Source organism: Stenotrophomonas sp. STEN018 (genome assembly GCF_056760235.1).
In genome coordinates, this window is sequence record NZ_JBRREK010000012.1 from 1 (window position 1) to 57,671 (window position 57,671).

49 protein-coding genes and 1 pseudogene (1 of these 50 running past the window's edge) are annotated in these 57,671 nt (G+C 63.5%); 34 read left to right on the plus strand and 16 right to left on the minus strand.

Annotated elements, in window-relative coordinates:
* Nucleotides 1-315: 315 nt before the first annotated feature.
* Nucleotides 316-456, minus strand: coding sequence for a hypothetical protein (locus ACVOMB_RS06595; RefSeq protein ID WP_481530531.1), 141 nt, complete (start codon nt 454-456; stop codon nt 316-318).
* Between ACVOMB_RS06595 and ACVOMB_RS06600 the strand changes: the two are divergent.
* From ACVOMB_RS06600 to ACVOMB_RS06620, 5 genes and pseudogenes are all read left to right on the plus strand, one after another.
* Nucleotides 391-1,346: pseudogene (locus ACVOMB_RS06600) on the plus strand (methionine ABC transporter ATP-binding protein). The gene ACVOMB_RS06595 and the pseudogene ACVOMB_RS06600 overlap by 66 nt on opposite strands.
* Nucleotides 1,343-2,035, plus strand: a complete 693-nt coding sequence (locus tag ACVOMB_RS06605) for a methionine ABC transporter permease (protein ID WP_346500398.1) — start codon at nt 1,343-1,345, stop codon at nt 2,033-2,035. Before ACVOMB_RS06600 ends, ACVOMB_RS06605 begins: the two are co-directional and overlap by 4 nt.
* Nucleotides 2,036-2,117: 82 nt before the next feature.
* Nucleotides 2,118-2,912: a MetQ/NlpA family ABC transporter substrate-binding protein gene (locus tag ACVOMB_RS06610; protein ID WP_481530456.1), complete on the plus strand. Its 795-nt coding sequence runs from the start codon at nt 2,118-2,120 to the stop codon at nt 2,910-2,912.
* Nucleotides 2,913-3,263: 351 nt separating this feature from the next.
* Nucleotides 3,264-3,827, plus strand: coding sequence for a CcdC protein domain-containing protein (locus ACVOMB_RS06615; RefSeq protein WP_481530457.1), 564 nt, complete (start codon nt 3,264-3,266; stop codon nt 3,825-3,827).
* A 64-nt stretch (nt 3,828-3,891) separates the two neighbouring features.
* Nucleotides 3,892-4,656: a YiiX/YebB-like N1pC/P60 family cysteine hydrolase gene (locus ACVOMB_RS06620; protein ID WP_481530458.1), complete on the plus strand. Its 765-nt coding sequence runs from the start codon at nt 3,892-3,894 to the stop codon at nt 4,654-4,656.
* A 161-nt stretch (nt 4,657-4,817) separates the two neighbouring features.
* Here the strand turns inward: ACVOMB_RS06620 and ACVOMB_RS06625 are convergent, their stop codons facing one another.
* Nucleotides 4,818-5,456 carry an OmpW/AlkL family protein gene (locus ACVOMB_RS06625; protein ID WP_481530459.1) on the minus strand — a complete coding sequence of 213 codons (639 nt, stop codon included), beginning with the start codon at nt 5,454-5,456 and terminating at the stop codon, nt 4,818-4,820.
* A gap of 215 nt (nt 5,457-5,671) precedes the next feature.
* On the opposite strand from ACVOMB_RS06625, the gene ACVOMB_RS06630 reads away from it, so the two are divergent.
* The 5 genes from ACVOMB_RS06630 (at nt 5,672) to ACVOMB_RS06650 (ending at nt 11,386) form a co-directional block, all read left to right on the plus strand.
* Nucleotides 5,672-6,235 carry a DNA-deoxyinosine glycosylase gene (locus tag ACVOMB_RS06630; protein WP_481530460.1) on the plus strand — a complete coding sequence of 188 codons (564 nt, stop codon included), beginning with the start codon at nt 5,672-5,674 and terminating at the stop codon, nt 6,233-6,235.
* A 180-nt stretch (nt 6,236-6,415) separates the two neighbouring features.
* Nucleotides 6,416-7,792, plus strand: coding sequence for a dihydrolipoyllysine-residue acetyltransferase (locus tag ACVOMB_RS06635; protein ID WP_481530461.1), 1,377 nt, complete (start codon nt 6,416-6,418; stop codon nt 7,790-7,792).
* Nucleotides 7,793-7,797: 5 nt separating this feature from the next.
* On the plus strand, nt 7,798-8,445 hold the full coding sequence (locus tag ACVOMB_RS06640; RefSeq protein WP_481530462.1) for a hypothetical protein: 648 nt from the start codon (nt 7,798-7,800) through the stop codon (nt 8,443-8,445).
* Nucleotides 8,446-8,462: 17 nt separating this feature from the next.
* A complete protein-coding gene (gene lpdA, locus ACVOMB_RS06645; RefSeq protein WP_481530463.1) occupies nt 8,463-10,613 on the plus strand; it encodes a dihydrolipoyl dehydrogenase in 2,151 nt (716 codons plus the stop codon).
* A 59-nt stretch (nt 10,614-10,672) separates the two neighbouring features.
* Complete coding sequence (locus ACVOMB_RS06650; protein ID WP_481530464.1) at nt 10,673-11,386, plus strand: DUF6624 domain-containing protein; 714 nt, start codon at nt 10,673-10,675, stop codon at nt 11,384-11,386.
* A 101-nt stretch (nt 11,387-11,487) separates the two neighbouring features.
* On the opposite strand, the gene ACVOMB_RS06655 is transcribed toward ACVOMB_RS06650, so the two are convergent.
* Nucleotides 11,488-12,312, minus strand: a complete 825-nt coding sequence (locus ACVOMB_RS06655; RefSeq protein ID WP_481530465.1) for a hypothetical protein — start codon at nt 12,310-12,312, stop codon at nt 11,488-11,490.
* Between the two features lie 429 nt (nt 12,313-12,741).
* On the opposite strand from ACVOMB_RS06655, the gene ACVOMB_RS06660 reads away from it, so the two are divergent.
* From ACVOMB_RS06660 to ACVOMB_RS06705, 10 genes are all read left to right on the plus strand, one after another.
* Nucleotides 12,742-13,107: a hypothetical protein gene (locus tag ACVOMB_RS06660; RefSeq protein ID WP_481517430.1), complete on the plus strand. Its 366-nt coding sequence runs from the start codon at nt 12,742-12,744 to the stop codon at nt 13,105-13,107.
* Between the two features lie 24 nt (nt 13,108-13,131).
* Entirely contained in the window at nt 13,132-13,932 is an 801-nt protein-coding gene (atpB, locus tag ACVOMB_RS06665) for a F0F1 ATP synthase subunit A (protein ID WP_481530466.1), read from the plus strand.
* A gap of 75 nt (nt 13,933-14,007) precedes the next feature.
* Nucleotides 14,008-14,310, plus strand: coding sequence for a F0F1 ATP synthase subunit C (atpE, locus tag ACVOMB_RS06670; RefSeq protein WP_054661978.1), 303 nt, complete (start codon nt 14,008-14,010; stop codon nt 14,308-14,310).
* Nucleotides 14,311-14,421: 111 nt separating this feature from the next.
* Nucleotides 14,422-14,892: a F0F1 ATP synthase subunit B gene (locus ACVOMB_RS06675; protein ID WP_296251133.1), complete on the plus strand. Its 471-nt coding sequence runs from the start codon at nt 14,422-14,424 to the stop codon at nt 14,890-14,892.
* Between the two features lie 3 nt (nt 14,893-14,895).
* Complete coding sequence (locus ACVOMB_RS06680) at nt 14,896-15,423, plus strand: F0F1 ATP synthase subunit delta (RefSeq protein WP_481530467.1); 528 nt, start codon at nt 14,896-14,898, stop codon at nt 15,421-15,423.
* Between the two features lie 44 nt (nt 15,424-15,467).
* Nucleotides 15,468-17,015 (plus strand): F0F1 ATP synthase subunit alpha, encoded by a 1,548-nt coding sequence (gene atpA / locus ACVOMB_RS06685; protein WP_481530468.1) that lies wholly within the window; start codon nt 15,468-15,470, stop codon nt 17,013-17,015.
* Between the two features lie 107 nt (nt 17,016-17,122).
* Entirely contained in the window at nt 17,123-17,986 is an 864-nt protein-coding gene (gene atpG, locus ACVOMB_RS06690; protein ID WP_481530469.1) for a F0F1 ATP synthase subunit gamma, read from the plus strand.
* A 38-nt stretch (nt 17,987-18,024) separates the two neighbouring features.
* A complete protein-coding gene (gene atpD, locus ACVOMB_RS06695; protein ID WP_481530470.1) occupies nt 18,025-19,431 on the plus strand; it encodes a F0F1 ATP synthase subunit beta in 1,407 nt (468 codons plus the stop codon).
* A gap of 83 nt (nt 19,432-19,514) precedes the next feature.
* A complete protein-coding gene (locus tag ACVOMB_RS06700; RefSeq protein ID WP_481508170.1) occupies nt 19,515-19,937 on the plus strand; it encodes a F0F1 ATP synthase subunit epsilon in 423 nt (140 codons plus the stop codon).
* Between the two features lie 79 nt (nt 19,938-20,016).
* On the plus strand, nt 20,017-22,263 hold the full coding sequence (locus tag ACVOMB_RS06705) for a hypothetical protein (protein WP_481530471.1): 2,247 nt from the start codon (nt 20,017-20,019) through the stop codon (nt 22,261-22,263).
* On the opposite strand, the gene ACVOMB_RS06710 is transcribed toward ACVOMB_RS06705, so the two are convergent.
* Nucleotides 22,226-22,609: a GtrA family protein gene (locus ACVOMB_RS06710; protein ID WP_481530472.1), complete on the minus strand. Its 384-nt coding sequence runs from the start codon at nt 22,607-22,609 to the stop codon at nt 22,226-22,228. The two genes, ACVOMB_RS06705 and ACVOMB_RS06710, sit on opposite strands and share 38 nt — an antisense overlap.
* Nucleotides 22,610-22,690: 81 nt before the next feature.
* Between ACVOMB_RS06710 and glmU the strand changes: the two genes are divergently transcribed.
* Both glmU and ACVOMB_RS06720 read left to right on the plus strand, forming a co-directional pair.
* Complete coding sequence (gene glmU, locus ACVOMB_RS06715; protein ID WP_481530473.1) at nt 22,691-24,058, plus strand: bifunctional UDP-N-acetylglucosamine diphosphorylase/glucosamine-1-phosphate N-acetyltransferase GlmU; 1,368 nt, start codon at nt 22,691-22,693, stop codon at nt 24,056-24,058.
* 7 nt (nt 24,059-24,065) lie between these two features.
* Entirely contained in the window at nt 24,066-24,560 is a 495-nt protein-coding gene (locus ACVOMB_RS06720) for a GNAT family N-acetyltransferase (protein WP_481530474.1), read from the plus strand.
* A 131-nt stretch (nt 24,561-24,691) separates the two neighbouring features.
* Here ACVOMB_RS06720 and ACVOMB_RS06725 read toward each other — a convergent pair whose 3' ends face one another.
* The 11 genes from ACVOMB_RS06725 to ACVOMB_RS06775 form a co-directional block, all read right to left on the minus strand.
* Nucleotides 24,692-26,044 carry a sensor histidine kinase gene (locus ACVOMB_RS06725; protein ID WP_481530475.1) on the minus strand — a complete coding sequence of 451 codons (1,353 nt, stop codon included), beginning with the start codon at nt 26,042-26,044 and terminating at the stop codon, nt 24,692-24,694.
* 10 nt (nt 26,045-26,054) lie between these two features.
* Nucleotides 26,055-27,392, minus strand: coding sequence for a sigma-54-dependent transcriptional regulator (locus ACVOMB_RS06730; protein ID WP_481517981.1), 1,338 nt, complete (start codon nt 27,390-27,392; stop codon nt 26,055-26,057).
* Between the two features lie 170 nt (nt 27,393-27,562).
* Nucleotides 27,563-28,063, minus strand: coding sequence for a nuclear transport factor 2 family protein (locus tag ACVOMB_RS06735; RefSeq protein ID WP_481530476.1), 501 nt, complete (start codon nt 28,061-28,063; stop codon nt 27,563-27,565).
* 31 nt (nt 28,064-28,094) lie between these two features.
* Nucleotides 28,095-29,312, minus strand: coding sequence for an ABC transporter permease (locus tag ACVOMB_RS06740; RefSeq protein WP_481530477.1), 1,218 nt, complete (start codon nt 29,310-29,312; stop codon nt 28,095-28,097).
* A 61-nt stretch (nt 29,313-29,373) separates the two neighbouring features.
* Complete coding sequence (locus ACVOMB_RS06745; RefSeq protein WP_481530478.1) at nt 29,374-30,684, minus strand: ABC transporter permease; 1,311 nt, start codon at nt 30,682-30,684, stop codon at nt 29,374-29,376.
* Between the two features lie 22 nt (nt 30,685-30,706).
* Complete coding sequence (locus ACVOMB_RS06750; protein ID WP_481530479.1) at nt 30,707-31,930, minus strand: ABC transporter permease; 1,224 nt, start codon at nt 31,928-31,930, stop codon at nt 30,707-30,709.
* Nucleotides 31,931-32,045: 115 nt separating this feature from the next.
* Entirely contained in the window at nt 32,046-33,350 is a 1,305-nt protein-coding gene (locus tag ACVOMB_RS06755) for an ABC transporter permease (protein WP_481530480.1), read from the minus strand.
* A gap of 17 nt (nt 33,351-33,367) precedes the next feature.
* Nucleotides 33,368-34,591, minus strand: a complete 1,224-nt coding sequence (locus tag ACVOMB_RS06760; RefSeq protein ID WP_481530481.1) for an ABC transporter permease — start codon at nt 34,589-34,591, stop codon at nt 33,368-33,370.
* Nucleotides 34,592-34,594: 3 nt separating this feature from the next.
* Nucleotides 34,595-35,920, minus strand: a complete 1,326-nt coding sequence (locus ACVOMB_RS06765; RefSeq protein WP_481530529.1) for an ABC transporter permease — start codon at nt 35,918-35,920, stop codon at nt 34,595-34,597.
* A gap of 16 nt (nt 35,921-35,936) precedes the next feature.
* Nucleotides 35,937-36,662 carry an ABC transporter ATP-binding protein gene (locus ACVOMB_RS06770; RefSeq protein WP_346496959.1) on the minus strand — a complete coding sequence of 242 codons (726 nt, stop codon included), beginning with the start codon at nt 36,660-36,662 and terminating at the stop codon, nt 35,937-35,939.
* Nucleotides 36,663-36,836: 174 nt separating this feature from the next.
* A complete protein-coding gene (locus tag ACVOMB_RS06775; protein WP_481530482.1) occupies nt 36,837-38,105 on the minus strand; it encodes an efflux RND transporter periplasmic adaptor subunit in 1,269 nt (422 codons plus the stop codon).
* A gap of 215 nt (nt 38,106-38,320) precedes the next feature.
* Between ACVOMB_RS06775 and glmS the strand changes: the two genes are divergently transcribed.
* The 8 genes from glmS to ACVOMB_RS06815 all read left to right on the plus strand — a co-directional run bounded on the left by glmS (nt 38,321) and on the right by ACVOMB_RS06815 (nt 51,746).
* Nucleotides 38,321-40,153 (plus strand): glutamine--fructose-6-phosphate transaminase (isomerizing), encoded by a 1,833-nt coding sequence (gene glmS, locus ACVOMB_RS06780; RefSeq protein WP_481530483.1) that lies wholly within the window; start codon nt 38,321-38,323, stop codon nt 40,151-40,153.
* A gap of 381 nt (nt 40,154-40,534) precedes the next feature.
* Nucleotides 40,535-41,053, plus strand: a complete 519-nt coding sequence (locus ACVOMB_RS06785; protein ID WP_481508188.1) for an RNA polymerase sigma factor — start codon at nt 40,535-40,537, stop codon at nt 41,051-41,053.
* Between the two features lie 40 nt (nt 41,054-41,093).
* The gene (locus tag ACVOMB_RS06790) at nt 41,094-42,236 is read left to right on the plus strand and encodes a FecR family protein (protein ID WP_481530484.1); all 1,143 of its coding nucleotides are present in this window, start codon (nt 41,094-41,096) and stop codon (nt 42,234-42,236) included.
* A 149-nt stretch (nt 42,237-42,385) separates the two neighbouring features.
* Entirely contained in the window at nt 42,386-45,550 is a 3,165-nt protein-coding gene (locus ACVOMB_RS06795; protein WP_481530485.1) for a TonB-dependent receptor, read from the plus strand.
* Between the two features lie 78 nt (nt 45,551-45,628).
* On the plus strand, nt 45,629-46,888 hold the full coding sequence (locus tag ACVOMB_RS06800; RefSeq protein ID WP_481530486.1) for a redoxin domain-containing protein: 1,260 nt from the start codon (nt 45,629-45,631) through the stop codon (nt 46,886-46,888).
* Entirely contained in the window at nt 46,872-48,992 is a 2,121-nt protein-coding gene (locus ACVOMB_RS06805; RefSeq protein WP_481530487.1) for a protein-disulfide reductase DsbD family protein, read from the plus strand. Before ACVOMB_RS06800 ends, ACVOMB_RS06805 begins: the two co-directional genes overlap by 17 nt.
* A gap of 55 nt (nt 48,993-49,047) precedes the next feature.
* Nucleotides 49,048-50,406 (plus strand): M16 family metallopeptidase, encoded by a 1,359-nt coding sequence (locus tag ACVOMB_RS06810; RefSeq protein WP_481530488.1) that lies wholly within the window; start codon nt 49,048-49,050, stop codon nt 50,404-50,406.
* On the plus strand, nt 50,403-51,746 hold the full coding sequence (locus ACVOMB_RS06815) for a M16 family metallopeptidase (RefSeq protein ID WP_481530489.1): 1,344 nt from the start codon (nt 50,403-50,405) through the stop codon (nt 51,744-51,746). The genes ACVOMB_RS06810 and ACVOMB_RS06815 overlap by 4 nt, the downstream gene beginning before the upstream one ends.
* Nucleotides 51,747-51,826: 80 nt before the next feature.
* Here ACVOMB_RS06815 and gloA read toward each other — a convergent pair whose 3' ends face one another.
* A complete protein-coding gene (gloA, locus tag ACVOMB_RS06820) occupies nt 51,827-52,354 on the minus strand; it encodes a lactoylglutathione lyase (protein WP_481530490.1) in 528 nt (175 codons plus the stop codon).
* A 393-nt stretch (nt 52,355-52,747) separates the two neighbouring features.
* On the opposite strand from gloA, the gene ACVOMB_RS06825 reads away from it, so the two are divergent.
* The 4 genes from ACVOMB_RS06825 to ACVOMB_RS06840 all read left to right on the plus strand — a co-directional run.
* Complete coding sequence (locus ACVOMB_RS06825) at nt 52,748-53,200, plus strand: CopL family metal-binding regulatory protein (protein ID WP_481530491.1); 453 nt, start codon at nt 52,748-52,750, stop codon at nt 53,198-53,200.
* 96 nt (nt 53,201-53,296) lie between these two features.
* Entirely contained in the window at nt 53,297-56,011 is a 2,715-nt protein-coding gene (locus ACVOMB_RS06830; RefSeq protein ID WP_481530492.1) for a TonB-dependent receptor, read from the plus strand.
* 57 nt (nt 56,012-56,068) lie between these two features.
* Nucleotides 56,069-56,761, plus strand: a complete 693-nt coding sequence (locus tag ACVOMB_RS06835; protein WP_481530493.1) for a PepSY domain-containing protein — start codon at nt 56,069-56,071, stop codon at nt 56,759-56,761.
* A protein-coding gene (locus tag ACVOMB_RS06840; protein WP_481530494.1) for a 2Fe-2S iron-sulfur cluster-binding protein crosses the window boundary here: on the plus strand, nt 56,758-57,671 show its 5' portion. Its footprint extends 901 nt past the window's final position; 914 of the gene's 1,815 nt are visible here — the first part of the coding sequence; it begins with the start codon at nt 56,758-56,760; its stop codon lies off the right edge, out of view. The genes ACVOMB_RS06835 and ACVOMB_RS06840 overlap by 4 nt, the downstream gene beginning before the upstream one ends.

Here is a 57,671-nt window from a genome sequence, read left to right on the forward strand (position 1 = left end):
CCCCCGCCCCCTGCGGCCGTACCCGGCCCCCCGGCGTCGCGGGCACGGGGCCGAGGGGGCGTTACAAAATCTATAACCCCTTACGGGCGGGGGGGCTGGGTGTTTGGGGGGCGCGGCGAACCCCCCGAAGCTGGTGATGCCAGATGAACAGGTGTTGGCGCGATCTGGTGGTCTATCTGTTTCGCGGCTTACGCCGCTCCCACAAACAGCACTGCTACAACCCCGACTGGTTTCACTTAGAACCAAAAGGAATAAGATTCCCGTTTGCGGCACGCGCGCCGGCGGCCCGGCGCTGCTAGGCTGCACGCCCCCTTCTTATGCCCTCCGGTTGCCCTGGCAGTGATCGAGTTCCAGAACCTGCAGAAAGCTTATGCCGTCGACGGCCGCGCGATCACCGCGCTGCATCCGCTCGACCTGAAGATCCAGGCCGGCGAAGTGTTCGGCATCATCGGCCACTCCGGTGCCGGCAAATCGACCCTGATCCGCCTGATCAACCGGCTGGAAGAGCCCAGTGGCGGCCGGGTGCTGATCGATGGCCAGGACGCCACCGCGCTGGACGCGGACGGCCTGCGCACGCTGCGCCGGCGCATCGGCATGATCTTCAGCACTTCAACCTGCTGTCGGCGCGCACCGTCGCCGACAACGTGGCATTCCCGCTGGAACTGGCGGGTACGCCCAAGGCCGAGATCGACGCGCGCGTGGCCGAGCTGCTGCGCATGGTCGGGCTGGAGGACCATGCGGCCAAATACCCCTCGCAGCTGTCCGGTGGGCAGAAGCAGCGTGTCGGCATTGCCCGCGCGCTGGCCACGCGCCCGCAGATACTGCTGTGCGACGAAGCCACCAGCGCGCTGGACCCGCAGACCACCGCTTCGGTGTTGGCGCTGCTGGGCAAGATCAACCGCGAGCTAGGCCTGACCATCGTGCTGATCACCCACGAGATGGACGTGATCCGCCGCGTCTGCGATCGCGTTGCGGTGCTCGATGCCGGCCACATGGTGGAAATGGGCCCGGTTACCGAGGTGTTCCTGCACTCGCGGCACCAGACCACCCGCCGTTTCGTCTCCGAGTCCGAGCACGTGGACGAAGGCGAGCAGCTGCGCGATTTCGCTGCCGTCGGTGGCCGCATCGTGCGCCTGACCTTCCTCGGCGAAGGCACTTATGACCCGTTGTTGGGGCGTATCGCCCGTGACACCGGGGTGGACTACAACATCCTTACCGGCCGCATCGACCGCATCAAGGACACGCCCTACGGCCAGCTGACCGTGGCCCTGGTAGGCGGCGACCAGAACGCCGCGCAGGCGGCCTTCGTCGCTGCCGGTGTGCACGTCGAGGAGCTGCGCCGATGATCATTGCAACTGCCGCCGAAGGCTTCTTCCGTCACCTGGATGCGGGCAAGTGGGCCGATATCGGCCAGGCCACCATCGATACCTTGCTGATGCTGGCCGGATCGCTGCCGCTGACGCTAGCCATTGGTTTGCCGCTGGGTGTGCTGCTGTTCCTGACCGGCTCGCCGCAGCTGCACCGCAAGCCGGTGGTTTACGGCATCACCGCCTTGCTGGTGAACCTGCTGCGCTCGGTGCCCTTCATCATTTTGATGATCGTGCTGATCCCGGTGACCTTGGGCTTGATGGGCACCTCGCTGGGCGTGCGTGGCGCGATCCTGCCGTTGGTGGTTGGCGCTGCGCCGTTCTACGCACGTCTTGTGGAAACCGCACTGCGTGAAGTCGACCGTGGCGTGATCGAAGCCAGCCAGGCAATGGGCGCGACCACCAAGCAGCTGGTTTTCAAGGTGCTGTTGCCGGAAGCGCGACCGGGCCTGATTGCCGGTGCCACCGTCACCACCATTGCCTTGATCGGCTTCACCGCGATGGGCGGTGCGATTGGTTCCGGCGGCCTCGGCGATCTGGCCTTCCGCGACGGCTACCAGCGCTCACACACCGATGTGGCTCTGGTCACCGTGGTATTGCTGCTGGTGCTGGTGCAGTTGCTGCAGATGCTCGGCGACCGCTTGGTAACGCATTACAGCCGCAAGTAATGGAATGACCGCAGGCCGGCACGTTGCGTGCCGGCCTGTTAGCGTATGTCCACACCATCCTTCCCCACGGGATCTGTTACCGATGAACAAGCTGCTCACCTTTCCCCTGATTGCTGCCGTGCTGGCCCTGTCGGCCTGCGGTAAGCCCGCCGCCGATGAGTCCAAGCTGGTGGTCGCCGCTACCGCCGTGCCGCACGCCGAGATCCTGGCAGTGGTCAAGCCGCTGCTGGAGAAGGAGGGCGTCAAGCTCGACGTGCGCGTGTTCAACGACTACGTGCAGCCCAACGACCAGCTGGTGCAGAAGCAGGTGGACGCCAATTATTTCCAGACCGAGCCCTACCTGAAGGCCTACAACCTGGACCGCAAGACCGATCTGGTCACCGTCATCGGCGTGCATATCGAGCCGTTCGGTGCTTACTCGCGTCGCTTCAAGTCGCTGGCCGAGCTGCCCAATGGCGCCGACGTGGTAATCCCGAACGACCCCAGCAACAACAGCCGCGCGCTGATCCTGCTGGACACAGCCGGCGTGATCAAGCTCAAGGACCCGAGCAACGCCTTGTCGACCCAGCGTGACATCACCGAGAACCCGAAGCAGCTCAAGTTCCGCGAGCTGGACTCGGCGATGCTGCCGCGCGTGCTGGACCAGGTCGACCTGGCCCTGATCAACACCAACTACGCGCTGGACGCCGGCCTGAATCCGACCAAGGACGCACTGGCGATTGAAAGCAGCGAGTCGCCGTACGTGAACTTCCTGGTCGCACGCCCGGACAACAAGGACGACGCCCGCGTACAGAAGCTGGCCAAGGCCCTGACCAGCCCGGAAGTGAAGGCTTTCATCGAGCAGAAGTACAAGGGCGCGGTACTGCCGGCGTTCTGAGCTTCAACGCTGGGCCGGGATCGCACTGTAGTGCCGAGCCATGCTCGGCAGGCAGACCCAATGTAGTGCCGAGCCATGCTCGGCAGGGGCTCTAGCGATAGCCTCTGTGGGAGCGGCGTAAGCCGCGAAGCAGATATCGCCACAGGCGCACGTGTTATTGCGATCCGAAGGTGCGCTTGCTTCGCGGCTTACGCCGCTCCTACCGGTTTGGTATCCCGGTAAGGCCTCTGCCGAGCATGGCTCGGCACTACAGGTTGGGAATGCTGGTAAGGCCTCTGCCGAGCATGGCTCGGCACTACAGTCATCAGGCATGGCGTAATCTTTGGGCCGTGTATCCACGGATCAGTTCCCATGCCTGTGCTTCTCGCTCTGCCGCTGGCAATACTGGTTTTCGTCGCGATACTGCTGCTGTTGATGCCGTTGTCGCTATGGCAGCGCGTACGCAGTGGTGGTGCGCGGCGGCAGGCGCGGCCTTGGCTGATCACCTTCAATTTCTGGGCGACGCTGGTGTCCACGGGTCTGTTCGCGGTGTTCGTCGGCGTCGCCGGCTTCTGGTGGCCGGGTGCTTGGACTTACGCGGCAGCGGGTTGGCTGGCGGGCCTGCTGGTCGGCGTACTCGGCCACTACCTGACCCGCTTCGAGCCCGGCCCGGAGGCACTGCATTACAAGCCCAATACCTGGCTGGTGCTGGCATTGACCGCGATGATCGTGGTGCGCGTGGTCGCCGGCATGGTGCAGGGCTGGCAGGCATCGGTGAACAGCGTGCCCTGGCCGGACTCGGGTTGGCTCAGCCACGCCGGCCTGCTGGCGATGGCGGCCTTGTTGCTCGGTTATGCAGGCATGTATGCCTGGCTGCTGCGCCGCCGGGTTCGCCACCACCAACGCTATCGGCAGTTTGATCGCAGTCCGCGCTGAGCCTGTATCCGATGGCAGGCGGATGCTGTCCCGGCTAGTCTGATGTATGCACTGACGGAGATCGTTGATGGGTGTGCTGCAGTTCTTCGGGCGCCGGCTGGCGCACTTTCTGGCGCAGCCGCGTCACAACCAGATGCGGCCCTCGACTAGCGATCCGGTCATGCTGCTGCGTACGTTGCGGCGTGGTGACGTGCTGCTGGTGGAGGGCAATAGCCGCTTCTCCACTGCCATCAAGTACCTCACCCAGTCCACCTGGTCGCATGCGGCGCTGTATATCGGGGAAGAGCCGCTGCTGGAAGGTGGCAAGCCTCAGCCGATGTTGATCGACGTGGATGTGGAGCAGGGTGTGCGTCGCATCCCGCTGACCGAGTTCGCCCATCAGCACACCCGCATCTGTCGCCCACAGGGTCTATCACCGGTAGTGGTGGATCAACTGGTTGGCTTCATGCGGGCGCGGCTGGGCTTCAGCTACGACTTGAAAAACGTGTTTGATCTGGCGCGCTACCTGATCCGGCAGCCGCCGGTGCCCGGGCATATGCGGCGCCGGCTGATCGCACTGGGCAGTGGTGAGCCAACCAAGGCGATCTGCTCAACCTTGCTGGCGCAGGCCTTCGAGTCGATCCGTTACCCGATCCTGCCGGAGATCGAGACCGTGCTGGCACACGTGGGTGGCGCCGGACAATCGCAGGAGATCCTGCACATCCGCAATTACAGCCTGTACACACCGCGTGATTTTGACGTATCGCCGTTCTTCGACGTGGTCAAGCCGCGTTTGCAGCAGCACTTCGATTATCTGGCGTTGCAGTGGAGTGATGACGGTAGCCCATGATTCCCTTCCTTGGCCCGCAGGGGCAGGGGAGGGGTAGCTCTTGCTTCTGCTTTGGCATTGATCAGCGAAGTTCCACAAAAAAACACGGGCCGCGAACGGCCCGTGTTTCATTTACTACCACTGCATTGAATCCACAACGGTGTTGCAAGGGGCAGCGGCGCTTAGAAGCGTGCACCCAGGCCGAAGCCAACGGTCCACGGATCCAGCTTCAGCTCGCCAGCATTCTGGCCGGCGATGCGAAGGTCAGGACGCGACTGCATGTAACGCGCGTCAGCGCGGGCAAACCAGGTGGAGTTGATGTTCATGTCAACGCCGACGGTGCCGATCGCGCCCTTGGCGGTATCCACACCAACGTGGTTGCCGGTGCTGCTCAGGCCATCGATCTTCTCGTTGCTGAAGTTCGACTCGTAGTAGCCCAGGCCGACGAACGGACGGAATACATTGTCCGCCTGGCCGAAGTGGTACTGCGCGCTCAGTGCAAGCGGCTGCTGCTCGACGCTGCCGACCTTGGCGCCACCATCGGTGCGCACGCGGTGATCGAACTTGTCGGCTGCGCCCCACAGCTCAACGGCGAAGTTGTCGTTGAAGTAGTAGCTGGCGCTGATCGTCGGTGCCGGGCCGCCATCGACCTTGCCAACGCCGCCGATCGGATCATTCTTCGGCTGCAGCACGCTGATGCCGCCAACCACGGCAAAATGCTTGCCTGATGCGGTATCGCCATTGCCATCCTGCGCAAAGGCAGTGGAAGACAGCGCCAGTGCGCCGAGGGTGGCAAGGCTGAGAATTTTGATGGTACGCATGACTAACTCCTCATGTTGCGAACAGAACTACTGCGATCGGGACTACGTTGTTATCAAGGCCCTCGTGATGAGGCGAGCTCACCCTAACGATGGCAAGATGAATCGCTGTAAACGCAGGGATTTTTCAGTGCCATTGCGTTCAGCGAAAAGCAGAGAGATCCCATGGACACGATGATTCGCAGAAAGATTCCGTTCACGATGTTGTGGAGCATGTGATGAGTGTTGATGTGTTGCACGGCTTGCCCGCGCAGGTAAGTGCATCGTGTCGTGTATTGGTATTGGGCTCGATGCCGGGCGCGATATCGCTGCATGAATCGCGCTACTACGCGCATCCACGCAATCGCTTCTGGCCGTTGCTGGCGGCGTTGTGCGGCTTCGATGCGCAACTGCCTTACCCGCAGCGCATGCAATGCCTGCAACAAGCAGGTGTCGGTTTGTGGGATGTGATCGGGCAGTGCCGACGTGCCGGCAGCCTCGATACAGCCATCGTGCGTGGTAGCGAAGTACCCAACCGCATTCCGGAGTTGTTGGCCGATCTGCCGCAGCTGCGTGCCATCGCCTGTAATGGCGCTGCAGCACACACTGCGTTCCAGCGATGGATTGCACCGGCTTTGCCGCCTTTGGCGGCTGCGCTGCCGGTAGTGGCCTTGCCCTCGACCAGTCCGGCCAATGCAGCCTGGTCGCTGCAGCGCCTGACTGGGCAGTGGCAAGCGCTGCAACCGTGGTTGAATGCGCCCAAAGTGGTGGTATCGCCTGCAACCAACGGCTTGACCGGTTAGGACAGGCAAGACAGCCAACACGTCACAAACCAAGGCACGGAGCCGAAATTCCGGCCGTCACGGCACGCGTGGCGTGCCCTTGTCCGGGGACATACGTAGGCGAATTCTGTTGTAGCGGTTGGCGCTGCGGCCCGCTAACGCCACAATAGGGGATTCCCTCATTTGTTGCTGGAGTAGTTCATGGCCGAAATCAAGGAAGCACTTGTCCCCGATATCGGTGACTACAGCGACATTCCGGTGATCGAAGTGCTGGTCGCGGTTGGCGATACGGTCAAGAAGGACCAGGGTCTGGTCACGCTGGAATCGGACAAGGCGACGATGGAAGTACCGTCGGCCTACGCCGGTGTGGTCAAGGAATTGAAGGTCAAGGTTGGCGACGGCCTGTCCGAGGGCAAGGTCGTGGCCCTGATCGAAGTCAGCGAAGAGGCCGCCAAACCCGCCGCCGCTGTCGCTCCGGCTGCTCCGGCCAAGGTCGAAGCCACCGCCGAGACCGGTGCCAAGGTCGAGCCGGTGGCGGTTGCCCCGGTCGCCGACAAGCTGACCCAGCGCGAAATCGCCCAGGAAGACTCGGTCACCACCAGCAAGCCGGCCACCCCGCCGGTGCAGTTCAACGCCGAAGGCGTGCTGCCGGCCAATGTGCCGTATGCCAGCCCGGCCGTGCGCGTGTTCGCCCGTGAACTGGGCGTGGACCTGCAGCAGGTCAAGGGCACCGAGAAGGGCGGCCGCATCACCAAGAGCGATGTGCAGAAGTTCGTCAAGGGCGCACTGTCCGGTGGCGTTGCTGCCAGCGCCGGTGCTCCGGCTGCTGCCGGCGGCGGCCTGAACCTGCTGCCGTGGCCGAAGGTCGACTTCAGCAAGTTCGGCGAGACCGAGGTGGTGCAGCTGTCGCGCATCAAGAAGATCTCCGGCGCCAACCTGGCCCGCAACTGGGCGATGATCCCGCACGTCACCCAGTTCGAGCAGGCTGATATCACTGACCTGGAAGGCCTGCGCGTGGCCCTGAACAAGGAAAACGAGAAGGCCGGCATCAAGCTGACCATGCTCGCCTTCCTGATCAAGGCCAGCGCCGCTGCACTGAAGCAGTTCCCCGAGTTCAACGCCTCGCTGGACGCCAGCGGCGAGAACCTGACCCTGAAGAAGTACTTCAACATCGGCTTTGCCGCCGATACGCCGAACGGCCTGGTCGTGCCGGTGATCCGTGACGTCGACAAGAAGGGCGTGGTGCAGATCGCCCAGGAAACCGGCGAACTGGCCAAGAAGGCGCGTGACGGCAAGCTCGGCCCGGCCGATATGAGCGGCGGCTGCTTCTCGATCAGCTCGCTGGGTGGCATTGGCGGCACCGCCTTCACCCCGATCGTGAATGCGCCGGAAGTGGCCATCCTGGGTGTCTCCAAGTCGTCCATCCAGCCGGTCTGGAATGGCAAGGAATTTGCTCCCAAGCTGATGCTGCCGCTGTCGCTGAGCTATGACCACCGCGTCATCGACGGTGCCCTGGCGGCCCGTTTCACCACCTACCTGTCGCAGGTGCTGGCTGATATGCGGCGCGTGCTGCTGTGATGCCAGTGCCGCCACGACGCGCGCTGTTGGCGCTGGTGCTGGCCGCGATGGCGGCTCCAGCACTGGCCGCCAGCCAGTGTCTGCCGGTGGTGGGTGAAGGTTGGCCGCCGGCGGTAGGCAACTACGGCCAGGCGGCGACCAGTCTGTTGGGTGGCCAGGCCGAAGATGGTCTGTCGCTGCTGGTGTTGCCGGCCCGTGGGGTGGAATCGCAGGTGCTGTTGCGCCGTGATGCCGCCAATGGGCAGTGGATGGTGCTGGCCGGCTTGGCCGACAAGCGCATCTACAACTGGAACACCACGGCCGGTCGCGGTGGCGTCAATCTGCAGCTGGACCAGCAGCCGGAGTTTGCCCAGGCGCCGTTGCCCGATGCACTGGCCAAGCGTTTGATTGAGGTCTGGGGCAAGGCTCTGGCTTCGCCCGAAGTGGCAGCGCGTGCGCCGGTCACCGATGGCGAGGTGCTGTCCTTCACCGTCAACGGTGAGCGTTACAGCGGTCAGCGGCCGGCCTGCGGCCAGCTTGAAGCGCTGCAGGAACAGGCGGCGCTGCTGACCGAGCTGGCCCATAGCAAAGACAAAAAATACGAGAAGCGCTACGCCAACATCGAACGCGCGCTCGACAAGATGCATGACCGGTTCGTCGGCGAAGCCGGCTGAGCCCACAGGAAAAAACAATGGCGACGATTGAAATCAAGGTTCCGGACATTGGCGACTACAACGACGTGCCGGTGATCGAGATTCTGGTGGCCGTGGGCGACACGGTGAAGAAGGACCAGGGTCTGGTCACGCTGGAGTCGGACAAGGCCACGCTGGAAGTGCCTTCCTCGGCCGCGGGTGTGGTCAAGGAAATCAAGGTCAAGCTCGACGACAAGCTGTCCGAGGGCGACGTGGTGGTGATCCTGGAGGCTGAAGGCGAGGGCGCTGCCCCGGCCGGGGCTCCGGCACCTGCCGCCGCACCTGCGCCTGCTGCACAGCCCGCCGCTGCACCGGCTCCGGCGGCAGTCAGCGCGCCGGTTGCCGCTGCTGCCCCGGCCGCAGCTGGCCCGATCGAGGTCAAGGTGCCGGACATCGGCGACTACCAGAACGTGCCGGTGATCGAGATCCTGGTCGCAGTGGGCGACACGGTGAAGAAGGACCAGGGCCTGGTCACGCTGGAATCGGACAAGGCCACGCTGGAAGTGCCGTCCTCGGCCGATGGTGTGGTCAAGGAAATCAAGGTCAAGCTCGACGACAAGCTGTCGGTCGGTGACGTGGTGGTGGTGCTGGAAGGCGCTGCCGGCGCCGCCCCGGCTGCCGCCAAGGCGGCGCCGGGCAGCAAGCCGCCGGTGACCCCGTCGCACCGCGCGCCGGACCCGGCCGTGGCCGCCAAGGCGTTGCCGTCCAGCGGCCGCACGGCCGACATCGAATGCCGGATCGTGGTGCTGGGCGCAGGTCCGGGCGGCTATACCGCTGCCTTCCGTGCTGCCGATCTGGGCATGGATACCGTGCTGATCGAACGTTATGCCAACCTCGGTGGCGTCTGCCTCAACGTCGGCTGCATTCCGTCCAAGGCGCTGCTGCACGCCGCTGAAATCATCGACCACGCCGCGCATGCCGACGAACTGGGCATCGAATACGGCGCGCCGAAGATCAGCTTGGACAAGCTGCGCAGCTACAAGGAAAAGGTTGTCGGTCAGCTGACCAAGGGCCTGGCCGGCATGGCCAAGCAGCGCAAGATCCGCACCGTGCACGGCCTTGCCAAGTTCGTCTCAGCCAATGAGCTGGAAATCGTCGGCGACGACGGCAAGACCCAGCTGCTGCGCTTCGAGCAGTGCATCATCGCTGCCGGTTCGCAGGCGGTGAAACTGCCGAACTTCCCGTGGGAAGACAAGCGCGTGATGGACTCCACCGACGCATTGGAACTGGCCGAAGTGCCGGGTTCGCTGCTGGTTGTTGGTGGCGGCATCATCGGCCTGGAAATGGCCACCGTGTACAGCGCCCTGGGTTCCAAGGTGACCGTGGTCGAGTTCATGGACCAGCTGATGCCGGGCGCCGACAAGGACCTGGTCAAGCCGCTGGCCGACCGCCTGAAGAAGCAAGGCATCGAAGTCCATCTGAAGACCAAGGCTTCGGGCGTCAGTGCCGATGCCAAGGGCATCACCGTAACCTTCGAAGCTGCCACCGAAGGCGAGAAGCCGGCGATGGAAAGCGGCACGTTTGATCGCGTGCTGGTTGCCGTCGGCCGTTCGGCCAATGGCAAGAAGATCGACGCCGACAAGGCCGGTGTCGAAGTCACCGATCGCGGCTTCATTCCGGTTGATCGGCAGATGCGCACCAACGTGCCGCATATCTTCGCCATCGGCGACATCGTCGGTAACCCGATGCTGGCGCACAAGGCCACGCACGAAGGCAAGCTGGCTGCAGAAGTGGCCTTCGGCGAGAAGAAGGAGTGGGTGGCGCGGGTGATTCCGTCGGTGGCTTACACCAATCCGGAAATCGCCTGGGTTGGCGTCACCGAGACCGAGGCCAAGGCCAAGGGTTTGAAGGTGGGCGTGGCCAAGTTCCCGTGGGCGGCCAGCGGTCGCGCGATTGGTATTGGCCGCACCGAAGGCTTCACCAAGCTGATCTTCGACGAAGAAACCCACCGCGTGATCGGTGGTGCCATCGTCGGCGTGCATGCCGGTGAATTGCTGGCCGAGATTGGCCTGGCCATCGAAATGGGTGCGGAGGCCGAAGACATCGGCCACACCATCCACGCCCATCCGACCCTGAGTGAGTCGGTGGCGATGGCCTCGGAGATCTACGACGGCACCATCACCGACTTGTATATCCCGAAGAAGAAGTAACCAACACGACGCCCCTTCAACGGGGCGTCGCTGTTTCCGACTGTCGAAGGAGCAAGGGAATGTTGCGGACTGGTGTGTTGCTTGGCGTACTGCTGCTCGCCGGCCCGGCATTTGCCGGGGAGGGGGATCCTGAGCTTGCCGCGGCCTTGCTGAAATGCCCGGGCGCAGCGCCCTTCGTCCAGGCAGATCGATTGCGCGTGGAAGAGCGGAAGAATGCGCAGACCGATGCGGCGCTTTCGGAGCCGGTACTCCGCCAGCAGTTGCTGGACATGGCGCGGGCTGATCAGGAAGCTCGCCAAGGTGAGTGGACAAGGCCGATGGTCGAGAAACTTCAGGCAGTGGATGCCGCCAATCTGCCGCGTATCAAGCAGATCGTGGCTGCGCGTGGTGGCTTGCCGAGTGCGGCGCAGGTGGGGGGCGATGGTGTTTCCGCAGCGTGGCTGCTGGTGCAGCATGCTGACAGTGATGTCGGATTTCAGCGGCAGGTATTGGGCAGCATCGAACCGATGGTGCAGCGTGGCGAAATATCGGCGCATGATTTCGCCTTGCTGACCGACCGCGTCCTCGTCAACAGCGACGAGCTGCAACGGTATGGCAGCCAGTTATTGGCGGTGGATGGTCGTTGGCAGGCAAAGCCGATGGAGGCGCCGGACCAGGTTGACCAGCGCCGCGCCAGCATCGGTCAGATGCCGTTGGCGGATTACATCTGTGTGGCGACGCAGATGTTCCCCACGCCGCCTGTGGCGGCGAAGGAAGGTCCGCGGCAGGACTGACTGGGCACGCGATCTGGGTTCACCGGGAAGGCCTCTGCCGAGCATGGCTCGGCACTACCGCCCCCCTCCCTGCGGGAGAGGGGTTGGGGTAAGGGTGCTTTTCAGAACGACAAACTCACGCCCGCAACCGGGCCCTTGAATTCCTGCTTCAGGCCGATCACGCCATCGCTGCCTTTCTGGTCCACGTCCAGCTTGAACCAGTCGTAGCCGGCGAAGATGCCGAAGTTCTTGTTGACGTTGTACTGCACGATCGCATTGGCGCGGCTGAGGTCGCCTTCGTAATCATCGAAGTTGCCCCAGCGCGTGTTGAGGTACTGGCCCTGCAGGTTGATCAGCCACTTCTCCGAAGGAGTGAAGGTCAGGCGCGCACCAACCACCGGCGCGATGCCATCGGCCTTCTCGTTGAGGAAGCGGCCTTGGTAGACATCGCCAACATCGGCGTAGGCGTCGGCGCTGATCTTGGCGTATTCGGCACCGAGCTGCAGGCCGAAATCAAAGCGCTCACCATCGATCACCGAATAGTCGTAGACCAGCGTTGCCACCTGGTATTTCAGCTCGCCCTTCACGAAGCTGCCTGCAGGCACTGTGCTGTCGCCCCAGCTGATGCCTTCGTCCAGCGTCTCGCGGCGGTTCTTGTCATATTTGAAGTAGTCGAAGATCAAGCGCTGGCGGTCGCTGATGCGGAACAGGCCGTCGATACGCGGCTCCCATTCCTTGCCGCCGAGGCTGAAGTCCTCCGACAGATCCACGTCCTGGCCGGCGACCGTGGTGCTGCCACGGATGGTGTTGTCGGTGTCGATGTTCATCGCGCCAAGCCGCAGGGTGAAGCGCGGATCGCCTTCAGCGGCCTGCGCGGGTTGCGGGTGGATCAGAACGAGTGTGAGTGCGCACGGAGCAAGTGCGAGAATGAAGCGGGAATTGCGCATGCCATTGCCTAGCTGTTGCGGTAGGACAATTGACCATCGCCGATCCGATGTAGAGAACAGTAAGCGCAGCGTGCAGGCGATGTGTACGCCAGGATCAATTGCGGTGAGGTGGTGCCGCCGAGGGCGTGCGGCACCGCCTCACCCGAGCCTGCGCACGCGCCCGACGAGGTAGCGGGTGGCGGACTACGAAGGTCTGACCGGGGGAGTTGGGGGAAGTTCCCATGTTGCGACGCAATATTTATTGTCCCGCACGGCAGCCCGGCGGCCGCGCATTCGGGGAAAAAACGTGATATTGCGGCCACTTGCATAGTCAAATGGGGACAAATGCCGGTTGTCTCGCAAATTGTCCCGCTGTTATACTTTCGCGGCTCGACGAGACGCCTTTGCGCGGTTCGGCTCTTTCCTTTACCTGATGCAGGACACTTTGACGTGCTGAACTCCGTTGATGCGGGTCGGCGACTGATGTTGCGCGCCGCGGTCTACCCGCTGGTCGCAGTGGTGGTCCTGGCTCTGGCCTTCCTCTTCGTGGGGCCAAAGCATGCGCTGGGCGCCCTTGTATCGGGCCTGGCGGTGGTAGCAGGGACGGCGCTGGCCGCGTGGATAGGGCTCGGTGGCGGCATTCAGGCCGCTGGTTCAGCAATGATCCGCCTGTTCCTGGGGTTCGTGCTGAAGATTGTGCTTATTGTTGCCGTGCTGGGAATGGCTTTTTTCTGGTGGCAACTCCCTCCTTTGGCTCTGCTGGCGGCAATTCCAGTGGCGCTGATGTTCCAGGTTCTGGCGCTGGCCAGACGTTGATTCACTCATAAAGGTTCCGGACACATGGCGGGCGAGGCTCTAACTCCTACCACGTACATCCAGCATCACCTGCAGAATCTGACCATGCCGGTCGGTGACAGCGGTGGCAGCTTCTGGATGATCCACGTCGATACCATCGTCACCTCGGTCCTGATGGGCCTGCTGATGGTGTTCGCCTTCTGGATGGCAACCCGCAAGGCCACCGCCGGTGTGCCGGGCAAGTGGCAGGCGTTCGTCGAGATCTGCCTGGAGTTCGTTGACCGCCAGGCCAAGGATACCTACCACGGCAAGAGCAAGCTGATCACGCCCATCGCGATCACCATCTTCTTCTGGATCCTGTTGATGAACCTCATCAAGATGATCCCGGCCGATTTCATCGCCAAGCCGCTTGAGCTGGCAGGCATCCATTACTGGAAGCCGGTACCGACCGCCGACGTCAATGCCACCCTGGGCATGTCGATCAGCGTGTTCATCCTGATGATCTTCTTCGCGCTGAAGTCCAAGGGCATCGGCGGCTTCATCAAGGAATTCCTGACGGCCCCGTTCGGCAAGTGGATGATGCCGTTCAACCTGATCCTCAACATCGTCGAGTGGCTGAGCAAGCCGATCTCTCTGGCGATGCGACTGTTCGGCAACATGTTCGGCGGCGAAATCGTTTTCCTGCTGATCTGGGTGCTGGGCGGTGCCGGCGTGTTCGGTGCCGTTGCCGGTGGCGTATTCGGCTTTGGCTGGATGCTGTTCCACCTGCTGGTGATCCCGCTGCAGGCCTTCATCTTCATGATGTTGACCATCGTGTACTTGAGCCTGTCGGAAGACAGTCACTAAAGTTACAAGCTTCACCCAGTTTCAACCTTCATCCGTTTCATCACCCTTAGCTACTTAAAGTTCCTGGAGATAACCATGTACTTCGCCGTCCTGACCAACCTCGCCCAAGTTCAGAGCTCCACCGCCCTTGCCGTCGGCATCATGATCGGCCTGGCCGCACTTGGCGCTGGCCTCGGTCTGGCCATCATGGCTGGTAAGTTCCTGGAATCGGCCGCTCGCCAGCCGGAACTGATCCCGGTCCTGCAGGTGCGCATGTTCATCACCGCTGGCCTGATCGACGCTGCATTCATCATCTCGGTCGCCGTTGGCCTGCTGCTGGCCTTCGCAAACCCGCTGGCTGCTGCCCTGCTGGCCGAAGCCGCCAAGCTGGCAGGCTGATCCAGCTGCAGTGAGACGGTCGGGTGCCTGTTGGCGCCCGACTTCGGATGAAGGTTCGGTTGCGCCGCCATGGCGGCGTAACCACCCCCGACACCAGCGATCGAGCTAATCATGAATATCAATCTCACCCTCTTTGCACAGGCCCTGGCCTTTGCTTTGCTGATCTGGATCATCGCGACCAAGATCTGGCCGCCGTTGTTGAAGGCCATTGAAGAGCGCCAGCAGAAGATCGCTGAGGGCTTGGCCGCTGCCGACCGCAGCCAGAAAGATCTGGCGCAGGCGGAAGTCAAGGTCAACGAGGCACTGAAAGAAGCCCGTGGCAAGGCCAACGAGATCATCGACCAGGCGCACGCCCGTGCGAACCAGATCGTTGAAGCCGCCAAGAACGAAGCCATCGCCGAAGCCACCCGCCAGAAAGACCTGGCCCAGGCTGAAATCGACGCTGCCGCCAACCGTGCCCGTGAAGATCTGCGCAAGCAGGTGTCCGCTCTGGCCGTGACCGGCGCCGAAAAGCTGCTCAAGCGCGAAATCGATGCCAACGCCCACAAGGCGCTGCTCGACGAGCTGGCTGCGGAGATCTGATCGATGAGCCAGGCCCTCACGCTTGCCCGCCCGTACGCCCGCGCCGCGTTTGCGATTGCGCGTGACGAAGGCAAGTTCGCGCCGTGGTCGGACGCGCTTGCGTTCTCCGCCCGCGTTGCTGCCGATCCGCGCGTGTCGGCCTTGCTGTCGAATCCGCAGCTGAGCCGCGGCGATGCCGTTGCCCTGCTGACCCCGGACGCGACCAGCGAGACCTACGGTCGCTTCCTGACCCTGCTGGCCGAAGGCCGCCGCCTGCAACAGCTGCCGGAAATCTCCGGTCTGTTCGAGCAGCTGCGCGCCGAAGCCGAGCACGTGGTCAAGGCTACCGTGACCTCGGCAGCCGCGCTGTCGGGCGACGAGCTGGAAAAGATCAAGGCTGCGCTGCGCAAGCGCTTCAGCTGCGAAGTCGACGTGTCGACCGCAGTGGACGCTTCGCTGATCGGCGGCGCCGTGATCGATGCCGGCGACGTGGTTATCGATGGCTCGCTCAAGGGCAAGCTGTCGCGCCTGCAGACCGCGCTCGCACACTGAATTCACATTACCGTCCGGCCACAAGCCGGCACTAGGACTTGACGATGGCTACCACGCTCAACCCCTCTGAAATCAGCGAACTGATCAAGACCCGCATCGAGAAGGTCGCCCTGTCCGCAGAGTCGCGCAACGAAGGCACCGTCACTGGCGTGTCCGACGGTATCGTGCGCATCTTCGGTCTGGCCGACGTGATGCAGGGCGAAATGATCGAACTGCCGAACAACACCTTTGCCCTGGCACTGAACCTGGAGCGCGACTCGGTCGGCGCCGTGGTCCTGGGCGATTACCAGCACCTGCGCGAAGGCGACGTGGCCAAGACCACCGGCCGCATCCTGGAAGTGCCGGTGGGTCCGGAAATGCTCGGCCGCGTTGTCAACGCGCTGGGTGAGCCGATTGACGGCAAGGGCCCGCTGGGCACCTCGCTGACCGCCCCGGTGGAGCGCGTTGCTCCGGGCGTGATCTGGCGCAAGTCGGTCGACCAGCCGGTGCAGACCGGTTACAAGTCGGTCGACTCGATGATTCCGATCGGCCGTGGCCAGCGCGAGCTGATCATCGGTGACCGTCAGACCGGCAAGACCGCGATGGCGATCGATGCCGTGATCAACCAGAAGGGCACCGGCATCAAGTGCGTGTACGTAGCGATCGGCCAGAAGGCCTCGACCGTTGCCAACATCGTGCGCAAGCTGGAAGAGAACGGCGCCCTGGCCCACACCGTGGTCGTGGCTGCTACCGCTTCCGAATCGGCTGCGATGCAGTACATCAGCGCCTATGCTGGCTGCACCATGGGTGAGTACTTCATGGACCGCGGTCAGGACGCCCTGATCGTGTACGACGATCTGTCCAAGCAGGCTGTTGCCTACCGCCAGATCTCGCTGCTGCTGAAGCGCCCGCCGGGCCGTGAAGCCTACCCGGGTGACGTGTTCTATCTCCACTCCCGCCTGCTCGAGCGTGCAGCTCGCGTGTCGGAAGAGTATGTCGAGAAGTTCACCAACGGCGCCGTCACCGGCAAGACCGGTTCGCTGACCGCACTGCCGATCATCGAAACCCAGGCTGGCGACGTTTCCGCGTTCGTTCCGACCAACGTGATCTCGATCACCGACGGCCAGATCTTCCTGGAAACCGACCTGTTCAACGCCGGTATCCGTCCGGCCGTCAACGCCGGTATCTCGGTGTCGCGCGTCGGTGGTTCGGCCCAGACCAAGATCATCAAGAAGCTGTCCGGCGGTATTCGTATCTCGCTGGCCCAGTACCGTGAGCTGGCTGCGTTCGCGCAGTTCGCCTCCGACCTTGACGAAGCCACCCGCAAGCAGCTGGAGCGCGGTCAGCGCGTCACCGAGCTGATGAAGCAGAAGCAGTACCTGCCGATGTCGATCGCCGACCAGGCGCTGTCGATCTACGCCGTCAACGAGGGCTTCCTCGACGACGTGCCGGTCAACAAGCTGCTCTCGTTCGAAGCTGGCCTGCACGCGCACTTCGCCAACACCGCAGGTGAGTTTACCTCCAAGATCAACAGCACCGGCGCGTGGAACGACGATATCGAAGCTGCCTTCAAGAAGGGCATCGCCGATTTCAAGAGCACCGGCACCTGGTAATACCAGTCCAGTAGTGCGGGGCTTGGCTCCGCACGACTGAAAGCAGCGGAGCCTGGCTCCGCTGTATGGCAAACGCGGGGTTCGACCTCGCGCCACGGGAATAAGAGATGGCAAGCGGACGCGAAATCAAAACCAAGATCAAGAGCGTGCAGAACACCCGCAAGGTGACGCGCGCGCTCGAAATGGTCTCGGCCTCCAAGATCCGCAAAGCGCAGGATCGGATGAAGACCTCGCGTCCGTACGCGCAGGCGATGAAGCAGGTGATCGGTCACCTGGCCCAGGCCAGCACCGACTACCAGCATCCGTTCCTGGTTGAGCGCGATCAGGTCAAGCGCGTGGGTTACATCGTGATCTCGTCTGATCGCGGTCTGGCCGGCGGCTTGAACAACAACCTGTTCCGCAAGACCGTCGCAGAAATGCGCGGCTGGCAGGAAAAGGGCGCCGAGATCGACGTGGTGACCGTTGGCCAGAAGGCCGGCGCGTTCTTCCGTCGCGTCAACGTCAACATGGCTGCTTCGGTTGCCAACATCGGCGACCAGCCCAAGCTGGAAACGCTGATCGGCGTGATCAAGGTCATGCTCGACGCCTACACCGAAGGCAAGGTTGATCGCGTGTACCTGGTCTACAACCGCTTCATCAACACGATGACGCAGAAGGCCAGCTTCGATCAGCTGCTGCCGTTGCCGGCTGCTGAAAAGCAGGTGGCCTCGCACGACTGGGATTACCTGTACGAGCCCGACGCAGCAACCGTGCTTGAGCACGTGATCACCCGCTACATCGAATCGTTGGTGTATCAGGCAGTGCTGGAGAATGTTGCCTCCGAGCACGCAGCTCGCATGGTGGCGATGAAGGCGGCAAGCGACAACGCGAACAAGATGATCGGAACCCTGCAGCTGGTCTACAACAAGGCCCGCCAGGCAGCGATCACCCAGGAAATCTCCGAAATCGTCAGCGGCGCGGCAGCGGTTTAACGCGCGCAGTCAACAGCACACATTTAGAGGATGCAGCAATGAGTCAGGGCAAGATCGTTCAGATCATCGGCGCCGTCGTCGACGTCGAATTCCCGCGCAGCGATGTGCCGAAGGTGTACGACGCGCTGAAGGTCGACAACACCGAAATCACGCTGGAAGTCCAGCAGCAGCTGGGTGACGGTATCGTCCGCGCAATTGCGCTGGGCTCCACCGACGGCCTGAAGCGTGGCCTGGTCGCCACCAACACCAACCGCGCCATCTCGGTGCCGGTCGGCGCTGGCACCCTGGGCCGCATCATGGACGTGCTCGGTCGCCCGATCGACGAAGCCGGCCCGGTGCAGGCTTCGGCCAGCTGGGAAATCCACCGCGCTGCACCGTCGTACGAAGACCAGTCTTCCTCGACCGAGCTGCTGGAAACCGGCATCAAGGTCATCGACCTGATGTGCCCGTTCGCCAAGGGCGGCAAGGTCGGCCTGTTCGGCGGCGCCGGCGTCGGCAAGACCGTCAACATGATGGAACTGATCAACAACATCGCCAAGGCGCACAGCGGCCTGTCCGTGTTCGCCGGCGTGGGTGAGCGTACCCGTGAGGGCAACGACTTCTACCACGAGATGAAGGACTCCAACGTCCTTGACAAGGTGGCGATGGTGTACGGCCAGATGAACGAGCCGCCGGGCAACCGTCTGCGCGTTGCCTTGACCGGCCTGACCATGGCGGAGTACTTCCGTGATGAGAAGGACGAGAACGGCAAGGGCAAGGACGTGCTGCTGTTCGTCGACAACATCTACCGCTACACCCTGGCCGGTACCGAAGTGTCGGCACTGCTGGGCCGTATGCCGTCGGCCGTGGGTTACCAGCCGACCCTGGCTGAGGAAATGGGCGTCCTGCAGGAGCGCATCACCTCGACCAAGTCCGGCTCGATCACCTCGATCCAGGCCGTCTACGTGCCCGCCGATGACTTGACCGATCCGTCGCCGGCGACCACGTTCGCCCACTTGGATTCGACCGTGACCCTGTCGCGTTCGATCGCCTCGCTGGGTATCTACCCGGCCGTGGATCCGCTGGATTCGACCTCGCGCCAGATGGACCCGCAGGTCATCGGTACCGAGCATTACGAAACCGCCCAGCGCGTCCAGCAGACCTTGCAGAAGTACAAGGAACTGAAGGACATCATCGCCATCCTGGGCATGGACGAACTGTCCGAAGAAGACAAGCAGGCCGTGACCCGCGCCCGCAAGATCGAGCGCTTCTTCAGCCAGCCGTTCCACGTGGCCGAAGTGTTCACCGGCTCGCCGGGCAAGTACGTGCCGCTGAAGGACACCATCCGTGGCTTCAAGGCCATTGTCGATGGTGAGTACGATCACCTGCCGGAGCAGGCGTTCTACATGGTCGGCAGCATCGACGAAGCCGTCGAGAAAGCCAAGAAGATGGCTGAGAAGGCCTAATAACCACGTAGGGCGGAGCTTGCTCCGCCCACGCGGCAACCTGCGGTGGGCGCAGGCCCACCCAACCAGGCGAAGAGAGATCCATGAGCACCATCCGTTGCGACATTGTCAGTGCCGAGCAGCAGATCTTCAGCGGCGAAGCTACCTTGGTCGTGGCCACCGGTGAGCTGGGCGAGCTGGGCATCGCGCCCAAGCACGCACCGCTGATCACCCGTCTGAAGCCGGGTAAGGTCGTGGTCACCACCGCTGCAGGCGAGCACCTGGATTTCGCCATTTCCGGCGGCATCCTGGAAGTACAGCCGCAGGTCGTGACCGTGCTGGCCGACACCGCCATCCGCGCTACCGATATTGATGAAGCATCGGTGCGCAAGGCCAAGGAAGAAGCAGAGCGCGTACTGGCGCACCGTGGCGAAGCCATGGAACTGGCCGAGGCACAGCAGAAGCTGGCCGAAGTCACCGCCCAGCTGCAGGCACTGGAGCGTCTGCGCCGCAACCTCAAGCACTGAGGCGTCGCGTAGCGTCACCATACAAGAGGCACCGATCCTGCATCGGTGCCTTTTTTTTACATGGAAGTTGGGGTGGGCAATGATGGTTGAAAACACAAGGTCACAGCCGAAGCTGTGGCAACGGCTGAAGAGCTCGACGGATATCCAGTGGACGCTGATCTGGTTCCTGTTGTGCTTGCCTTGGCTGAGTGGTGCCAAAGCAGTTCCGTTCGACGCTGTGAATCAGTTCTTCCCGGCCGTGGGTTTTGTTGCCGAACAGCTTCAACAGCTTCAGGCTCCATGGTGGAACCCATATCTGTTTGGTGGTTATCCGCAGTTCGCCGACCCGCAGATGATGACGTTCCAGCCAACGATGGTATTGCCGATGTTACTGGCGCCGCAGTCGCTGCATTGGTTCAATGTAGTTGTTGCGTTGCATCTGCTGGTTGGTGGATTCGGCGCATTGCGCGTGGCCAGGCACTATCGCCTGCAGGCCCCCGCGCAGCTGTTGTTCACCCTGGTTCTGATGTTCAGCTCGGTGGCTGCGTCGCGCCTGCAACACACCCCGATGGTCATCAGCTACTGCCTGTTGCCTTGGTTGTGGCTGGGCCTGTCGCGTCTGCGCGAGTCCGGGCAACGGCGGGATGTACTGCTGGCCGGTATCGCAGGTGGCTTGTGTGCGTTGCAACTTACGCAGGTTACTTACCTGATCATGATTGGATGCGCGATCTATGCGCTTGTGGCGGTGGTGCTGGCCGGTGCGACACGCTGGCGCCTGCTGGTCCAGTTCTTCCTGGTAGGCCTGCTGGCTGCGCTGCTGAGTGCGCCGCAATGGGTATCCACGCTGGCGTACCTGCCGCTGACCAATCGTACTGGCGTAGGGCTGGATTCCGCGCTGTGGAACTCGGTACGTTGGCAGTCGCTGGCAACGCTGCTGTCGGGCAACGTGTTCTCACAGGCGCGCGGCGAGAGTTGGGCCTTCAGCGACATCACCACCGACTACCTCTATTACGGCGCCGTACCACTGGCCCTGTGGTTGGGTTGGGGGGGCGCGGTCGCCGCACGCGAACGCTGGCGCACACGCATGGCCTTGTCGGTGCTGGTATTGGCAGTAGTGTTCGCACTTGGCGGGACAACGCCGATTTACGCATGGCTGTACACGTGGATACCGGGGCTGAACCTTTTCCGCCGGCCTTCGGATGGCCTGTACATGGCCATTCCCGCGGTAGCGTGGCTATCGGCGCAGGCTTTTCAATCGGCATTGCAACGGGTGCCGTTGCGCCCCCATTTGCCGTCTCTTTTGCTGGTCATGTTGCTGGCAGGAATGACCGTGTGGCTCGTGGTTGCGGGAGATCACTTCTCGGCATTGGGGTGGTGGGCTGCGAGCATCGCGCTCGGAGTTGCGGCCGTATGGCAACTGCGCCGATCGACGCCGCGCGCGGGCATGGTGATCGCACTGGTTGTCGTGGACCTGCTGTTGTTCAATGTTGCGGCGACATTCAACACCGGAAGCAGTACCAGGCCGGTGCTGGATGCTGATCGTGGTGGTGCGGCGCAACGTGTGTACACGTTACTGGTACCCGAACGTGGGCCAGGCATCCCTACGCGGGCAATGGTGTTTGGCAATCCCGCGTTCACCAATGGTGCGGCATTGCATGCGCTGGCCTTGGTGAATGGGTACAACCCGTTGCTGGCCGCTGACTACCAGCAGATGGTGGGCATGCCGGAGTATCCGGGGGGGCGGCTACAGGATGTGCCGCCTACTGCGTGGGCCGGGGATATGTCCGCGCCACTGTACGATCTGCTTGGGCTGCGCTGGGTGGTGGCGGAACAAGCGTTCCCCGGCGGTGTGGCACAGGATGCTGGGCAGACCTATGCGATGCGGCGTGAGGGGGTACTGCCGCGGGTGTTGAATCCACGGGAGGTGCGCCGGTATTCGAAAGCGCATCCGCCCGCAGTGGAGTTCAATGCAACCGAGTTCACCCGAAGCGTCTGGCTTCGGGATGACGCGCTGGCGGACTGCGCCGATTCATCTGGCGGTGTGGCCCAGGTGACAGAGCAGAGCTATCTGGCCAGCAGCATCGCACTGCAGGTGGTTGCCCAGGCGCCGGCTTGGGTGGTCATCAATGAGGTGTATGCGCCCGGATGGGAGGCGGAGATCGGTGGGCAGGCATTGCCGGTGCTGCGCGCGAATGGTCTGTTCCGTGCCGTCTGCGTACCCGCGGGTACACATATGCTCACGCTGCGTTATAGACCGATGGCCCTGTTGCGTTGGCGACTGGCCTCGCGCGCTCGGACCAACGCCTGGTTCAGCGATAAACCACATGCCGCAGCAGCAGGAAGCTGACTCCGGCCAGACCCACCTCGACCAGAGGCTTGGCCAGCCACGCATATTGCAGGCCCAGTGACTGTGCGACCCAATCGATCAGCCAGGTGCTGATCACGGTCATCAACAGCCACAGCAGCGCAAAGCGCGCAAAGCGCTTCCAGCCATGGCGCTGCTCGCCTTGCGTGGCAAAGGTGTAGCGGCCATTGAGCCAGAAACCAAGCACCGCACCACTGATCCGCCCCAGCAGATTGCCTGGTGCCACTGGCAGGCCGAGTGCGGTGGCGGCAACAAACACGCCCCAGTCCAATAGCAGCTGCAGCAGGCCAATGGCGATGTACTGGCTACCTTGGCGGAACAAGCTCATGGAGGCGGCGGTTCAAGTGATGGACTGCAATGCTAAGCCCTTGCGCTTAGAATCCGGAGACTCTTGAAGGAAGCTGTACGCATGACCCAGCCGCTGCACGTCATCATCCTCGCCGCCGGTGCCGGCAAACGCATGAAGTCGCTGTTGCCCAAGGTGCTGCAACCCATCGCCGGGCAACCGATGCTGGCGCACGTCATTGCTACCGCGCGCGAGCTGCAGCCAGCCGGTATCCACGTGGTCTACGGCCATGGTGGGGAAGCTGTGCGCGCTGCCTTCGCCGATCAGCAGGACCTGCTGTGGGCCGAGCAGAGCCAGCAGTTGGGCACCGGCCATGCCGTGCAGCAGGCGATGCCGCAGGTCCCCGATACCGCGCAGGTACTGGTGCTGTACGGCGATGTGCCGCTGATGCGCGCACAGACCTTGAACGCGCTGATGAACAACGGCCCACGCCTGGCGGTGCTGGTGGCCGAGTTGGATGACCCCAACGGTTACGGCCGCGTCGTGCGTGATGCTGAGGGCAGGGTCGCCGCCATCGTCGAACAGAAAGATGCCAGCGACGAACAGAAGCGTATCCGTACGGTGAACACTGGCATCATCACCGCCGAGTCCACCGATCTGCGTCGCTGGCTGTCGGGCCTCTCCAACAGCAACGCGCAGGGCGAGTATTACCTGACCGATGTGTTTGCGTCGGCTGCCAGTGAGTACGCGCCGGCCGAACTGGTGCTGGTTGCCGATGCGCAGGAAGCCGAAGGTGCAAATGATCCGTGGCAGCTGTCGCAGCTGGAACGGGCTTGGCAACTGCGTGCAGCCAAGGTGCTGTGCGAGCAGGGCGCGCGTCTGCTGGACCCCTCGCGCTTTGACCAGCGCGGCACGGTGAAGGTTGGTCGTGATGTGCAGATTGACGCCAACGTGATTCTGGAAGGCGAGGTCGAGCTGGGCGATGGCGTTAGCATCGGCGCCTTCGTGCGGCTGAAGGACGTCAAGCTCGGCGCCGGCACCGAAGTGCGCCCGCACTGTGATCTGGAAGGTGTGATCAGCGAAGGCGCGGCCCAGATCGGCCCGTTTGCACGACTGCGTCCGGGCACCGTGTTGGCCGATGGCGTGCACGTTGGCAACTTCGTGGAAACCAAGAAGACCACGCTGGGCAAGGGCAGCAAGGCCAACCATCTCACCTACCTGGGCGATGCAATGATCGGCAGCGGCACCAATATCGGTGCCGGCACCATTACCTGCAACTACGATGGTGTGAACAAATTCCAGACCACGATAGGTGACAAGGTATTTGTGGGCTCCAATAGCTCGTTGGTGGCGCCGCTGACGATCGAGGACGGCGCCACGATTGGTGCTGGTTCGGTGATTACCCGTAACGCGCCGGAAGGCAAATTGACGCTGGCCCGCACACGCCAGCAGACCCTTGAAGGCTGGACGCGTCCTGTCAAAAAGTCCTGAGCCAAGATTGGCGCAGCGCGAGGAGCTCGCGCTGCTGCCGCTGATCGAAGCGCAGGCGGGTGAGCGTCTGCGTGGACATCCGGCTGCTGCGATATTCGCTGCGAGCCCGACCGAGCCACATTTTTTTGAACAGGCCTGGCAGCGTGGAATGCTGTGGGTGGTTGCCAGCGAACAGGAACTGGCCGGTTACCTGATGGCTGGTGTGCTGGGTGAGGATTTCCATATCCAGCAGATGGATGTTGTACCGGCACATGGCCGCAAGGGACTGGGCCGGGCCTTGCTGCGGCATGCAGTGGAGCAGGCGAGGGCACGTGGACATCAGCGGGCGGTGCTGACTACCCTGAGCGATCTGGCCTGGAATGCGCCCTTCTATGTCAGCGAGGGCTTCAGCGAATGGCCGTCGCAGGGCTGGAGCGAAGGCATGCGCGAAGTGATGGCGGCCGAGGCAGCGGCAGGCTTTCCAATGGAGCTGCGGCTGGCGATGCAGCGGCAGTTGGCATAGGTACAAACCATTCCTTGTGGGAGCGGCGTAAGCCGCGAAGCCACAGTTCTCCAAGATTGCCAGGTAATCGGTGACTGACGGTCTGCCAGCTTCGCGGCTCTCGCCGCTCCCACAATCGAATTCACAATCGCTTAGTCATGCGGCAGGAGGATCGCCACGCACAGGCCGCCGTCCTTGCGGTTCTGCAGGGAGATGCGGCCGCCGTGTGCTTCGATGATCTCGCGGGTCAATGCCAAACCCAATCCGGTGCCGTTGCGCTTGGTTGAATAGAACGGCATCAATGCGTTCTGCAGTACTGCTTCGTTCATGCCGGTGCCGCGATCCAATACTTCGATGCGCAGCCAGTTCGGCAGTCGTGCGATACGCACTTCAACCGAATCATCCGGCGCGCCATTGTCAGCGCCGGCTTCATGCGCGTTCTTGAGCAGGTTCAACAATGCCTGCGAGAACTGCGATTGATCCAGGCGGCTGTATTGCTCGTCCGCCATCGGTTCCATGCGGAAATTGATCTGCTGCTGCAGGGTATGCAGGAACTGGCTCCAGGCAACCGTCTGCAGCTGCGGCTGCGGCAGCTTGGCGAAGCGTGCATAGCCGCGAATGAAGCCTTCCAGATGGCGTGCACGTTCTTCCACCGTGCCGAAGATATCTTCCAGCCGGTCATGGCGGCCGCGTCGCACCAACTCGGCGCCGGAATGCGCCAGCGAGGCAATCGGTGCCAGCGAATTGTTGAGCTCGTGGCTGATGACGCGAATCACCTTCTTCCAGGTCTGCACTTCCTGGCGGCGCAGCTCGGCGGTGAGCAGGCGTAGCAGCAGCAGCTCGTGCGGGCGTCCATTCAAATGGAAGGCGCGGCGCGACAGGTGATAGATCTGCTCGTCGTCATCATCGTCTTCGGCTGCGTCTGGATCACGCACCGCGAACAGGCTGTCGCCACCACGGGCAATGGCATTGCGCAGCTCGATCGGCATGTTTTCCAGCAGCTCATGCATGCGCTGGCCCTCCAGCTTCCAGCCACCATGCAGCAGCTTGCGCGCTGCGGTGTTGGAGAAGGTCACCCGTTGCACGCCATCGCCGCCATCGGTGAGCAGCAACATCGCCACCGGCGTGTTCTGCACCATGGTGTCGAGCAGCAGCTCGCGTTGCACCAGTGATTGCCGTTGCTCGCGTAGCACGTCGCCCAGCTCGGCATGGGCCTGCACCAGTTGTGCGAATTCATCATGGCCGCGCCAATGCACGCCGAAGTTGAACTCGCCATCGCGATAGCTGCTGGTGGTGCCGGCCAGCGCCCGCAACAGTGAGCGGATCGGCGCGGTGGCGCGGCTCAGGGCCCACCACATCGCCGCCAGCAGGAGCACGGTGGAAACACACACAACTACCCAGCCACGGTCCATCCAGTACGCCAGGAACCACGGCAGGGCCGCAGCAAGTGCCAGCACCGGCAGCAGGCGCAGGAACAAGGTGACGGTGAAGGAGCGCGTTTTCACTGATGTGTTCTCACTCGCGCGGGATGCCGTGGCGATCCATGCGCCGGTACAGCGCCTGCCGGCTCAAACCCAGCTCGGCGGCGGCTTGGGCAATGACGCCGCCAGCACGTTCCAAGGCGCTGACAATGTGTTCGCGGTCGGGCTCGTCGGCCGGTGCGGTAGGCCGTGCCGGCGCGCGTGGCAGGTTCAGGTCTGCAACCTCGATGCGCGGGCCTTGGGCGAGCAGGGCGGCGCGTTGGATCACATTGCGCAGCTCGCGCACATTGCCCGGCCAGTTGTGGCGCTGCAGTGCCTGCAACGCCGGCGCCGACAGCGGCTTGCCATCGGCGAGGAAGTACTGCGCCAGTGGCAGGATGTCCTCGCGGCGCTCGGCCAGCGCCGGCAGGCTCAGCTCGACGGTGTTGAGCCGGTAGTAAAGATCTTCGCGGAAGCTGCCGGCGCGGATCATCGCCGGCAGATCGGCATTGGTGGCACTGACCACACGCACTTTGACCTGTCGTTCGCGGTTGGAGCCCAGCCGCTCGAAGCGCCCGGTTTCCAGTACCCGCAGCAGCTTCATCTGTCCGGTCAGCGACAGGTTGCCGATTTCGTCGAGGAACAAGGTGCCGCCATCGGCTGCCTCGAACTTGCCTTCGCGGGCCTTGTTGGCGCCGGTATAGGCACCGGCCTCGGTACCGAACAGTTCGGCCTCGATCAGTTCGGAGGGAATGGCGCCACAGTTGAGGGCGACAAACGGGCCTTTCTTGTGCGCGGAATTGGCCTGGATGATCTCGGCGATCTTTTCCTTGCCGGCGCCGTTGGGACCGGTGATCAGCACCGGTAATTCGGAGCGCGCTACCTGGCAGGCGAGGGCGATGATGCGCTCGCTGGAGGGGTCGGCGAATACCAGCCCACGCAGATCGTAGCGATCGTGCAGGGCCTGCTGCTGGCGCTGCTCGCGGGCGCGGCGGCGGGCCAGCTCGCGGCGCGCTTCGGCCAGTTCCAGCAGGTTGTTGACCGTGGTCAGCAGGCGGCCGTCGTCCCAGGGCTTGGCCAGATAGTCGGAGGCACCGGCCTTGACCAGCTCCACCGCGCTGTCCAGGTGCGTCCAAGCGGTGAGCAGGATCACCGGCAGGTCCGGATGCGCCTGGCGGATGCGCCGGAACAGATCCTGGCCTTCCTCCCCTGAGGTGGTGTCGGCGGTGAAGTTCATGTCCTGCAGGACCAGATCGAATTCATGCTCGGCCAGCATCGCCAGGCCCTGCTCGGGCGAGGTGGCGTGGCGTGTGTCGATGTCGTGCAGGGAGAACAGCACATCCAGCGCGGTGGCCACGGCGGTGTTGTCGTCGATGATCAGGATCTGTGGCATCAGTTGTCGCAGAAGAAGATTGGGGGACGCAGCGCGGGCGCTGAAGTCAGCACATTACACGTTGCCGGCCATGTTGGCTGGGAGTTCGGTCGCGGTGGATCCATGTTGAAGTTCAGCAGCTATCAAAGGAGGCTTTACGGCGTGTTGCCCGGGCTGCGCGTCTGCCTTGCTCAGCTACCGGTATCTGGTCCAGCGGCCGCTGCGCGGTGTGCGTAACTGAGCACCCGCGTTGCCTGCCATTGACCATCGCGCAGCCGCCAGATGATGACGAAGTCGGCCAGACCGTCGCAGTGTTCGCCTTTGAGGTCGCAGAACTGGTGTTGGCCGCGTGCGATCGCGCCGAAATCCTTGATCGGAAAAACTTCCAGGGTGCCCGGCAGCAGCTGCCGGGTGTAGTTGCCGCAGACATGCTTGCGGGTGTTTGCCAGCATTGCCTCGCGGGTCCAGGTGACACCGCCGTTGTCGTGGTAGAACTCCACCGCCGGGTCGAAGTAGCTGGCGTGCTTCTCGAACTGGGCTGGATCGCTGCAGTGGTTGAAGCTGTCGAACATGCCGTGGTCGAGTGCGGCGATGGTGTCGTGTAGGCTGGCATTGTCAGCATCGGCTGCATGCGCCGGTATCACCAGCAGCGAGCACAGCATCAGCAGCAGGGACGGCAACTTGGTTTTCATCGAGGCGACTCCGGCGAACATTGGATGAGGATCAGACAGCGCGTGTGGCAACCGCTGGTGGCACCGCAGCAGCGCGTCGCGCTGGCCCAAGCACGGCGAACTGGCCCAGCAACAACAGCAGCAGTGCTGCGATGGGTAGGTAGACCAGCGGCAGGCGTGGCAGCTCGTACTGGCTCATCAGCACCAGGTTCAGCGCATAGGCCAGCACCAGCCCAAGGACGATGCCGGCACTGCTCAGCAGCAGATTTTCCAGTTGAAACGAGCGAAGGATGTGCTTGCGGGTAGCGCCCAGGGCGCGGCGGATGCCGATCTGGCGGGTGCGTTGCTGCACCCAGAAGCTGGCAAGGCCGACGATGCCGAACGCGGTTACCGCCAGCAGCGCGATGCTCACCGCCAGCAGCAGCCAGATCACCGAACGGTCGCGGTGATGGAAGTCGTCGCGCATCCGCGACAGCGTGCCCTGTTGCTCGATGATGCGGTTGGGGTCGGCCTTGTTCAGAGCGGCGATGGCAGCCTTGAGTACGGCCTCGCGCTGCCCCGGACTGGTGCGCAGCGCATAGGCGCCGTTGGAGACCCGGATCGGGAACACCATGCTGTTGAAGCGGTTGCCGAACTCGGTGGCCTCGCCCGGAGCCAGCAGGTCCTCAGTCACGCCAACCACCCGGGTGGGCTTGCTGCCCCAGACATAGATGTTGCTGCCCAGTGCATTGCCATCTGGAAACAGAAACGTGGCCAGCGACTGACTCAACAGCACGCTGGGCACCAACGGGGCGCCGTCGCCAGCAGCGAAGGCGCTGTTCTCCAGATATTCGTCGGGCTTGAAGCCACGGCCTTCGCGCAGCTGCAGGCCGAAGGTCGGCAGCAGTTGGCCGTCGTCCATGTAATTGGATGCATGCACGCTGGGGCGGCTCTGGTCCGGCTGCAGGCGTATGCCCGAGCCCCAGACATTGTCGCCATAGGGGATCTGGTTGATGCTGCTGACTGACTTCACGCCGGGAACTGCGGCGAGCGCGGCGAGATCCTGCTTGCGCAGGGCATCGTAGTTGACGTCAGGCAGCAGGCTGCTGGTGGCCAGATAGACCAGTTCGTCCTCGGCCACGCCGCTGTGCAGTTGGATCTGCGCAATGCGGTTGCTGATGATGAAAACCGCATTGCAGATGATGGCGCAGCTGATCGCGATCTCGAATATGACCAGCAGCGCGGCGATCTTGTGGCGGGACAGCATCGACAGGATGGGGCGGATGTCCAAGGGAGTTCTCCGTGGCGGCGTAAGCTGCCGTTGGTCGCTGGATGGATTCAATGCCATCGCGTCATTGGCTCTTGAGCTGCAATGCAGGCGGAATCTGCATTGCCCGCCAGGCTGGCAGCAGGCCCGCAAGCAGGCTCACGCCAACGGCCAGAACGAAGGTCATCCAGAGGGTAGTGACATCCATCTGCGCCAACTGTGCGTACTCGTCCGGTTGCTGGCGGATCAGCCACAGGCCCATCGCCGCGAAGCCCAGCCCCAGCACTCCGCCGGCCAGTCCGATGGAACCGGCTTCGATAAGGCATTGTTTGAAGATGTCGGTGCGCGACGCACCCAGCGACCGGCGGATGCCGATCTCGCCACTGCGACGCAGGAACTTGGCCAGCAGCAGGCTCACCGTGTTGATCAGGCAGACCAGCAGGAAGCCGAAGGCCAGCCACATCTGCAGGCGCACATCGTTGGGTACGATGCGGTTGAAGTCCAGCCAGCCCATCACGTCATGCAGGCGCACATTTGTGGGGCGCTCGAAGCGGCCACTGGCGCGCTGGCTATCGGAGTAATCAGCCAGGTACTTCAGGTAATCGCGTGCTTTCTCCGGAGTGTCCAGCTGCACCCAGTACTGCAGCCAGGCACAGGGCGCGGTCAGGCCGCGATTGCCTTCGCCATCTTCGCTGCTGCCCCAGCAGTTCATGCTTCCCTGGGTATCCAAGGTCAGTGCGCGCGAGGTGGAGAACGGCAGCAGGACCTGTTCGTCGCCGCCATAACGCTGGCTGGTTAGGTCATAGAAGCGCGGCGTCGGCTTCCAGTTGCCGAGCACGCCGACTACCTGGAATACACCTTGCGGCAGGCGCAGTTGCCTGCCGATGGCGTCCTCCGTGCCGTACAGCCGTTGCGCCAGTTTGCGGTCGATGACTGCAACCAGCGCACGGCCATCATCCTCGGCCGCGCTCCATGCATTGCCAGCGGCCAGCGGCACCTCGAACATCGGGAAGAAGTCAGCCGAGGTATAGCGCGTCATCACCCTGAACGGCTGCGCGGTATTGCCCGTAGGCAGCACCGTCACCGAGCCGGCGGACATCAGCGCCTGTCGATCGCCGCGCTTCTGCCGCAGCAACTCCTCGGCGTCGTAGCGGGTCATCTGCGCCAACGGATCCGATTCCAGCGTGGCGTCCTTGCCCAGGCTGCGCGGCTCCAGTTGCGGGTAGAACAGCTGCTGGCTCTTGCCTGGAATCGGATCCCCTGACAGTACGAAGTACAGGCCAAGGGTGGTCATGGTCGCGCCTATACCTACCGCGATGGTCAGCACCATCAAGGTGGTCAGTACCTTGTTGCGGCCGAAGCCGCGCCACGCCAGTTGCAGGTAATAGCCGAACATGTCCCTTCCTTGAGCCGATGGATCAGGTGCTGCGGGTGGCCACCGCCGGTGGAATCGATGCCGCCTTGCGGGCCGGGCCGAACACCGCTATCTGGCCGAGCAGCCACAGCAGCACCGCGCCAATCGGCAGGTACAGCAGCGGCAAGCGCGGCAGCTCGTAGCGGCCCATCAGCCACTGGTTGAGCAGGTAGGCCAGCAGCATGCCGACCACGATGCCGATACCGGCCAGCAGGAAGTTCTCGGTCTGGAAGTAACGCAGGATCTGTGCGCGGGTAGCACCCAGGGCGCGGCGGATGCCGATCTGCTTGGTGCGCTGCTGCACCCAGAAGCTGGCCAGGCCGATGATGCCCAGTGCGGTCACCAGCAACAGCAGGCCGCTGACGATCAGCAGCAGGCCGATCATGTCGCGGTCGTCGGCAAAGTACTTGGCGCGCTTCTCTTCGACGGTCTGCTTGCTGTAGATCAAGCGATTTGGATCGTTCTTTTCCAACGCTGCCACTGCCTGCTTCAGCACTTCAGCGCGGCGTGCAGGATCGGTCACGCGGATGACGAAGCGGCCGCCGTTGGCGTAGTTCATGCGGATCGGGAACATCAGCGAATCGGTGCGGTTGCCGTTCTGGTTGTTTGGCCGCAGCAGGGTCTGCACCACACCGACGACAGTCATCGGGATGTTGGCCATGTACAGGGTTTTGCCAACGGCGGCACCATCCGGGAACAGCTTCTTGGCCATGGATTCGGTGAGGATCACCGAGAACTTCATGGCTTCAAGGTTCTGCTCCTTCTCAAGAACGTCATTGCTCATGTATTCGTCGGCGTTGAAGTCACGCCCGGCAGTCAACTTCAAGCCCAGGGTCTTGAGCGTATTCTCACCGATGGTGTACTGCGCGCCGTTGACCGACTGCGCATCGGGTTCGGGGCTGGCGGACAACGAGGTGTTCCAGGAACCGCCCTGGAACGGCAGCTGGTTGATGATGGCCACGTTCTCAACGCCGGCGATGCCGCGCAACGAAGCAATGTCTTCGACCGTGCGTGCATCGCCGTCTACCTGCTTGCCGATGCCACTGAGGCCGATTTCGATCAGCTGGCTTTCATCGATGCCGCTGGCCTGCTGCATGTTTTCGATGCGTTGGGAGACGATGAACAGTGCGTTGCAGATGATGGCGCAGCTCAGCGCGATCTCCAGCACGATCAGTGCGGCGGCTGTTTTATGCCGCGACAGCGTGGAGAGGATGGGGCGGATTTCCATGAGGTATCTCCGGGGAAGCGTGGCGCTGGGAATGAGGTTGATGGGAAGAGGCGAGGGCAACCGCGCCCCTTCCCAGTCCTCCCCTGCGCGGTGCGCAAGGGAGGGAGTAAAGGCGTTACTGACTCTTGAGCTGCAGTGCCGGTGCTACCTGCATTGCGCGCCAGGCGGGCAGGATGCCGGCGAGCATGCTGGCGAATACCGCCAGCGCAAAAGTGATCAACAGCATCGAACCGTCCAGGTGGGCGAGCGAGGCGTATTCGGCCGGACGCTGACGCACCGCCCACAGCCCGAACAGTGCAAACACCAGGCCGAGCAGGCCACCGGCCAAGCCGATCGTGCCGGCCTCGATCAGGCATTGCTTGAAGATCTCCGCGCGGCTGGCACCCAGTGCACGGCGCACGCCGATTTCACCGCTGCGACGCAGGAACTTGGCCAGCAGCAGGCCAACGGTGTTGACCAGGCAGACCAGCAGGAAGCCGAAGGCCAGCCACATCTGCAGGCGTACATCACCCGGCACCGCGTTGCGGTATTCCATCAGGTCCATGACATCACGCAGGCGGGTGTTGGCCGGACGCTCGAAGCGACCGCTGGCACGCTGCTGCTCGGAGTAGTTGTCCAGGTAGCCTTTGAAGCCCTTGGCATCGCTGGGCGAATTCAGCTCAACCCAGTACTGGACCCAGGCGCAGGGCACGTTCAAGGCCATCGCATCGTTGACGATCTCGCGGCCAAAGCAGTTCATGCTGCCATTGCGGTCCAGCTTGAGCTCCAGCGAGGTGCTGAACGGCACGAACACGTCTTCTTCGGAATCGAACTTGCCGGAGTACAGGTCGTAGAACTTCGGCGCCGGCTTCCACTCCTTGAGTACGCCAACAACGCGCAGCGCATGGCCTTCGACCAGCACTTCCTTGCCGACGCTGTTCGCACCCTTGAACAGCTTGTCGTTGAGGGTCTTGCTGATCACCGCAACGCGGCTGCGGCCCTGATCCTCATCACCACTCCAGCCCTGGCCGAACGCAAACGGCGTATCGAACATCGGGAAGAAATCGGCCGAGGTGTAGCGCATGCTGATGCTGAAAGGCTTGAGCGCATCCACGCGCGGATCAACGATGCCACCACCACCGGTCATCAGGGCTTGGCGCGGCGCCTTCTTCTGGCTGAGCAGGGTTTCCGCATCGAAGCGGGTCAGCTGCATCTCCGGCTCTTCACCGGCCTTGTAGCCTTCACGCATGCCCGGATCCAACTGCACGTAGAACAGACGATCGCTCTTGTGCGGGATCGGATCACCGGACAACACCTTGAACACGGTCAAGGTGGTCATCGCCGCGCCGATGCCGAGCGCGATGGCCAGTACCATCAGTGCGGTCAGGATCTTGTTGCGGCCGAAGCTGCGCAGCGCAAGTTTGAAGTAGTAACTGAACATGGACGATCCTTGGCAGCTCAGGCGCTGCGGGTGGCGACGATGGGTGGGATGGAAGCAGCGCGCAGGGCAGGGCCGATGACGGCGGCCTGGCCCAGCAAGCACAGCAGTACGGCACCCAGCGGCAGGTAGTACAGCGGCAGCCGGGGTATTTCGAAGTAAGTCATCAGCAGTTGGTTGCCGGTGTAGGCCAGCAGCATGCCGAGCACGATGCCGGCGCTGGTCAGCAGCAGGTTCTCGGTCTGGAAGTAGCTGATGATCTGGCGGCGGGTTGCGCCCAATGCGCGGCGCACGCCGATCTGCTTGGTGCGCTGTTGCACCCAGAAGCTGGCCAGACCGATGATGCCCAGCGCGGTGACCAGCAGCATCACCAGGCAGATGCCCAGCAGCAAGCGGGTCATGCTGCGGTCCTGCTGGAAGTAGACCTCGCGCAGTTGCTGCAGTGTCTTGCTGTAGTCGGCGGAGATGATTGCCTCCGGAGTGACCTTGGGGGCAGCTGCGACGGCATCGCTGACGATACGTTGCAGGTCACGCGGGTTGGCGCGGATTACATAGGTGCCGACTTGGGCATCGGTGGTCACCGGTACGATCACCGACCACTCCATGCCGGCCAGGCCATTCTCGCTGCGGCCCGGGTCCGGGCGCGAGAAGTGCGCCAGTACACCGGCCACGGTGAGCTGGTAGTCACCCATCCAAAGCTGCTTGCCGAGCGGGTCCTGGCCCGGCCACAGATGCTTGGCAAAGGCCTGGGTAATCCAGACCTGGGCGTGCGCCGGCAGGAAATTCTCCACCGGCTGGTAATCGGCATCGCTGAACATGCGGCCCTGTACCGGCTTCAGCTGCAAGGCATCGATGGCGCCTGCATCCATCAAGTAGAAATGTGGCACGCCGCCATGGTGCTTGCCTTCCTGATCCAGCGAGACACCGGCAGTGCCGGCACGTTGGCCGAACGGCACCGCATTGAGCACGCCCACCGCCTGCACGCCGGCCTGGCTGCGCAGCTGCTGCAGCCAGCGGCTGTTGATGTCCACCTCGCTGCAGGATTCACAGTCGAGCAGGCTGAGGGTTGCGATGGATGCCTCGTCGACGCCGCTGTTCATGCCGATCAGCTCCATCCGCGATGCGGCCAGGAACAGCGCATTGCACAGCACCGCGCAGGCCAGTGCGATTTCCAACACGATCAGGCTGGCGGCGATGCGGTGCCGCGACAGTGTGCTGATGATGGGTTTGATATCCAGGGTCATCGCTTACAGCGCCTTGATCTGCAGGGCCGGATCGATGCGGGCGGCGCGCAGCGCCGGCAGCAGTCCAGCAAGAACGGTGGTCGTTACCGCGGTGGCGAAGGTGAGGCCGAGCATGCTCATGTCCAGCTGCACCATGTCGGCATAGGCCAACGGCTGCTGGCGGATGCTCCACAGCCCGATCAGGGTGAACAGCAATCCCAGCACCGCACCGCCAACGCCAATCAGTGCCGCTTCGATCAGGCATTGCTGGAATACCATCGCGCGGGTGGCACCCAGTGCACGCAGCACGCCGATTTCGCCGGTGCGACGCAGGAATTTGGCCAGCAGCAGACCGATGGTGTTGAACAGGCAGATCACCAGGAAGGCCAGCGCCATCCACGCCTGCAGCTTCACATCGCGCGGCACCACGCCGTTGTAGTCCATCCACTCCATCAGGCTGCGCAGGCGCACCAGCTCGGGCTGGCTGATGCGGCCCAGCTGCTGTTGCTGCTGCACATAGGCCTGCAGGTGCTGCTGGTAGGCAGCAACTTTTGCTGCGTTGTCCAACTGCACCCACAGCTGCAGCCAGACGCAATCGGTGTTTTCCAGATAGCCGGGCTTCTCCGGCAGCGTGTTGCAGGTGAACTGCCGGAAGTTGCCGGCGTTGATCTGCAGGCCGGTGAAGAACGGCACCATCACGTCTTCGACCGGCCGGTAATAGTCGGCCGTATCGCCCTGCGCAAAGCGGCCGCCAGCGACGGTGTAGAACAGGGGCGACGGACGCCATGGCTTGAGCACGCCGATGATGCGCACTTCGCTGTCGCGGATGCGCAGCATCTTGCCGGTGCTGTCCTTGCCGTCGAACAGACGCTGATTCAATTCCGAGGAGATCACCGCCACGCGGGCGCGGCGTTGGTCATCCTCGGCCGACCAGCCGGTACCGTAGGCCATCGGTGCCTGGAACATCGGGAAGAAATCGGCGGTGGTGGACAGCAACGTCGTCATCATCGCCGGCACTTGGCTACCGGGAGCGGATAACTTGACGGGGCTGTCCACCACCAAAGCCTTGCGATCGGCCGGACCGTCACGCCACAGGTCCGTTGCCGAGGTGTAGTCGAGCATGTCCAACGGTTCGCTGCGGGCCCGCTCACCACGCGGCGATGCATCCAGCTGCGGGTAATAGATCTGCGCGCTGCGCCCGGGCAGGGGATCGCCCGAGAGCAGGTGCTTTACCGTCAGCGTGGTCATCGACGCGCCAATGCCCATCGCAATCGACAGCACCATCAGTGCGGTCAGCACGGGGGTGCGGCGCAGACTGCGCAGGCCTTGGCGGAGGTGGTAGGCGAACAGCGACATGATCGTTGGCTCAGCCCTGGTTGTCGGCGACAGCGGCGATGCGCGCGGCGTGTGCCAGCACCGGCTCGCGGATCAGGTCGGTGGCCTGGCCGTCGACGATGTGCACGTTGCGCTGGGCGCGTGCAGCCAGTTCCGGATCATGGGTCACCATGACGATGGTGGTGCCCTGACTGTTGATCTCTTCCAGCAGCTCCATCACGCCACGTGCCATCTGTGTATCGAGGTTACCGGTCGGTTCGTCGGCCAGCAGCAGGCGCGGGCTGCCAGCCAGGGCGCGGGCGATAGCGGCGCGCTGCTGCTGACCGCCGGACAGTTCGGCCGGGTAGTGCTTCATGCGCGAACCCAGGCCGACATCGGCCAGTGCTTTCTCGATGCGCTGCTTGCGCTCGGCCGAAGGCATGCCGCGGTAGCGCAGCGGCACATCGACGTTGTCGAACAGGTTGAGGTCGGGGATCAGGTTGAAGCCCTGGAAGATGAAGCCGATCTTCTGGTTGCGCAGGCGCGAGCGGGCGTCATCGCCGAGGTGGCTGACGTCCTGGCCATCGAGCAGGTACTGGCCGCTGGTGAAGGTTTCCAGCAGGCCGGCGATGTTGAGGAAGGTGGTCTTGCCCGAACCCGACGGGCCGGTGACCGCGACAAACTCGCCTTCGCGCACATGCAGGTCCAGCGAACGCAGCGCATGGGTTTCAACCTGTTCGGTACGGAAGACCTTGGAGACGGATTGCATCTGGAGCATGGGTATTCCTTTCAGCGACGGGGAATGTGGAACGGGGGCGTGGGACAGGTATTGCAAAGGTGACGCGATGAATCAGGGAGTCGAGAACCGGGAATGGAGTTCCAGTGTTGGCGGCAGGGTTCACGACGCCCCGGACGCCAGCAGCTGTTTCCAATCCCGACTCTCAGCTCTCAATCAATTGATCGATACACGCTCGATATCACCGAACAGGTCAGCACCGGAGACGACGATCTTTTCGCCAGGCTGCAGGCCGGAGACGATTTCCACTTCGCCCAGGCTGCTGACACCGGTCTGGATCGGACGGCGCACCGCGGTGCTGCCGCTGACCACATAGGCGTAACGACCACCGGACTGTTCGACGAACGGGCCGCGCTCGACCTTGAGCACGTTGTTGCGGGTATCCAGCAGGATGCGTGCGCTCATCCGCTGGCTCTGGCGCAGGCCCGGCGGCTGCTTGTCGGAGAAGCGCAGGCGGGCGACGACTTCGCCGTTCACCACTTCCGGCGACACCGCGGCGATCTCGCCGGGGAACGGCTGGCCAGAGCCGCTGGTGAGCTGGGCCGGCATGCCGAGTGCCAGGTCACGGGCGAAGCTTTCCGGCACCTTGATTTCAATTTCGAAGCGCGACAGATCGACCACACCCAGGATCGGCGCGTTGGTGGCAACCTGGGTGTGCTGGGTGGCCTGTACCTGGCCGACCTGACCGTCGAACGGTGCGCGCAGGGTCAGTGCATCTACCTGGCGCTTCACTTCAGCCACCACCGCTTCCTGGCGATCTGCCAGCAGGCGCTTGTTGCGGGCATCCAGGGCGGCGCCCTGGCTCTGCAGGCTGGCGTCCTGATGGGCATGCTGCAGTTCGATATCGGCTCTCTTCAGGCCGTCCTGGGCCTTGGCCAGATCCACCTGCGGCACCGCGCCGCCGTCATAACCGCGCTGGTAGCGCTCCAGGTCGCGCTCGGCGGCGACGCGCACCAGACCGGCCTGGTCCGACATCTTGGCGCCGGTGGCACGGGCCAAGGTGGTCTGCAGCGCGGCACGGCTGGCCTCGGCTTCCAGACCGGCCAGCGTGGCCTGTTCCTGTGCCAGCTTGCTGCGCAGCTCCGGGCTGTCGATCACGGCCAGTTCCTGGCCCTGCTTGACCACGTCACCGGCGACGACCTTCAAGGTCACCGTGCCGGAGGAGATGGCATACAGAATCGGGCTGTTGGCGGCGATGACGCGGCCATCGGCGGCGATGTCGCGGACAAGGTTGCCGCGGCTGACTTCGGCAATACGCAGTCGGTCACCGTCGAATGAGCGGCTGGCGCCCAGCCAGTTGCTGACCACATAGCCGATGCCGATCACTACCGCTGCGGTGGCGACTGCCGGCCACAGCCAACGGCGCCAGACGGGTTGTGGGCGCTGGGTGCTTACCTGGTCCTGGGCGGAGGTGTCGCGGATCATCGTCGGCTTCGCTGCTTGGGTTGGTATTTATTAAGCAGGCAGCGTGCCAACTCCAACTTATTGAATTTATTTGGAAAATATTCAGTGTTGTGAGTGTCCGGGTGTCCGCGGACGCTCACCCGGACAGTGTCCGGCGGGCGATGTCCCGGTATGTCCGCTGGTTGTCTGATCCGGCTGGCTTAGAATGTCCGCTCGTAATCACCAATGGATAGGCTATGTGCGGCATTGTGGGGGCGATCGCTGATCGCGATGTGGTTCCGGTACTGATTGAAGGACTCAAGCGGCTGGAATACCGCGGCTACGATTCTTCCGGTATAGCCGTGCTCGATAGCAAGCACATCCGCCGCGTGCGCCGCACTGGCCGTGTTGCCGAGATGGAAGGTGCGGCCATCGCCGAGCAGTTCCATTCAGTGCTGGGCATCGGTCATACCCGTTGGGCAACCCATGGCGGCGTCACCGAATCCAATGCCCATCCGCATATCAGCCAGGGCGTGGCACTGGTCCATAACGGCATCATCGAGAACCACGAGGAGCAGCGCGAGAAGCTGCAATCGCTGGGCTATGTGTTCGAGTCGCAGACCGATACCGAAGTCATCGCCCACTTGATCCATCATCACCTCAAGGCTGATCGCGACGATCTGCTCAGCGCCCTGCAGCGCACGGTCAAGGAATTGACCGGTGCCTACGCGCTGGCGGTGATCAGTGAGAACGAGCCCGAGCGCATGGTGGTGGCGCGGATGGGCTGCCCGCTGCTGATCGGCCTTGGTGATGGCGAGAATTTCGTCGCCTCCGATGTGTCGGCAATCCTGCAGGCCACGCGCCGGGTGATGTTCCTGGAAGAGGGTGACACCGCCGAGCTGACCCGCCAGGGCGTGCGCGTGTTCGACGCCAATAATGCACCGGTGCAGCGCGAACAGCGCCTGTCGGATGTGTCGCTGGCCTCGTTGGAGCTGGGCCCGTACCGCCACTTCATGCAGAAGGAAATCCATGAGCAGCCGCGCGCGCTGGCCGACACCGTCGAGGCAGCGATTGATGCCGGTGGTTTCCCGGCAACCCTGTTCGGCCAGAACGCCGAAGCAGTGCTCAAGGACATCGAAGGCGTGCAGATACTGGCCTGCGGCACCAGCTACTACGCTGGTTTGACCGCGCGCTACTGGATCGAAGCGATCTCCGGCTTGCCGTGCAGCGTGGAAATCGCCAGCGAATACCGCTACCGCGCCGCTTATGCCAATCCCAAGCACCTGATCGTCACCATCTCCCAGTCCGGCGAAACCCTGGACACGATGGAAGCGCTCAAATACGCCAAGTCGCTCGGCCACAAGCACACGCTGTCGATCTGCAACGTGCCGGAAAGCGCGATTCCGCGCGCCAGCGAGCTGGTCTGCTATACCCGCGCCGGTGCCGAGATCGGCGTGGCCTCGACCAAGGCCTTCACCACCCAGCTGGCCGCGCTGTTCCAGCTGACCGTGGTGCTGGGCAAGCTGCACGGCAAGGTTGATGCCGCACAGGAAGCGGACTATCTGGAGCAGCTGCGGCATCTGCCGGGCAGCGTGCAGCACGCGCTGAACCTGGAGCCGCAGATCGTCACCTGGGCCGAGCGCTTCGCCGGCAAGTCGAACGCGCTGTTCCTCGGCCGTGGCCTGCATTACCCGATCGCACTGGAAGGCGCGCTCAAGCTCAAGGAAATCTCCTATATCCACGCCGAGGCCTATCCGGCCGGCGAGCTCAAGCACGGCCCCTTGGCGCTGGTGGACGCGGAAATGCCGGTGGTGGTGATCGCCCCCAACGACAGCCTGCTGGAGAAGGTGAAATCCAACATGCAGGAAGTGCGCGCGCGTGGCGGCGAACTGTTCGTGTTTGCCGACCAGGACAGCAACTTCAATGCCTCCGAGGGCGTGCACGTGATCCGTACACCGCGCCATGCCGGCGTGCTCAGTGCCATCGTCCACACCATCCCGGTGCAGATGCTGGCCTATCACACCGCCCTGGCTCGTGGCACCGACGTGGACAAGCCACGCAACCTGGCCAAGAGCGTTACCGTGGAGTAACGCAGGTGTCACGGGAGCGTAACCGGGACTACGGATAATCACCTCCAGCAGCCCGGTCCTCTCTCCCCCGACGTTGCTCGAAGCCCGGCCCAGCGCCGGGCTTTTGCTTTGCGTAAGTAGCCGGCACGAACCGCCGCTGGCCTTGGACAGTAGCCAATGGGCTTCGGGCCCCAGAACTGCGCGAATACGGGGCAGCGACGGGCTAAGCTGCCCGCCTCTGTGATCGCGAGCTGAACCAGTTGCTTTTCGGAAGTACCCAAATCGCCTCTTGCCACGCACTGCATGGTCAAGGGGGCATTGTTTTCGTTGCCCCTGCCATCGGGAGTGGGTGATGAGGTTGCGGGAAAGCCACCGCCGGCAAGGTCCGGGCGGGAGACGATGATGGAGCCGGCCGGACAGGACCAGCCCGGGCGCGATTTCGCTGCCCGCGCGGTCCACGACTACAGCGCCGAGCTGCACCGCTACCTGCGCCGGCGGGTGGCCGAGGCGCAGGATCTGGGTGACCTGGTGCAGGAGGTCTATCTGCGCCTGCTGCGCGTGCAGAGCATCGAAACCGTGCGCAATCCGCTGGCCTATATCTATGGCATCGCCGCGCACGTGGCCAGCGAGTTCAACATGCGCCAGCGCCAGGGCCGGCTGCTGTACGACTCGACGGTGGTGGATGCGGTATCCGAGAACCCGGGGCAGGCGGCTTTCAGCGAAGGTGGCGGCTTCTTCGAGCGGCAGGTGGGCGATGCGCTGGCGCAGCTGCCGGCCAACCGGCTGGCGGTGCTGTTGCTGGAGCGGCGCGAAGGCCTGAGCCACGCGCAGATCGCGCAGAAGCTTGGGCTGAGCGTGCATACGGTGAAGAAATACAGTGTTGAAGCGCTGGCGCATGTACGCGCGAGCTTGGAACGATGAACAGGATGTGGACCTTGCTACGAGCAGGGCGGGTGAAGCCATGAATATCTATCGCACATCGCCGCAACAGAGCCGGGAGCGCGCCGCACGCGAGGCGGCCGAATGGCTGCACGTCATGGGCGAGACGCCCAGCGATGCCGATCGTGCCGGCTTTGCCGCCTGGGTGGCGCGCTCGCCGCTGCACCTGGAAGAACTGCTGATGGCGCAGCTGGTGCAGCGCGAGCTGGCCTCCAGCGCCGCGTTGCAGGCCTTCAATCTGGATGCGGTGCTGGCACAGGCGCAGGCCATGCACAACGTGGTGCCGCTGCATGATGCGCCCAGTGCTGTGCCGGCAGCGGGGCCGAGGCCGCAGGAGCGCAGACCTGCCGTGCGTGCACGCCGTCGCCGGCTGGGCTGGGCACTGGTGGCGGGCGTCGCCGCCTGTACGCTGCTGGCTGGCAGCTGGACCCTGCTGCAGCCGGAGGTGCCGGTCCACCAGTACGCCAGCGCGGTCGGCGAGCAGCGCAGCATCGCCCTGGCCGATGGCTCGATGGTCACCCTGGCGCCGGCGTCCTATATCGCCGTGCGCTTCAGTGCGGGCGTGCGTGACATCGAGTTGCGTGATGGTGAGGCCACCTTCGACGTGGCACATGACAGCAGTCGCCCATTCCGTGTGCACGCCGGTGACAACACCGTGCAGGCGGTGGGGACGCGCTTTACCGTCAATCGCCTGCCTTCGGGGACGCTAGTGGCGGTCAGCGAGGGCAAGGTGAAGGTGACCGCCAACAGCAATTGGCTGGAATCGCTGTGGCGTGATGATGCGCCGACGCTGGAAGCGGGCAAGGCCAAGGTCGAATCGCTGGGCCGCCCGGCGGCATTGTCAGCTGGTGAGCAGGCGCGCATACCGCAGGGCCAGCAGGCCATGCTGCGGATGCCGCTGGAAGCACCGAACGCGCCGGCCGATGGCAAACGCCGCCTGAGCTTCCGCAACGACACCCTGGCCGACATCATCAGCGAGTTCAACCGCTATAACCCGCGGCCCATCGTGGTCACCGATCCGCTGATCCGCGAGCAGCGCTACAGCGGAGTGTTCTATGCCGATGATGCTGATTCCTTCCTGCAGTTCCTGGAATGCTGCTCGCAGCTGCAGGTCAGCCGCCAAGCTGATCGCAGTGTGATCGGTAACCGAGGCGGTCGTCAGTAAGCAGCAATGCAGGTTCCCGGAAAAATATTTCTGCTCATGAGTACCCTTTTCCCGCACTTGGACACACGGATGTAATAAGAGGCTGGTTCCGCGCAAGGCGGCTCCGGTTGCTCGGTAACCATTCGATGTCTTTCGGGGGCGAATTATCCATGGGGTCCAGCACTATTCTTCATAAGCACGCGTTGGTGAAGGCGGTGGCGCTAGCGCTGCTGGTCGGCACCGGCAATGTGGCGATGGCGCAGTCAGCAGCGGTGGCCGATACGGTTGCCGATGCGGCGGTGTTCCAGTTTGATGTGCCGGCGCAGTCACTGGCCTCGGCACTTGAGGTGTTTGCCGAGCAGAGCGGCTTGCAGGTGGTCTATGCCGGCGGTGCTGGCAGTGGCGTGCAAAGCGGCGCGGTCAATGGCCGCTTTGCTGCAGACGCAGCCTTGCAGCAGCTGCTTGCGCCTACCGGCTATACGTCTGCCTATATCAATGCCAAGACCGTTGCCATCCGTCCGCGCAGCAGTGCCGGCGATGTGGTTGAGCAGGCGGGCGGCAATGCCGAAACGCTGGAGACCATAAATGTCACCGGTACCTACCTGAAGAACATCGATCCGGCTTCGCCGCTGATCGTGATCGATTCGCAGCTGATTGAAAGTCGCGGTTACGCCTCGATCGAGGACGTGCTGCGCAATCTGCCGCAGAACTTTTCCAACCGCACCAGCGCCTCACGCGCGTTGGGCGAAAAGGAGTTTGGCAGCTCGTATGGCGATGGTGTGTCCGGGCTGGGCTCGTCCGGCGCCAACCTGCGTGGCCTGGGCAGCCGCTCCACGCTGATCCTGGTTGATGGCCGTCGTCGCAGTGGCTCGGCGCAGGCGCAGGGCGCCTATACCGATATTTCCTCGATCCCGGTATCGCAGATCGAGCGCATTGAAGTGCTCAGCGATGGCGCCAGCGCCATCTATGGCTCCGATGCCGTGGCCGGCGTGATCAACATCGTGCTGAAGAAGTCCTACGACGGCACCACCGCGCAGCTGCGGCACGAGAACTCCAGCACCGGTGCCGATGTATCGCGGCTGGACCTGGCCCGTACCTTTGGCTATGGCAGCGGCCACGTAACCGCTGCAGTCGGGCTTGAGCGCACCCTGCCTGCTGATGTCACCAGCCTGATCCATGTTGGCCCGAACGGCCGCGGTGATTTCAGCGACCGTGGCGGTGTCAACGGCCGTACCCGCAACAAGGGCCAGCCCGGGGTGGTCTATGAGTCCTTGGATTTCGGCATCGACTATCACTTCATGGGCGAAGCGCTGGGGGTGATTCCCGGCGGTCAGGACGGCACCGCACTGGATCCGGACAGCCTGCTTGCCTACGACCCGGCTACCGCACCGTCGACCTATGAGCGCAGCCGCATCGGCCCCAAGGTCGACAACCGCTATGTCCGCATCAGCGGCGTGCACGATCTCGCCGAAACCACGCAACTGAACTACGGCATCAGCCATGTGCGCCAGGTCAACAAGGAGAACTGGCGGCCGACGCTGTTCGACTTCAGCATCTTCGAGGACGGTTACAACACCTACGTTCCGGAGAGCAATAAATACAACAATTTCGGCAGCGACGTGCTGGTGGGCTATTCCTTCGAGCGTGAGTTTGAAGGCATGAACCTGAGCGAAGGCCAGAAGCAGACCAATACCGATGCCCACGTTGGCATCAACGGCAAGTTGCCGTTCGCCAAGGGCTGGGACTACGAGGCGACCTTCAGCACTGGTCGCGAGAAGGGCACCACAACAGCGTTGATGGACCTGACCGGCTCGATGGGTGCCGCTGGCTATGCGCGCACGCTGGAAGTGCTCAATGGCTTGAACGTGTTTGGCGACGGCAGCAACGATGCCATCGTGGCGCGCAACCGCGAGCTGCTGCAGAGTCTGGTCGAGCGCTATGTCTATCGTTTCCAGTCGCGCGCCAATACCGTTGACCTGCTGACCCGTGGCGAGCTGTTCCAACTGCCCGCAGGCAAGATTGAAGCGGCGTTTGGCGCACAGCATCGTGAGCAGCGTTACAAGTACGAGAGCAATCTCGGCGAACGCTTGAATTCGGAAAGCACCGGCAAGTCCGAAGCACTGTTCACCGAGATCGGCATCCCGCTGTTGAAGGATCAGCCGCTGGCCAAGCTGCTCAGCCTGACCGTTGCCGCGCGCTACGAGCGCTTCGACCAGCGCGGTGACAGCGCGCTGCGCGATTGGTCGGCTGGCCTGGGTGAACTCGGCGGCTTCGATGTCGAGCAGCTGACCGGCATCAACAATGACGGCGCCACCGGCATGACCGGTAGCGACACCACGGTGTCGCGCAGCTTCAGCCGCACCAGCCCGTTGGCACGTCTGGCGTGGAAGCCGATCGATCAGCTGCGCCTGCGTGCCACCTGGGGCGAGTCCTTCCTGGTGCCGCAGGCCCAGCAGCAGTTCGGCCAGCTGATCATGGACGACTACACCGCGCGCGTGCTGTTCAACGGTGGCCAGTTGCCGGATGGCGTCACCCAGATCGTCGCGCTCAGCGGCCCCAACGCGAACCTGAAGCCGCAGGTGGCCAGCGTGGTGACGTACGGTTTCGATTGGTCACCGACCTTCGCTAGCGGTCTGCAGCTGTCGGCCACCTATAACCGCACCACCTTCGACAACTACATCGGCGATCCGCTGTCCGGCCTGACCTATTCGGAGATCTTCAAGGACATCAGCAAGATGCCCGAAGGGACCTTCACCCTGGGCGAGAACGGGGTGATGTTGTGGGACAACCGCGCGATCAACTTCCTCGGCCGGCGCTCGCGCAGCGTCGACACCACCGCCAGCTATTACTTCGGCAATGACTGGGGCGATTGGCGCATCGAGCTCAATGCCGTGCGCACCTTGGAGTTGACCTCACGCTCACTGGCATCGATGCCGACGCTGAGTTATGCGGACAGTGAATTGGGGCCGAGCAAGTGGGCCGGCGACCTGTTCGTCGGCTGGGAAGGAAGTTCGTGGTTCGCCTCGCTGGGCAGCCATTACAGCGCCGCGCATCGCGTGCTGTATCCGCTGTCGGCCACGGCCAACGATTACAACGATTTCACTCCCAATGAAAATCCGCGTACGCGTTCGGCGTCCTACACCACCTTTGATGCGCAGTTCGGCTATCGCAAGCATCAGCGTGATGGTTGGTTGGGTGGGGTTACCGCACGCATGGGCGTGCAGAACATGTTCGATCGCGACTATCCGTTCGTCGACAACCTGTCCGGCTTCGTCTCCAACCGCGTGAACATCCGCGGCCGCGTGCTCTACCTGGACATCAAGAAAGAGTTCTGACGCCGACGCGTTGCTCCGTAACAACGCGGCGCGCCGATACCTCGTCGGCGGCGCGCCGCATCCATTGCAAGGAAATCCATGAAGTCCATCGCCAACACCCTGCGCGCCTGCCTGCTGGCCAGCGCGGTCGTCACTGCACTCGGCCTGGCTGCCTGCAGCCCATCGCAAACCCCGCCTGCCGCTCCAGGCCAGGACGCCGCCGCCACTCCCGCAAGCAGCGGCGCGTACAGCATCCGCGGCACGCTGCCGGGGCTGGCCGATGGCACCGAGCTCAAGCTGCTGGTGCCGTCGGCGGCGACCGACCCGCTGCATGTCGAGCCGGTGGTCACGGCCACCGTGCAGGGTGGTGCGTTCGTGCTCAGCGGGCAGGTACAGCAGGCGGTGCCGGCGGTGCTGATGGTTGGCAACCAGGGCTCGGTGAAGCTGGTGCTGGAGCCCGGCGAGCTGCGAATCGAAACCGGCGCGCTGGGTCCGGTGGCCAAGGGCGGCAGCCTGACCGAGCGGGTTTACGGCTATCTGCAAGATCCGGCCTATGTGGCCGCCTACAAGGCCAACCGTGAAGCCAACCACAAGGCATTCGACGGTGTGGATGAGAACGACGAAGCGGCGATGAAGGCCGCGCGTGAATCGGTTGCGGCGCCGTTTGCTGCCTTGACCAAGGTCAGGAACGACTACGACGCGGTCATCCTCGATGGTGCAGAGCCTGCGCTGCTCAAGCTGCTGGTGCTGAGCGAGAACTACGACTGGAAGCGCTACGACGTGGCCCGCCGCGCGCAGCTGCTGGCCAGCTACAAGCAGGAGCTCGGCGCGCATCCGCTGATCGTGCAGATGGAGCAGGCAGCCGCCGATTACGCCAAGACCCAGCAGCTGGCCGAGAAGTTCGGCCCGGGCAAGCCCTATGCGGACATCGAAGCCATCGGCGTGGACGGCAAGGTGGTCAAGCTGTCCGAGGTGCTGGCGCGCAACAAGCTGGTCCTGCTCGACTTCTGGGCCTCCTGGTGCGGCCCGTGCCGCGGCGAGTTTCCGCACCTGCTGAAGGTGTACCGCGAGTTCCACGCGCATGGCTTCGAGATCTACGCCGTGTCACTGGACGAGGACAAGGACGATTGGACCAAGGCCATGCAGGAAGAGGGCGGTAGCAACGACCTGCCGTGGATCAACCTGCAGGCACCGGGCTTCGAGGACAAGGCCGCGCAGACCTATGGCGTGGTGCAGCTGCCACAGAACTACCTGATCGCCGGCGACGGTACCATCGTCGGCGTCGGCATGCGCGAGTGGGATGTCGAGCGCGCGGTACGTGCGCAGATCAAGAAGGTTGAAGATGCGCCTGCCCGTTGATGTCATCCGCCGCGCCGCGCTGAGTGCATTGCTGCTGCTCGGCGTGCTGCTGCCCGGCAGCGTGCTGGCGCAGGTGCAGGCCGAGCTGGTAACCGCCCAGCGCTCGGTGCAGCCGGGGCAGCCGCTGCAGCTGGCCTTGCGCATGCAGCATGATCCGCATTGGCACAGCTTCTGGAAGAACGCTGGCACCGGCTTGCCGACCAAGTTGATGTGGGAGCTGCCGCCGGGCTGGACTGCCGAGGCGATCCAGTGGCCAACACCAATCCTGGTGCGCGACCGCGAAGGCAACATCACCGGTCACGGTTATGAAGGCCTGTCGTATCTGCCGGTGCGGCTGATCGCACCGGCTGACCTGAAGCCTGGCAGTACGGTCGAGTTGAAGGCACAGGCGCGTTGGTTGATGTGCGAGACCGTGTGCATTCCGGGCAAGGCGGCAGTGAGTTTGAGTGTGCCGGTCAGTGCCGATCTTCCACAGCCCGATGCCGATGTGCAGGCGGCGCTGGCGGCATTGCCGATGCCAAGCTCCAGCGAAGGCTGGCAGCTGGCGGCGACCCGCGAGCAGGGTGACCTGACCCTGCGCGTGGCTGCACCGGGGGATATCGCCGAGCTGCATTTCTTCCCGGCCGACGAATTCGTCTCCTACAAGGTTCCACAAACCATAGGCAATCGCGGTGCACGCGCTTTGCTGAAGCTGCCGTTGGACCCGGCCGAGACCATGCTGGCCGATGCAGCGCTGCGCGGTGTGCTGGCCTATACCGACGCACAGGGCGTCTACCGTGGTGTCAGCATCGAGTTGCCGTTCGTAGCCGAGGCCGAAGCGACTGCGCTGGTCAGCACGGCCGACCTTGGGGCAGCACCGGCTTCGGGCGCTGGCAATGACGGCGCGCAGTTGTCGCTGTTGGTGCTTCTGTTCGCGGTGCTCGGCGGGCTGATCCTCAATCTGATGCCCTGCGTGTTCCCGGTGCTTGGCCTGAAGGTGGTTGGCTTCATCGAGCAGGCCGGCAACGACCGGCGCAAGGTCAGCCTGCATGCGCTGTCATTCACCGCCGGTGTGCTGCTCTCGTTCTGGGCGCTTGCCGGCATGCTGGCGGTGCTGCGTGAAAGCGGGCAACAACTGGGCTGGGGCTTCCAGCTGCAGTCGGCACCGTTCGTGTTCGTGCTGGCGCTGGTGATGCTGGCGTTCGCGATGAACCTCAGTGGCGTGTTCGAAGCTGGCATGCGTGCCACCAGCGTCGGCTCCGGCCTGCAGTCGCGCAGCGGCGTGGCCGGCAGCTTCTTCAGCGGCATGCTCGCCACCGTGGTGGCAACGCCGTGCAGTGCACCGTTCCTGGCGCCGGCTCTGGGCGCAGCGTTGGCCCTGCCGACCGCACAGTCTTTCCTGGTGTTCACCGCCATCGCGTTGGGTCTGGCGCTGCCGTACTTGCTGCTGTCGGTATTCCCATCGCTGGTCAAACTGTTGCCGCGCCCGGGCGCGTGGATGGAAACCTTCAAGCAGCTGATGGCCTTCCCGCTGTATGCCACCGTCGGCTATCTGCTGTGGGTGCTGGCCGGGCAGTTGCACGAAGCGGCCCTGCTCAATGCTTTGCTGGCGCTGTCACTGTTGGGCTTCGGTCTGTGGCTGTACGGCCGTGGCACCCGTCCGGGTGCCCGCGGTAGCCGCGCCAGGCTAAGTGCGGTTGCCGGCGTGCTGGTGCTGGCTGCGGCCGTGCTGTTGGGCTGGCCACGTGCACCAGCGCCTGAAGCCCTGCAATGGGAGGCTTGGAGCAGCGAACGCGTGCAGCAGCTGCAGGCCGAAGGCCGCCCGATCTATGTCGACTTCACCGCGCGCTGGTGCGCTACCTGCCAGGTCAACAAGAAGGTGGTGTTTGCCGCGGCGCGGGTGAACGACTACTTCCGCGACAACGAGGTGGTCGCGCTGAAGGCCGACTGGACCAATGCCGACCCACTGATCACCGCCGAGCTGGAACGTTGGAACCGCAGCGCGGTGCCGTTCAACCTGGCCTATCCGGCTGGTGGCGGCCCGCCGCGCGAACTGCCCGAGGTACTCACGCCGGAGATCGTGCTCTCCGCGCTGGACAACGCTACCCCACCAGGACGGGATTGAAATCCCGCCCCGACTTTCCCCGCGCCCCCGGGCGCATCTAGAGAGAACGCAACGCATGATTTCGCAACGCCTGTTGTGCGCCGGCCTTGCGCTGGGCTTGATGGCAGCTGCTGCTGCCTCGGCCGAGCCGGTCAAGGTCAATGGCTTCACCTACGTCAAATCCGCCGATGGCATCGATGAGTACCGGCTCGACGCCAATGGTTTGAGCGTCCTGTTGCTGCCCAACCACGCCGCACCGGTGGTGACCTTCCAGATGACCTATCGGGTCGGTTCGCGCAACGAGGTGACCGGCACCACCGGTGGCACCCACCTGCTCGAGCACCTGATGTTCATGGGCAGCACCAACTTCGACGGCGCGAACAACGTCGATACCTACCTGGACCGCGTCGGTGCCGGCTTCAACGCTACCACCTCGCTGGACCGCACCAACTACTACGCCACGCTGCCGCCGGCCGCGCTGGACGGCTATATCGCCATCGAAGCGGACCGCATGCGCGGCCTGCTGCTGCGCGAGAAAGACCGCCAGAGCGAAATGACGGTGGTGCGCAACGAGTACGAGCGCAACGAAAACAATCCCAATGGCGCCTTGATGAAGCTGATGTGGGCGACTGCCTTCAGCGCACATCCGTACCACCATCCGGTGATCGGCTGGCGCAGTGATATCGAGAAGGTGTCCATCGAGAAGCTGCGTGAGTTCTACGACACCTTCTACTGGCCGAACAATGCCACAGTCACCGTGGTCGGCGATATCGACAGCGCCAAGGTACTGGCCAGCATCGGCGACAAGTTCGGCAAGGTGCCGCGCTCGCCGCATGCCATTCCCGAGGTCTACACCACCGAACCGGAGCAGCAGGGCGAGCGTCGGGTGACGCTGCGTCGTGGCGGCGAAACCGGCACGGTGATGATGGCGTACAAGGCACCGGCCGGCCTGGACAAGGACATTCCCGCACTGAACGTGCTGGAGCTGGTGTTGCAGGGCGGCCGCAGCGCCCGCCTGCAGCGCGCACTGGTGGATACCAGCAAGGCGGTGGCGGTATCGGGCGGCATGTACCAGCAGCGCGATCCCAGCCTGTTCATGCTGAGCGTGGCGCTGGCCCCGGACAGCAAGCACGAAGACATCGAGAAGATCGTCCGCGACGAGATCGCCAAGGTTGCCCGCGACGGCGTCAGCGTCGAGGAGATCAAGCGCGTGCTTGGTCCGTACCGCGCCGAGGAAGCCTACCGCCGCGATGGCACCGATCAGGCCGCCGATGCGCTCAACGAGTTCATCGCTATGGGTGATTGGACCCTGTATTCCAGCGCCCTGAAGGATCTTGAGAAGGTCACCCCGGCCGACGTGCAGCGCGTCGCCGGCAAGTATTTCACCGCAGAGCAGAGCACGGTTGGCTGGTTCGTGCCGGAGAGCAGCAAGTGAACAACGCAAAACGCATTCGACTGATTCCGCTGGCACTGGCTGCACTGTCCAGCCTTGCCGCATTCGCTGCCCAGGCCGGTGTTGCCGACAGCGCCGTGCACGCCAAGGCCGCAGGCATCGACCTGATCGTCTACCCGATGGGGGTCAAGGACGTGGTCACCTTCACCGGCTCCATGCCGCTGGGTGACGCCTTTCTCGCCGCCAAGGCCGACAATCCGGCGGTGCCGACGCTGACCGCGATGCTGCTGGAAGCCGGCACCACCCGCCGCGACAAGTTCGCCATTTCCGATACCCTCGATGGCATCGGTGCGCAGTTGTCTTTCAGCCCCAGCGCGGCGCGCATCGGCATCTACGGCAAGAGCCTGAAGCAGGACCTGCCGACCGTGCTCGACCTGCTCGCCGAGCAGCTGCGCCAGCCGGCCTTCACCGCCGAAGAGTTGGCCAAGGCCAAGGTGCAGCTGGAAGCGGCATTGCGCCAAGCCAGTGACAACCCCGGCGCGATGGCCCGCGAAACCATGATGCTGAGCATCTTCCCGGCTGGCAGTATCAACGCACCGGCACCGCGCGAAGCCATGCTCAAGGCGGTGCCGCAGGTAACGCTGGAGCAGATCAAGGCCTTCCACACCAAGTACTACGGCCCGGTACACATGACCCTGGTGTTTGCCGGTGACGTCGATGCCAAGGCGATTGAAACCGCGGTTGCACACGGCTTCAACGGCTGGAGCGGCGGCGTGGACTATCTGCGTGATGCGCCCGCACGGCTGCCGGCCAAGGCCGCCGAGCACAGCATCGCGATGAAGGACAAGGCCAGCGTCAGCGTGTTTCTCGGTCAGTCCACCGGCCTGCGCTATACCGATGCCGACTACCTGCCGATGACGGTGGGCGTGGACGTGTTGGGTTCGGGCTTCACCGGCCGGCTGATGGCGGCGGTGCGCGCGAAGGAAGGCCTGACCTACGGCATCGGCGGCAACCTGCTGGGCAGCGACTATATGGACGGCGGCCTGGGCATCAGCACCACCTTCGCACCGGAGCTGATGGACAAGGGCATCGCCAGCACCCGCCGCGAACTGCAGCGCTGGTGGAAGGATGGCATCACCGCCGAAGAACTGGATGCACGCAAGCAGGCGATGGTCGGCAGCTACCAGGTTGGCCTGGGCAATACCGACGGCATGTCGGCGGCGATCATCGGCACGGTTGAGCGCGGTGTTGGCCTGGCATGGCTGGACAACTACCCGCAGGCGATCCAATCGGTGACGCTGGAGCAGGTCAACGGTGCGATCCGCAAGTACGTGGACCCGCAGAAGATGGTGCTGGTCAAGGCCGGCACCTTCAAGAAGTAAGTCGCAACCTCTGCCAAGTGGTTCGACACCAACAAACGCCGGCTTACGCCGGCGTTTGTTGTTTCATGGCTATGCGCTGATCAGGCACGCGCGCTGTTGGAAATGATCTCCACCCAATAGCCGTCCGGATCCTTGATGAAGGCCAGGCTCTTCATGCGGCCATCGCTCAGGCGCTTCTGGAACGGCACGCCCAGTTCCTCGAAACGCGCACAGGCTGCTTCCAGTTCCGGCACCGACACGCAGATATGGCCGAAGCCGCGTGGGTCGCTGTTGCCGTCGTGGTAGATCGCGCCGTCCTGGTTCTCGGTGCCGTGGTTGTGGGTGAGTTCCAGCACGCCGGGAATGCCGGCCATCCACAGGCGGCGCTCGGCATCGTCCTGCGGCACCTGCACACCGGTCGGCACATAGGCCAGGAAGTACAGGCTGAACTGCGCTTCGGCGAAATCACGCTGGTCGATCAGCTGGAAGCCGAGCACCCGCGTATAGAAATCCAGCGAGGCGCGGATGTCCTTGACCCGCAGCATGGTGTGGTTGAACACGAAGCCGTTGGTTTCGGCCGGCACCTGGGCGGCGACGCCGGGCTGTTGAGCAAGGGTTTGAAGGCTCATGAGATCTGTCCTGTTGCGATGAATGGGGGAGGGCGCTCGCGCTGCAGCGGCAGTGCAATGTTCATGCAGAAAGTTGCATTTGAAATCGCTAGCCCAGCTTGCGTGCGTCGATACAAAAAATCATCAACGGCAACCCTTCAGTGGCTAGGCGGCTGCGCGCGCGCTGGCTATGCTGCGTCGCAGGATAGTCGTTGTTCCCCTGGTTTTGATGAAGCGCGCATGCATTGCCTGATGTGCGCCGGGAAGTGACGCTGGCGCAAGGGCTGCGCGGATTGTTGGCAGGGGATGCCACCACGGATGGAGCCACGGCGTGACCAGCGGCGGTTGACAAGGTTTCGCTGCTCGCGTTATTCATTGTATGTATATACAAATAACGGAATTGTCCGGAACTTCATGTCCTACCGTATGTGCCTGCCGTTGCTGCTGATGCTGGTGCTCGCCGTCGAAGGCGTGCTCGGGGCATGGGCGAGCACGCGCATGGTGCTGCATGCGGACGGGGTTCCGTCGGTTGCCGGGATTACCCGCGCGGCCAGTGCCAGCTGTGACCCGGTGCGGAGTGATCCGGTGCGGACTGACCTGGCGGCACGCACGTCGACGGCGCCGCGCGCAAGCACCGGCGGTGGCCACGACGAGCACACCGGCAAGTCGGCAACCAGCCATGCCGACGACTGCAGTTGCGCCGACAGCGTGGGCTGCGAATGCCTGTGCGTGTTCACCATCTATCCCCCCGCGACGGCGCTGTTGTTCGCCGGTGCGCATCCACCGGTATCTGCCGATACGCCATTGCCAGCGCTGGTACTGCCGGCCGGCCGGCTATCCCGGGTTTTCCGACCTCCCATCGTCTGAGCGGTTGTTCTCGCGTCACCACGACGTAGTAGTGAACCGTGCTCGCACCCGCGACCGCGGCTATCGCCCCGAGACAGAATCCCAGCGAGAGAGAACATGTATTTGAAGCCCCAAGCCTTGGCTGCGGCCATTGGCACGCTGTTGTGTGCCACCGCCGTCCACACCGCCAATGCGCAGGACGCGCAGCCCCCGAATGAAGCCGCCCGCACGCTGGACGCCGTGCAGGTCACCGGCAGCCACATCAAGCGCGCGCAGTTGTCGGGCGTAGGCCCGGTCAGCGTGATCGACGCGCAGGCCATCGAACGCTCCGGCGCCACCTCGGTGGACACGCTGTTGCAGCGCCTGCCGGCCTCGGCCGGCTTTGCCGGCAGCCAGAGCAATGCCTATTGGGCCGAGAACGGCTATGGCACCACCCAGGTCAATCTGCGCGGCCTCGGCATCAACCGCACCCTGGTGCTGCTCAATGGCCGCCGCATCGTCAATGGCGGTACCGGCGCCAACAGCTCGGTCGATCTGAACATGATCCCGGTATCGCTGATCGAGCGCGTGGAAGTGCTCAAGGACGGCGCCTCGGCCATCTATGGTGCCGATGCGGTGGCGGGCGTGGTCAACATCATCACCAAGCAAGGATTCGACGGCGCCGAAGCGGCAGTGCGCTACGGCCAGACCACGCGTGGCGATGGTGATGAAACCGCCGTTGACCTGGCCTGGGGCGTCACCAGCGATCGCGGCTCGTTGATGGCAGGCATCAACTATGCAGAAGGCGGCACCGTCAACATGGGCTCACGCGCGCCCTGCGGCCTGGCCGAAGTAGACGGCAAGCTGGTGTGCTCGGGCAGTTCCACCACGGTAGGCGGCCGCGCGCTGCTGGCCGATGGCAGTCGCGTCAACTTCAACCAGGTGCTGGGCGGCAACGGTAATTTCTACGAGCCTTACTCGGCCGCCAAGCACAACTACAACGGCAACCCCACGCTCAACGCGGTCAATCCGATCAAACGCATCAGCATGAGCGTGTTCGGTGACAGCCAGCTCAGCGAGAACACCACCGTGTTCACCGAGCTGATGTATACCAACCGTCAATCCGATCAGCTCGCTGCGCCGGGCGGACTGGGCGTGTATCGGCCGATCAACATCGCCGCCAATCACCCGACCAACCCGACCGGACAGGACCTGCTGTTGCAGCGCCGTCGCCTGGAAGAAGCCGGTCCGCGCCATTTCTCGCAGGAGGTGAATACCTTCCGTGGACTGGTTGGAGTGAAGGGGCAGTTCGGCACCGGTTGGGATTGGTCGGCGGCCTTGAACTGGGGCCGCAACACCGGCGTCGATGGCTCGGACAACGTTGCCAATCTTGACCGCGTCGAGCAGACCTTGAACCGCAGCATCTGCAGCCCGGTGCCGGGCGCGGCGATTCCCTGCGGCGACTACCTGGGCTATGGCGACCTGAGTCGTGAAGTGCTCGACTACATCCTCTACACCTCGCGCGACACTGGCGGCAACGAACAGAAGAGTTTCACCGCCAACCTCAGCGGGCAGATCTTCGAGCTTCCTGCTGGTTGGGTGGGCTTTGCTGCCGGTGTGGAAGTGCGCAAGGAGCGCGGCTGGCGCAATCCCGATCCGCTTACCGTGCTCGGCATCGGCAACACCAACCAGCAGGACCCGATTGCCGGTGAATACACCGCCAAGGAAGTCTTTGCCGAGCTGGCAATTCCGCTGCTGCAGGACAACGTGATCGCCGATTCGTTGTATATGAATCTGGCAGGCCGCGCCTCGGACTACGATCTATTCGGCCGCGATTACAACTACAAGGTCGGCCTGGACTGGCAGGTCAATCCTTCGCTGAAAGTGCGCAGCACCTATGCCACTGCGTTCCGCATCCCGAACATTCCGGAACTGTTTGGAGGCGTGGCCGAGGGCAACCTGACCACCACCGATCCGTGCAGTAACTGGTCGGCGTTGCCGGCTGGCTCGACGGTGCGTGCCAACTGTCAGGCCTATGGCGTGCCGGCTGGCTATGTGCAGCCAGGCAACACCATCCTCACCACCTCCGGTGGAAATTCGGCGCTGGAGCCGGAAGACGCCACCTCGTTCACCGCTGGCGTGGTGTGGACGCCGGAGTTCCTGTCCGGGCTGACCTTGACGCTGGATTACTACAACATCCGCATCAAACACGCGATCCAGCGTATCGACGGTTCCACCAAACTGGCGATCTGCTACAACACACCGGGGCTGGCGCATCCGTTCTGCGATGCCAGCAACTTCACCCGCAACCCGCGCACCGGCGAAGTCGACTTCCTGTCTTCGCAGCCGGTCAATGCCGCCAACGAGCATGTCACCGGCTACGACTTCGGCGCGCTGTATGAGTTCAAGGCAGCAGGTTTCGATGCCAGCGTCAGCGCCGATGTGTCCTATCTGCAGCGCTATGACGTGCGGCCGTACGATGGCGCCGACCTGATCGAGTACGCCGGCAAGATCACCGGTGGCCGCGGCAGCTATGCCAAATGGCGTGGCCTGGTCTCGATGAATGCCTCGCGCGGTCAATGGTCGGGTACCTGGAGCACGCAGTACATCGGCCGGGCCGATGACATCAATGCGGCACGCGGTGACATCGGCGACCACGCGCCGTCGGTGTTCTATCACAACCTGCAACTCAAGTACGCGGTGAGCAAGGCGCTGGATGTATCACTGGGCCTGGACAACGTCTTCGACAAGAAGCCGCCGTTCATCCAGAGCTATACCGATGCCAACACCGATACGATGACCTACGACCTGCTGGGTCGCCGCTGGTACGCACGCATCGGCTACCGCTGGTGATTGGATGCGCCCCGTCGTAGCTGCGGCGGGGCGCATCATTGAACGAGGACGATGTTGATGAAACCCGCATTCTGGGCACGCCGTGCCCACAAATGGATCGGCCTGGTGATCGGTGTGCAGGCACTGCTGTGGATGCTCAGCGGGGTCTACATGACCGTGGTGCCGCTGGACGTGATCCACGGCGATCACCTTGCCCACGTACATGGCACACCGCTGCCGGCGCAGACCGCGCGCGTCGGCGCCGATGTGCTGGCCACACGCTACCCGCAGATGGAGTCGTTCCGGCTCAAGCATGTGCTGGAACGCGAGGTCTATGAAATCCGCCAGGGCAAGCAAAAGTATCTGGTGGATGCCGCCAGCGGCGAGCGCATGGCACCGTTGGATCGCGAGCAGGCAATAGCGCTGGCGCAGTCGCTGTATCAGGGTAAGGGCGAAGTTGAACGGGTGGAGTGGATCACCCGCGCACCGTCGGAAGTGAAGACCCGGCCGGTGCCGATGTGGGCCGTGCATTTCAGCGGTCGCGGCGACACCACTTTGTACCTGTCGCCGGACAGCGGGGAATTGCTGGCGCGTCGGCACGACCTGTGGCGGGTGTTCGACTTCGTGTGGATGTTGCACATCATGGATTACGAGGACCGCACCGACGTCAACAACACCTTGTTGCGGGTGGCTTCGATTGTCGGTTTGGTATTCGCACTCAGCGGCATTTGGCTGCTGTTCTACAGCTTCGGCAAGCGGAGGAGTGCATGACGCCCTGGATGCGGACCCTGCACAAGTGGGTGGGCCTGATCGTTGGCCTGCAGTTCGTGGTGTGGTTGGGCAGCGGCTTGATGATGAGCCTGCTCGATCCGGACAAGATCGAAGGCAGCGCCCAGCAGGCTGCAGTTGTCGCCAATCCTGCTTGGCCGGCCGCGACAGTGTCGCCGAGTGTGGCGCTGGCTGCGGCCAAGGGCGAGGCGGCGACGCTGGACAGTGGCTGGTTGCTGCAACAGCCGGTGTATCGCCTGCAATCGCCGCAAGGCACCGAGGTGATCGATGCCCGCGACGGCAAGCGCATCGCCATTGATGCGGCGGTCGCGGCGAAAGTCGCACAGGCGGCCTATGCCGGTGACGGCGTAGCCGCTGCGCCGCAGTACCTGGAAAAGACTCTGGAAACCAGGGCCAACCCCGACCCGGTGTGGCGCGTGGACTTCAGTGACGCGCAGGACACCAGCATCTATGTGTCCGCGCATAGCGGCCAGGTGATGGAACACCGCAACGCTACGTGGCGGCTGTTCGATATCTTCTGGATGCTGCACATCATGGATTACAGCAGCCGGGTCGACTTCAACAACCCGCTGGTGGTTGGCATGGGTATCGGTGGCCTGTGGTTGGCGCTGACTGGCGTGTGGTTGTTGATCGCCAGCTTCCACCTGCAGGAGTTCATCCCGCGTCGCTGGCGTTCGCGTCGGCAGCTGATGGTCTACGCACCGGGCGGCGCGCATCTGCGCACGGTCGAGGTTGCAAGCGGCGACAGCGTTTACGTGGCACTGGCGCGTGAAGGCATCCATTTGCCTTCCAATTGCGGTGGTGGCCAGAGTTGCGGCCTGTGCGAAGTGCGGGTACGTGCTGGTGCGGGCAAGGCAACCGCGGCAGATCGCGCGCATGTGCCTGAAGCAAA

What these genes read in the sequence shown, in the direction of transcription:
- ACVOMB_RS06605 (WP_346500398.1), top strand. Translation starts at nt 1,343, where the DNA reads ATGATCATTGCAACTGCCGCCGAAGGCTTCTTCCGTCACCTGGATGCG.
- ACVOMB_RS06610 (WP_481530456.1), top strand. Translation starts at nt 2,118, where the DNA reads ATGAACAAGCTGCTCACCTTTCCCCTGATTGCTGCCGTGCTGGCCCTG.
- ACVOMB_RS06615 (WP_481530457.1), top strand. Translation starts at nt 3,264, where the DNA reads ATGCCTGTGCTTCTCGCTCTGCCGCTGGCAATACTGGTTTTCGTCGCG.
- ACVOMB_RS06625 (WP_481530459.1), bottom strand. Translation starts at nt 5,456, where the DNA reads ATGCGTACCATCAAAATTCTCAGCCTTGCCACCCTCGGCGCACTGGCG.
- ACVOMB_RS06630 (WP_481530460.1), top strand. Translation starts at nt 5,672, where the DNA reads ATGAGTGTTGATGTGTTGCACGGCTTGCCCGCGCAGGTAAGTGCATCG.
- ACVOMB_RS06635 (WP_481530461.1), top strand. Translation starts at nt 6,416, where the DNA reads ATGGCCGAAATCAAGGAAGCACTTGTCCCCGATATCGGTGACTACAGC.
- lpdA (WP_481530463.1), top strand. Translation starts at nt 8,463, where the DNA reads ATGGCGACGATTGAAATCAAGGTTCCGGACATTGGCGACTACAACGAC.
- ACVOMB_RS06650 (WP_481530464.1), top strand. Translation starts at nt 10,673, where the DNA reads ATGTTGCGGACTGGTGTGTTGCTTGGCGTACTGCTGCTCGCCGGCCCG.
- ACVOMB_RS06655 (WP_481530465.1), bottom strand. Translation starts at nt 12,312, where the DNA reads ATGCGCAATTCCCGCTTCATTCTCGCACTTGCTCCGTGCGCACTCACA.
- atpB (WP_481530466.1), top strand. Translation starts at nt 13,132, where the DNA reads ATGGCGGGCGAGGCTCTAACTCCTACCACGTACATCCAGCATCACCTG.
- atpE (WP_054661978.1), top strand. Translation starts at nt 14,008, where the DNA reads ATGTACTTCGCCGTCCTGACCAACCTCGCCCAAGTTCAGAGCTCCACC.
- ACVOMB_RS06675 (WP_296251133.1), top strand. Translation starts at nt 14,422, where the DNA reads ATGAATATCAATCTCACCCTCTTTGCACAGGCCCTGGCCTTTGCTTTG.
- ACVOMB_RS06680 (WP_481530467.1), top strand. Translation starts at nt 14,896, where the DNA reads ATGAGCCAGGCCCTCACGCTTGCCCGCCCGTACGCCCGCGCCGCGTTT.
- atpA (WP_481530468.1), top strand. Translation starts at nt 15,468, where the DNA reads ATGGCTACCACGCTCAACCCCTCTGAAATCAGCGAACTGATCAAGACC.
- atpG (WP_481530469.1), top strand. Translation starts at nt 17,123, where the DNA reads ATGGCAAGCGGACGCGAAATCAAAACCAAGATCAAGAGCGTGCAGAAC.
- atpD (WP_481530470.1), top strand. Translation starts at nt 18,025, where the DNA reads ATGAGTCAGGGCAAGATCGTTCAGATCATCGGCGCCGTCGTCGACGTC.
- ACVOMB_RS06700 (WP_481508170.1), top strand. Translation starts at nt 19,515, where the DNA reads ATGAGCACCATCCGTTGCGACATTGTCAGTGCCGAGCAGCAGATCTTC.
- ACVOMB_RS06705 (WP_481530471.1), top strand. Translation starts at nt 20,017, where the DNA reads ATGATGGTTGAAAACACAAGGTCACAGCCGAAGCTGTGGCAACGGCTG.
- ACVOMB_RS06710 (WP_481530472.1), bottom strand. Translation starts at nt 22,609, where the DNA reads ATGAGCTTGTTCCGCCAAGGTAGCCAGTACATCGCCATTGGCCTGCTG.
- glmU (WP_481530473.1), top strand. Translation starts at nt 22,691, where the DNA reads ATGACCCAGCCGCTGCACGTCATCATCCTCGCCGCCGGTGCCGGCAAA.
- ACVOMB_RS06730 (WP_481517981.1), bottom strand. Translation starts at nt 27,392, where the DNA reads ATGCCACAGATCCTGATCATCGACGACAACACCGCCGTGGCCACCGCG.
- ACVOMB_RS06735 (WP_481530476.1), bottom strand. Translation starts at nt 28,063, where the DNA reads ATGAAAACCAAGTTGCCGTCCCTGCTGCTGATGCTGTGCTCGCTGCTG.
- ACVOMB_RS06745 (WP_481530478.1), bottom strand. Translation starts at nt 30,684, where the DNA reads ATGTTCGGCTATTACCTGCAACTGGCGTGGCGCGGCTTCGGCCGCAAC.
- ACVOMB_RS06750 (WP_481530479.1), bottom strand. Translation starts at nt 31,930, where the DNA reads ATGGAAATCCGCCCCATCCTCTCCACGCTGTCGCGGCATAAAACAGCC.
- ACVOMB_RS06755 (WP_481530480.1), bottom strand. Translation starts at nt 33,350, where the DNA reads ATGTTCAGTTACTACTTCAAACTTGCGCTGCGCAGCTTCGGCCGCAAC.
- ACVOMB_RS06760 (WP_481530481.1), bottom strand. Translation starts at nt 34,591, where the DNA reads ATGACCCTGGATATCAAACCCATCATCAGCACACTGTCGCGGCACCGC.
- ACVOMB_RS06770 (WP_346496959.1), bottom strand. Translation starts at nt 36,662, where the DNA reads ATGCTCCAGATGCAATCCGTCTCCAAGGTCTTCCGTACCGAACAGGTT.
- ACVOMB_RS06775 (WP_481530482.1), bottom strand. Translation starts at nt 38,105, where the DNA reads ATGATCCGCGACACCTCCGCCCAGGACCAGGTAAGCACCCAGCGCCCA.
- glmS (WP_481530483.1), top strand. Translation starts at nt 38,321, where the DNA reads ATGTGCGGCATTGTGGGGGCGATCGCTGATCGCGATGTGGTTCCGGTA.
- ACVOMB_RS06785 (WP_481508188.1), top strand. Translation starts at nt 40,535, where the DNA reads ATGGAGCCGGCCGGACAGGACCAGCCCGGGCGCGATTTCGCTGCCCGC.
- ACVOMB_RS06790 (WP_481530484.1), top strand. Translation starts at nt 41,094, where the DNA reads ATGAATATCTATCGCACATCGCCGCAACAGAGCCGGGAGCGCGCCGCA.
- ACVOMB_RS06795 (WP_481530485.1), top strand. Translation starts at nt 42,386, where the DNA reads ATGGGGTCCAGCACTATTCTTCATAAGCACGCGTTGGTGAAGGCGGTG.
- ACVOMB_RS06800 (WP_481530486.1), top strand. Translation starts at nt 45,629, where the DNA reads ATGAAGTCCATCGCCAACACCCTGCGCGCCTGCCTGCTGGCCAGCGCG.
- ACVOMB_RS06805 (WP_481530487.1), top strand. Translation starts at nt 46,872, where the DNA reads ATGCGCCTGCCCGTTGATGTCATCCGCCGCGCCGCGCTGAGTGCATTG.
- ACVOMB_RS06810 (WP_481530488.1), top strand. Translation starts at nt 49,048, where the DNA reads ATGATTTCGCAACGCCTGTTGTGCGCCGGCCTTGCGCTGGGCTTGATG.
- gloA (WP_481530490.1), bottom strand. Translation starts at nt 52,354, where the DNA reads ATGAGCCTTCAAACCCTTGCTCAACAGCCCGGCGTCGCCGCCCAGGTG.
- ACVOMB_RS06825 (WP_481530491.1), top strand. Translation starts at nt 52,748, where the DNA reads ATGTCCTACCGTATGTGCCTGCCGTTGCTGCTGATGCTGGTGCTCGCC.
- ACVOMB_RS06830 (WP_481530492.1), top strand. Translation starts at nt 53,297, where the DNA reads ATGTATTTGAAGCCCCAAGCCTTGGCTGCGGCCATTGGCACGCTGTTG.
- ACVOMB_RS06835 (WP_481530493.1), top strand. Translation starts at nt 56,069, where the DNA reads ATGAAACCCGCATTCTGGGCACGCCGTGCCCACAAATGGATCGGCCTG.